Genomic DNA, 57127 nt, shown 5'->3' on the forward strand with positions numbered 1-57127 from the left:
CTGATGCCGCAACCGCCGGATACGGGAGGCAGGCGCCATGAACTTCGACCTGAACGCCGTGGTCCACTACCTGCCCTACTTCCTGCCCGCCGCATGGATGACCATCGAAATCACCGTGCTGGGCATCCTGCTGGGCACGGCGCTGGGGCTGGCCGCCGCGCTGCTGCGCCTGTCCGGCCGGTGGTGGCTGCAACTGCCCATGCGCGCCTACATCTACCTTATCCGGGGCACGCCGCTGCTGCTGCAACTGCTGTTCATCTACTTCGGCCTGCGGGGGCTGGCGGGCTTCAGCGCGCTGACCTCTGCCGTGCTGGCGCTGGGCATCCACAACGGGGCCTACGTGGCGGAAATCTTCCGGGGGTCCATCATCTCCATTTCCGCCGGGCAGATGGAAGCCGCCCGCAGCCTGGGCATGACCCGGCACCGGGCCATGGTGCGCATCGTGCTGCCGCAGGCGTTGCGGCGGGCCATTCCCGCGCTGGGCAACCAGTTCATCATCGCCCTCAAGGATTCGTCGCTGGCCAGCACCATCACCATCAACGAACTCTTGCTGAAGGCGCAGCAACTGGCCTCGTCCAACTTCCTGATGATGGAAATGCTGGCCGTGGCCGCCATGTTCTACCTGTTCTACACCGCCCTGTTCAGCTGGCTGCTGGGCAGGCTGGAGGCGCGCCTTGGCGTGTCCGGGGCCTGAGGCGGCGTCCGCTGATGCTGCTTCCGCCCCCCTCGCACACGACACGGCGCAGGCCCCGAAAGGAGGCGCCATGAACGATACCGTCACAGCATCCACAGCAGCGACAACGGGCATATCTGGCACATCGGGCACAACGCCCGTCATCGACATACAGGGACTGCACAAGTGGTTCGGCGACACTCACGTGCTGCGCGGCGTGGACCTGCAGGTCATGCCGTCCGACGTGGTGGTGCTGATCGGCGCCAGCGGCTCCGGCAAAAGCACCCTGCTGCGCTGCGTGAACCGGCTGGAAACCCACGACGAGGGCGAAATCCGCATCTCGGGCGAGCCTGTGCGCGGCGACGAACGCTACATCAACGCCCTGCGTGCCCGCGTGGGCATGGTGTTCCAGCACTTTCACCTGTTCCCGCACATGACCGCCCTTGGCAACGTCATGGAGGGGCCAACCCAGGTGCGCGGCATGCCCGCGGCACAGGCCGCCGACATGGCGCTGGGCCTGCTGGATCGCGTGGGGCTTGCCGACAAGGCCGACGCCTACCCCGCCACCCTTTCCGGCGGGCAGAAGCAGCGCGTGGCCATTGCCCGCGCCCTGGCCATGCAGCCCGACGTGATGCTGTTCGACGAACCCACGTCGGCCCTGGACCCGGAACTGGTGGGCGAGGTGCTGGCCGTCATGCGCGGGCTGGCCGACGAAGGCACCACCATGATGGTGGTGACCCACGAAATGGGCTTTGCGCGGGAAGTGGCTGATGTGGTGGCCTACATGGACGAGGGGGCCATCGTGGAGATGGGGCCGCCCGCCCAGATATTCGACGAGCCCGCCATGGAACGCACCCGCCGCTTTCTGGGGCAGATCCTTTAGCTGGTCCTAGCACCCGGCTTAGCACCTGGCCTTGCATCCGGCCCGCACCCGGCCCGCGCCCGGCCCGCGCCCGGCCCGCGCCCGGCCTGCCCGTCAGGCCTGTCACGGCCCCATACATCCGGCGCTGGCGCAGCAGGCCATGGACGTCAAGGTCCGGGCGGAGCGCATCGGGCGCATCCGCGTCCGGCCCATTCACCCCCGACAAAGGAGGCTTCCTTGAACATACCCACGTTGCACCATCACCCCGGCACCTCGCGAACCGCCCCGGCGGCCCAGCTTGGCGACATGACCGACGACCCGCGCTGGCACGACTGGCGCTGGCACATCCGCAACGCCGTGCGCAGCGTGGCCGATTTCGAACGGGCGCTGGGCATTCGCTTCACCCCCGAACAGCGGCAACTGCACGAACGCACGCTGGAGCGCTTTCCCATGTCGGTGACGCCCTATTACCTGTCGCTCATCGACACGGAAAACCACGCCACCGACCCGGTGTTCCTGCAATCCTTCCCCTCGCCCGGCGAAATGGTCATAGGGCCGCACGACATGGCCGACCCCCTGCACGAGGACAGCGACAGCCCGGCCCCCGGCATCACCCACCGCTACCCCGACCGGGTGCTGTTCCACGTCAGCAACACCTGTTCCATGTACTGCCGCCACTGCACCCGCAAGCGCAAGGTGGGCGACGTGGACTCCATCCCCTCGCGCGGCGACCTGGAACGAGGGCTGGAGTACATCCGCAATACCCCGCAGGTGCGCGACGTGCTGCTGTCCGGCGGCGACCCGCTGATGCTGTCCGACGACATGCTCGACTGGCTGCTGACCGAGGTGGAATCCATCGACCACGTGGAGGTGGTGCGCATCGGCACCCGCATGCCGGTGGTGCTGCCCTTCCGCATCACCAGCGACCTCGTGGACATGCTGCGCACCCATCACCCGCTGTGGCTGAACACCCACTTCAATCACCCGCGCGAAATCACCCCCGACGCCAGCCGCGCCCTGCGCCGCCTGGCCGACGCGGGCATCCCCCTCGGCAACCAGACCGTGCTGCTGGCCGGAGTGAACGACTGCCCCCGGATTATCCGCTCCCTGAACCTGAAGCTGGTGCGCAACCGGGTGCGCCCCTACTACCTGTACCAGTGCGACCTTTCCGAAGGGCTGGCGCATTTCCGCACCCCGGTGGGCAAGGGCATAGAGATCATGGAAAGCCTGCGCGGCCATTGCAGCGGCTTTTCCGTGCCCACCTACGTGGTGGACGCCCCCGGCGGGGGCGGCAAGATACCGGTCATGCCCAACTACGTGGTGGCGTGGGGCGCGGGCAAGGTGGTGCTGCGCAACTACGAGGGGGTCATCACCACCTATCACGAGCCGGACGACTACACCCCGGCCCGCTGCGACCTGCGGTGCGGCGACTGCGCCCTGCAACTGCACGCGGGCGACGTGCCCGGCCATGCCGTGGGCGTGGAAAAGCTGCTCTCCGACTGGGACGACACCCGCAGCCTGACCCCGTCTGACAATGAACGCATGGAGCGCAGGCGCGATGCGTCCTGATGCGGCGGATTCCGTCCGGGTGCAGCCGGACCAGACACGACCGGACAGGACACGACCGGGCCAGACACATCCGGACCGTACACATCCGGACAGGGCGCGGCCTGACGAGGTAATCCGCCACGGACGCTCGCTGCTCCAGCACGGACCGCTCAATGACCGGGTCTACCTGATGAAGCTGGACGAGTCCGACCTGCCCGGCCTGCCCGGCCTATCAGGCCTACCCGGTACGACCAGCATCATCGACCGGATGGAGGAACTGGCGGCGTACCACGGCTACACCCGGCTGTTCGCGCGGGTGCCGGAGCACGCGGCCCATCGTTTTCTGGCGCGGGGCTTTGCCGTGGAGGCCCGTGTGCCGGGAATGTGCCGGGGGCGCACAGCCGGATGCTTCATGGGGCGGCACCTGTGGGACGCGCGTGCCGTGCCGCGCCGCCCCGGACTGCTGTGCGAGGTGCTGGCCCTGGCCAATGCCAGGAGAGCCGGGCTGGAACAAGGTACGGCATGCGCACGGCACGGCAGCCAGCCGTCCGACGCCACCAGCGGAACGCAGGAAATTGAACCGAAACCGAAGACGGGAAGGGTGATCGAACTGAATCCGGACCACGCCCCCGCGCTGGCCCGCCTGTACGCGGCCACCTTCGCCACCTATCCCTTTCCCGTGCACGACCCGGCGTACCTTGCCCGGTCCATGGCCGAAGGGGTGCTGTTCCACGGCATTGCGGACGGCGACGACCTGCACGGACATGATTCCGGGCCGACCCGGGGGAACGACCTGCTGGCCGCCGCCTCTGCGGAAGTGGACATGGCATGGCGGTGCGCCGAGATGACCGACTTCGCCACCCGGCCCGAGGCACGCGGACGGGGGGCCGCCCTGCGCCTGCTGCGACACATGGAAGAACGGGTGCGCCGCATGGGCATCCTTACCGCCTACACCATCGCCCGGGCCGAAAGCCACGCCATGAACGTGGTGTTCGCGCGGGCCGGGTACACCCTGGCGGGCACCCTGCACAACAACACCAACATCGGCGGCGGGCTGGAAAGCATGAACGTGTGGTACCGGCATCTGCCCGAATGATGGCAGATGCGGACAGCAAGGTGAGACACCGGGAAAGCTTGGTGGTGCGGCTGGCTGGGGAGAGGATACGGGGGCTGCGGGAACGGACGGCCTGAAATCACGGGAATCGCCCGAGGCAGGAATGCCGTCTGGCGGACGGCGCATCGGGAGGTGTCGATCTGGCGCGCCCCGCGTTCGCGGGCGCCCTGCGGAATGCTACCCCGCCGCCTCCCACGCGGCGGCCTGCTCGCGCTCTTCCGGCGTCAGCAGGTCCAGCCAGCGGCGGCGGAATTCCATGTAGTGGTTGATGCGCAGGTCCTTCCACAGCGCGGGTTTGGTGTCCCACGGCTTGGGACCGTGAAAGTGCACGATGCGCGCCCGCGTCAGCGCGTCGGCCCGGTAGGGCGGGCAGTTCCACGAAGGGTCCAGCTTGGTCACCCGCTTGCCGAAGAAGTAATTCAGCAGCGACTGGTCCAGGTTGCCGATGCGGTGCAGGTTCTGCACGCAGAAGGCCAGAAAGTTGTGGATGTGGCCGTGCCGCCGCAGCCGGGCAAGGTTGAACAGCACCACCCCGCTGCTGAAGGTCCAGATGGGAAAGGGCAGCGGCACCACGTAGCGGCGGCCCCGCCATTCGTAGTCCAGCTGTTCGTGGGTGTGGTGGAAGGGGGCCGTGGCCTCGCGGGCCATGGCCATGTACTGCGGGCGGATATGCTCCGCCCCGCCGGATGCAGCGTCACCCAGAATCGGTTGATGAAAGTACACGTCGGCGTCGCAGTACAGCACGTACTCGTCGTCGGCCAGTTCCGGCAGCAGGGCCAGTTCCAGCTTCAGGAACGCGCCGATGCAGCGGTGGAACTGCGGCGGGGCGTTGTGCACGCCGATGACCGGGGTGTGCCGGGCAAGCTGCACCCCTTCCGCGCGCACCGCGTCCATCACCGCCGGGTTGCTGCCGCCGTACACGCACACGCAGGGGGCCGCATCGCCGTGCAGACGTCGCAGCGAGCGCACGGCGGCACGCATCATCAGCAGGTAGCGGGGGTTGTCGTCGATGCAGAAGACGATCTTCATGCGGCAGGGGTCCGGCGTGCGGGTGCGTGGGAATGGGGGTCTGCCCCCGCTCGTAGCCCATTTCCGGCGGCAAGGCCAGCGTGCGCGGGCGCGCGGCGGGAACGGGCGGTGAAATGGAGGCGGCGCAGTCGGAAGACGAAATCCGAGGTGGGCTGCCCGGTGCACGCTGCCCGGTGCACGCTGCCCGGTGCACGCTGCCCGGTGCACGCTGTCCGGCCCAACGTGTCCGGCGTGAACTAGCCGACGCTGGCTATCCGGCCTGTCCGCCCGGCTCGTCCGAACCTTCCTCTTTGCCCGATTCGCCAAGCGGGAAGGGGCCGGGCCACGGCTCCGGCTGGGCGTCGTACGACCACGCCGGGGGTTCGGCATGGCGTCCCCGCGCGGGCCTTCCCGCGCCACGCCCCTGTTCGGCCAGGCTGCGCCGCAGCAGCTTCACCCACACCTCGCCGGTGCCCGCGTGAAACAGCAGCTTGCGGCCCCGTTCGCCCAGCACGTGTTCGCCGGACACCACCAGGCCCCTGGCGTGCAGCAGGTCGCGGGCCACCTGCACGTTGCGGCCCCCCACATCCACCAGCGAGCGCACCAGCGATTTTTCTTCGGTGTTCATGCTGAAGGCGCCGCCGAACAGCTTGGTTTCGATCTCGATGACCGGCACGCCCTTGCGCAGGAAATGGGCCAGCACCGCCTCCACGGCGGTGTCCACGTACTTGCAGGGGTTGCAGTCGTGGTCGCGGCTGCCTTCCGCCGTGGGCAGCATGGCGTGAAAGATGCCCGCAAGCCCCGTGGTCCGATGGAAGAACGTGGCGGACACGCACGAGCCGAGCACCGTGGCGATGATGGCCGGGCGACGCGCCACGATGCCCTCGCCGATGCGCAGGTGCAGATGGCGCAGCCGTTCTTCCGCCAGCTCGCGCGGCATGGCTGCCGGGACAGGACATGCCCTGTGCCCGTAGGTGTCTTGCGTACCGTTGCCCATCATATCCCCCTGCGCCGCCCGCCGGGCGGCACGCATCCCCGATATGCATCCTTGCCCAAACCAAACGCGAGCGCTCACGCAGCCAGCCCCCCGACCGGCAGCGCAACCGCCCGCATGGCGACGCCTTGCGCGCCGCCCCACCTATGACGAAAGCAAAGGTTCCCGCGCCCCCGAATCCTACGGATTCAGGATGTCCTTCAATTCCTTTCCGGCGCGGAACACGGGCAACCGCTTGGGCGGCACCGCCACGGAATCGCCGGTCTTGGGGTTGCGGCCCTTGTAGCCGCGATAGCCCTTGATCTTGAACGAACCGAAGCCGCGAATCTCCACGCGGTCACCTTCCAGCAGCGCGTCGCGCACGCAGTCGAAGAAGGTGTTCACCACCACGGTGGCGTCCTCTACAGGCAGTTCGTGCTCTTCGGCAAGCGCTCGTACCAGTTCGCTCTTGTTCACGTGGACCTCCAGTCGGACCTGTCCGTGCGGGGCATGGCGTGTCGGTGCGGGGCCGCCGCGCGCGCCCCGGAACCCCGATGCGGCAACCCCATGTGCGAAACATGTTTTCTGGCGGCATGTTATATGCGTGCTCGGCACTGCGCCGACACATTCCACGCCCTGCCATAGGGACGTTGCGGGTGCATTCTTTGCTGTTGCCGCATGGCGTCACCACGCCCTTCTCCCCAATATTCCATTAATATCGCGTCGCCCTCCCTGTGACAAGGGGGGTGGACACATTTCATCGGTCCGTATGCGCGACCATGCCGCCTTCAGCGCGTCACGGGCACCCAGTCGCCGCCAGTCCCATCAGTCCCGCCAGTTCCACCAGCCCCGCCGCCGTCGTTGCCCCCTGCAGCGCGCCCCTGCACGAAGCGGAACCCTTCCAGCCGTCCGTCGGCGGAAAGGCGGGCCCACAACTGAAAGGGAACGCCCTCGCCGCGCAGCATACGCATGAACGGCACCGTACTGGCAAAGCGCAGATCGCGGTAGGCGATCACGGGGGCGCCGTTCTCCTGCCGGGTTTCCTGGGTCATGAACATGGCAAAACGGCCATACACGCGGAACAGTTCCTCCGCCTCGGACAGACGGCGGTACAGCACCGGGTCCGCCTTTTCGAACAGTTCGAAGGCCAGCGGCGCGTCCGGGTTCAGCAACTGGTAGCGGGCCATGCCGTAGCGGCGGCCATCGTCCACCACCACCTTCCAGTTGAACGGGGCCAGCGCCTCGGGGATTACCGCCACCGACACGGGCGGCACGGGCTGGGCCGCCAGCTTCGCCACCAGGCCGGACTGCACGCGCTGCTGCACCGCCAGCGAGGCGCCGGGCCACAGCAGGGTCCAGGCCAGGCCCAGCGCGGCAAAGGTGCGCCGATGCGCGCGGCCCATGGCCGCCACGATGCACGCCAGCATCACCAGTGTCATGATCGGGTCGATGATGAACACGGCGGGCAGGGCCACCCGGTAGTCGGAAAAAGGCAGGAACACCTGCGTGCCATAGGTGGTGATGCAGTCCAGAAAGATGTGCAGCAGTATCAGCGCGTACGCCGTCAGGGCGTAGCGGACATAGCCCCAGGTATGCACGCCGCCGCTGCCGACGGTATCGCGCGGAGCACGCCGCAGCAGCGGCAGGAACAGCAGGGCCATCAGCAGGGCCATGACCGCGCCCCCGGCGAAGGAATGGGTGATGCCCCGGTGCACGGTCAGATAGGCCAGCGGCGTCGCGCCGAAGAACACGTCCACGTCGGGCAGCACCGCGCAGATGAGGGCAAAGGGCATGAACCAGCGGCTGCGCCGGGTATCGGGCAGGGCCATGGCCACAAGCGCGCCGCTGGCAAGATGGGTTACCGGGTCCATGAGGCGACCTCCGTGGGAAGCATATTGGGAATGCGTGCGTGACGCGCGGGGCGAGTGGTGCGGCAGGGGAAACAGAAGGGGCAGGGAGAAGCCGGGGAAGGGGAATACGAAAGCTTGCGGAATACGCCGCCCTTCCGCCCGCGCGGCGGGACGGAGCCTGGCGGCGGTTACCGGACTATCGGACAGGGACGTGCCCCGGATATATCGTCATCGGAACGGCGGATGGCAAGATGGGGGCGTGGGTCCGGACGGGGGGAAGGATGGGACCGGGCGGGGCAGAACCGGGACAGAGGGAACGAAAGGGGGACGCAGGCCGACATGCGGCCCCGCCCCCATCACCCTTCACGCGTGGTTGCGCAGCTTCAGTTCCACCGGGTGCGGGTTCAGGTAGAACTGACCGGCCAGATACGGCTCGCCATACTTGCGCACGTAGTGGTTCAGCAGGGTTACCGGCACCACCAGCGGCACCTGCAACTTGCGGTAGCGCTGGATGACCTCCAGCATTTCCAGCTTTTCGTCCGGGGTCAGCACCCGCTTGAAATACCCCATGCAATGTTGCAGCACGTTGGCGTGCTTGGCCGTGGTGGCGGGCAGGCGCAGCCCGTCCATGAGGCCGGTCAGGTAGTCGCGGGCCAGGTCTGCCGGGTCGTGGCTGGCCGCATGGGCCACCAGCCTGCCCAGCGCGCGGTAGTGCTCCACCGAATGCGACATCAGCAACAGCTTGTGCCGGGTATGAAAATCCACAAGACCGCCGCGCGTCAGGCCCGCTTCCGCAAGGGCGCGCCAGCGGCGCATGACGAACAGCCGCTCGATGAAGTTTTCGCGCAGGCGCGGATCGTTCAGGCGGCCTTCCTCTTCCGTGGGCAACAGCGGAAAGCGGTCCATGAACACGCGGGCAAAAATGCCCACGCCCTTTTCCTGCGGTGGCCCCAGATTGATGCGTGCAGTATCGACGCGGCCCGCACCTTCCGGAACCTCGCGGGGGTCGTGGTCGGCGTACACCTTGACCCGCTCCATGCCGCTGGAGGGCGAGGCCCGCTTGAAGATGAATCCATCCAGTCGTTCGGCGGCCAGTTGTTCCACCCGGCGCAGGGCAAAGGCGCGCATGCGCTCCGTCCAGTCCTCGTAGCCCTTCACCGTGACCAGGCGCGGGCTGGCCGGGTCGCCCACCAGCCGCAGCGCCTCGCGCGGGACGGGCATGCCGCATTCCACCTCCGGACAGACCGGCACGAAGTCCATGTACTGGCCAAGGGTGCCGGTAATGTACGGATCGTGCTTGTGCCCGCCGTCGAAGCGCACCTTGTTGCCCATAAGGCACGAACTGATGCCCACCCGCAGCCGGTCATCACCGCCAGCGGGATGCGCCGGACCGGAATCCCCGATGAACGAGGCTGAGGTAACAGATACAGTGGATGCAGACCTCGTGGATTCTTCCATTGCGCTTTGCCTCCGCGTGGTTATCCTGAACGGGTTGCCGCCCGCGCCCGCAACGCCTTTCCGGCGCACGGGGGCGACGGCATCCGGAAACCGGGGCGCCGCGCCGCAAGCACGGCGTGGTCCCGCAGACCTCAAGGATATCCCATGACACACTCGCGCGGCAATGCCGCACCCCACATCGACGTCATCTTCTTCGACTTCAGCGGCGTGCTGGCCGAGGAAGGCTTTATCGAAGGCCTGCGCGCCATTGGTCGTGCCCAGGGCCTGGACCCGGAAGCCACCATGCGCACGGCCACCGACCTGTGCTACGCCACCGGCTACGTCAACGGGCAGACCGACGAGGCCGCATGGTGGAACGCCGTGCGCGCGGCCACCGGCATGACCGGCACAGACGCCGCCCTGCGCGCCGAAATCATGAGCCGCTTCACCGTGCGGCCAGAGATGCTGCGCGCCGCCGATGCGGTGCGCGCCGCGGGGTTGCGCGCGGCCATCCTGAGCGACCATACCAACTGGCTGGAAGAAATCGACGCGGCGCACGGCGTGTACCGCCACTTCGACCGGGTGTTCAATTCGTTCCGCGAAGGGCTGAACAAGCGCGACCCCGGCTTCTTCACCCACGCTACCACCATCATGGGCGTGGACCCGGCGCACGCGGCCTTTTTCGACGACAACGCCGGGCACATCGGCCGGGCCACCGCGCTGGGCATCCATGCCCGGCTGTTCACCGGGCGCGATGCCTTCCGCACGGATCTCGCCGCGCTGGTCCCGCAGGTGGCGCTGCCGGAGGGCTGGCCGGGATAACCCCCTGGTCATTTTTGACTGAATCCAGGGGCCGGGGGGCCAGACCGGGTCCATCCGTGCCCGACCGCGTTACGTCACCGGGCCATCATCATTCCGCCACGCGCCACCCCCATGCTGCGCGTGGCGGTTTTTCTTCCTGGCAAAGGCCGCCCACACCCCGGCAGGCAGGCCCGCCCGTGCGCATTCCCCGTCGCCCCCCCCCACCCCCAGCCCGCGGCCCCCTCGACCCCCGTGCCCCCCTCGACCCCCGAGACAGGGCACACGACGGGCCTGCCGCCGCATGTGTCCCGCTCCCCGCCCCAAAAAAGGGAGCGCGCGACACAGGGACACGGTGCCCCATCCTGAAAGCACTGGCCGCCCTGCTGCTGCTCAGCCTTGCCCTGCTGTTCCTTACCGGCAAGCTTCCGACTCCGGGCCCGGACCAGACCCTGGCCCTGCGCGACCGGCTGCTGGACCTGCACGCCCGCCACCCCGTAACCAGCGTGGCCGCGTACATTGCGGGCTACGTGACCATGACCGCCTGCTCCATCCCCGGCGCGGTGTTCCTGACCCTGACCGGCGGGGCGGTGTTCGGTTTTGGCGTGGCCCTTGCCGCCGTCAGCGTGGCCAGCACCGTCGGGGCCTGTCTGGCCTTCCTGAGCGCCCGCCACCTGCTGCGCGGCACGGTGCGCCGCCTGTGGCCCGGCCAACTGACCCGCATCGACGCGGCCATGGCGAATGAAGGCAGCGGCGGCACGGCGACGGGCACCGCGAATGCTGCCGGGGCACATCCCCTCTGCCCCAGACTCCTCTCTCCCGGCGCGCTGTGCCTGCTGGGGCTGCGCTGCGTGGCCGTAATGCCTTACTGGCTGGTGAACCTGCTGTTCGGGGTTACCGCCATGCGCCTTTCCACCTTCGCCACGGTCTCGCTGGTCGGCATGGCGCCGCTGAACGCCCTTTACGTGCACGCCGGGGCGGAACTGGGGCGCGTCCGCCACCTTGGGGACATCATCTCCTTGCGCACCGGACTTACCCTGTGCCTGCTGGCTGTGGCGCCGTTGCTGCTGCGCCGGGTGGCGCGCATGCTGGAGGCGCGGCGGTGTACGGGCGACCAGCGCAGGCCAGCCCAAGGGTAAACCTACCGATCGTTCGACGATTGCTACCCTTCCGCCAACGATTCCCGTCCCCGTCCCATTACCTCATCGGTTGCCCGCAGGTTGCCAGCACGGCGGCTTTTGCCTACACTCCCGCCATATTGCCCGCACGCGGGCCGCGCGCGGCGACCCCGGCGCACTGCAAACCACCGCAACCAACGGTACCCTACATGCGTAAAGCCTCCATCGGCATCACCCCCGAAGGCGTCCCGGCCATCGGCCTGTGCGCCCTCGTCACGCTTTCCCTCGCCATGCTCGGCTGCGCCACCGGCAGCTTCGTGTTCATGCTGCTGACGTGGTTCTGCTGCCACTTCTTCCGCGATCCGGAACGGGTCGTCCCCACCGCGCCCGGCCTTGCCGTCAGCCCTGCCGACGGAAAGGTGGTACGCGTGCAGACCATGCCCGACCCGTTCACCGGCCAGCCGCGCACCGCGGTGTGCATCTTCATGAACGTGTTCAGCGTGCACGTGAACCGCGCCCCGGTGGCGGGCGCCGTGACCGGCATTGCCTATCATCCCGGCAAGTTCCTGAACGCTGCCTGGGACAAGGCATCCACTGACAACGAACGCTGCGCCTACCAGATGACCGATGACGGCGGCTCCGCCTGGACCTTCGTGCAGATTGCGGGGCTGATCGCCCGGCGCATCGTGTGCCGCACCGATGAAGGCGACACGCTGGACCGGGGCGAGCGCTTCGGCATGATCCGCTTCGGCTCGCGGGTTGACCTTTACCTGCCGGACGACTATTCTCCGTCGGTGAACGTGGGTGAACAGGTGTTCGCCGGGCAGACCATCGTGGCGCGCCGCAACGCCTAACCCCCATCAATTCCTTCGGTTCACGGACCGCAGAAAGGCACAGGACAGCCGCAAGGCCATGGAACAGCCCGCCCGCCCGATCCACAAGGGAGTGTACATCCTCCCGAACCTCTTCACCACGGCAAGTCTCTTTGCAGGCTTCCTGGGGATGTTGTGGGCCGTTTCCGGGCGGTACGAAGACTGCGCCATGGCCATTCTGTTCAGCGCCCTCATGGACGGTCTGGACGGCAAGGTGGCCCGTCTCACCAACACCGCCAGCGAATTCGGCGTCCAGTACGATTCGCTGTGCGACCTGGTGGCCTTCGGCGTGGCACCCGGCTTCATGATGTACCAGTGGCAGCTGCACCAGTACGGTCGCCTCGGCATTGCCGCCGCCTTCCTGTTCGCGGTGTGCGGGGCGTTGCGCCTTGCCCGGTTCAACATCTCCACCGCCACCACCTCAAAGAAGTTCTTCATCGGCCTGCCCATTCCGGCGGCCGGTTGCGCCGTGGCCACGCTGGTGCTGTTCAGCCCCTACGTGCCCGACCAGCTCGCGGTCATGTTCCCGCGCTTCTGCCTTGCGCTCGCCTTTGTGCTCGCCTTCCTCATGGTAAGCCGCGTGCGCTACGCATCCTTCAAGGAATACGGGCTCATCAAGGCCCATCCGTTCAGCTCGATGGTTACCGCCATCCTGCTGTTCGTACTCGTCTCCTCCGAACCCAAGCTCTTGGGTTTCCTGGTGTTCGCGGGCTACCTCATCTCTGGTCCCGTGTACACCTTCGTCATCATTCCCCGCCGCAATCACAAGCTACTACGCAGCCTATCCTAGGGTTGTCGTAGCAGCGCCCCGTACCTCCGTGTCAGGAACGCCCGCCGTTCCCGGGCGGACGTGTACCCTCCTCTCAGCCAGAGTCCCGTCTCCCGGGCCGGCGCGCAGCTAACGAACAGATGCAGCAATCCGTCAGGCGCACACGCCGCACGTGACGACCGCGCATCAGCGCCATGGTCCCGCCCCCAACCACAACGGGCGCGGACCGCAGCCAGAGGAGCACGAACCATGACCATCGAATCCGGTCGCATCCGCATTTTCGACACCACCCTGCGCGATGGCGAACAGTCGCCCGGCGCCACCATGAACCTGCAGGAAAAGATCCGCCTGGCCCGCCAGTTGGAAACCCTGGGTGTGGACATCATGGAAGCCGGGTTCCCGGCATCCAGCCAGGGCGACTTCGAGGCCGTGCAGGCCATTGCCCGCGCCGTGAAGGGCGTGGAAGTGGCGGGCCTGTGCCGCGCCATGCCCGCCGACATCGACCGCGCATGGGACGCCGTGAAAGTGGCCGAAAATCCGCGCATCCACACCTTTCTCGCCACCTCGCCGGTGCACATGCAGTACAAGCTGCGCAAGGAACCGGACCAGGTGGTGGAAATGGCCGTGGCTGCCGTGCGCCATGCCGCCAAATACACCAGCAACGTGGAGTTTTCCGCCGAAGACGCCTCGCGCTCCAACCCCGACTTTCTGGTGCGGGTGTTCGAGGCGGTGATCAACGCCGGGGCCACCACCATCAACGTGCCGGACACCGTGGGCTACGCCCAGCCCGAGGAATTCGGGCGGCTCATCAGGTACGTCATCGAGCACACGCCGAACAGCCACAAGGCCGTGTTCAGCGTGCATTGCCACAACGACCTCGGCATGGGCGTGGCCAACACCCTTGCCGCGCTGAAGGCGGGCGCCCGGCAGGCGGAAGTGACCATCAGCGGCATTGGCGAGCGGGCGGGCAACGCATCGCTCGAGGAAATCGTCATGGCCCTGCACACCCGGCGCGACTTCTACCAGTTGGACTGCGGCGTGGCGACCGAGCAGCTGTTCCCCACCTGCCGCCTGCTGTCCATGATCATCGGCCAGCCCATTCCGCCCAACAAGGCCATTGTGGGCGCCAACGCCTTCGCGCACGAGTCGGGCATCCACCAGGACGGCATGCTCAAGAACCGCGAGACGTACGAGATCATGACGCCGGAATCCATCGGCAAGACCAAGACCGACCTGGTCATCGGCAAGCATTCGGGCCGCAACGCCGTGAAGAACAAGCTGGAAGAACTGGGCTACCGGCTGGAGGAAGACCAGCTTGCCACCGTGTTCGAGGCGGTGAAGAAGCTGGCGGACAAGAAGAAGCAGATTTATGACGAGGACATCGAGGCGCTGGTGCTTGAAGAGGTCTACCGCCTGCCCGACCAGTACCGGCTGGTGAACCTTTCCGTGCAGTGCAGCGACACCGGCATGCCGCCCACCGCCGCCGTGGTCATGGACGTCATGGGCGAGACAAAGCGCGCCGCCGGCTTCGGCGTGGGGCCGGTGGACGCCATCTTCAACGTCATCGGCGAAATAGTGGGGCGCACGCCCAGCCTTGAACGCTATTCGGTCACCGCCATCACCGGCGGCACCGACGCCCAGGGCGAAGTCACCGTGCGCCTGCGACAGAACGGCAGCAGCGCGGTCGGACGCGGGTCCGACCCCGACATCATACTGGCCAGCGCCCGCGCGTACGTGAACGCGCTGAACCGCTTGGCAAAGAAAGAAGAAGAGCAAGAGAAGGAGGGCATCTAGATGGCACACACGCTTGCGCAGAAGATCCTGCAGGCGCACACCGACGAGGCGATCACGGCCGCGGGGCAGATCGTCCGCTGTCGCGTCTCGCTGGCTCTGGCAAACGACATCACCGCTCCGCTCGCCATCAAGTCCTTCCGGGCCATGGGGGCGAAAAAGGTGTTCGATCGCGACAAGGTGGCGCTGGTCATGGACCACTTCACCCCGCAGAAAGACATCGATTCGGCGCAGCAGGTGAAGCTGACCCGCGAATTCGCCAAGGAAATGGGCGTCACCCACTACTACGAAGGCGGCGACTGCGGCGTGGAACACGCCCTGCTGCCCGAACTGGGGCTGGTCGGCCCCGGTGACGTGGTGGTGGGGGCCGACAGCCACACCTGTACTTACGGAGGGTTAGGAGCGTTTGCCACCGGCCTTGGGTCCACCGACGTGGCCGGGGCCATGGCCCTTGGCGAAACGTGGTTCAAGGTGCCGCCCACCATCCGGGCCACCTTCACCGGCACCCTGCCCAAGTGGGTGGGCGCGAAGGACCTGATCCTGCGCCTGATCGGCGAGATCGGCGTGGACGGCGCGCTGTACCGTGCGCTGGAATTCGACGGCGCGGCCATCGAGGCCCTGTCCGTTGAAGGCCGCATGACCATCGCCAACATGGCCATCGAGGCGGGCGGCAAGGTGGGCCTGTTCGCCGCCGATGCCAAGACCCTTGCCTACACCGCCGCGCGCGGCCGCAAGGACGCCCCCCTGTCCGCCGACCCCGGCGCGACCTATGAACGCGAACTGACCTTCGACGTGTCCGGCATGGACCCGGTGGTGGCCTGCCCGCACCTGCCCGAAAACGTGAAGCCCGTGGGTGAAGTACAGGGCGTGACCCTGGACCAGGTGGTCATCGGCTCGTGCACCAATGGCCGCATCAGCGACATGCGCGAGGCGGCGGAAGTGCTGAAGGGCCGCAAGGTGGCCAAGGGCGTGCGCTGCATCGTGCTGCCCGCCACCCCCGGCGTGTGGAAGGAAGCCCTGAAGGAAGGGCTGATCGAGACCTTCATGGAATCGGGATGCATCGTGGGCCCTGCCACCTGCGGGCCGTGCCTTGGCGGGCACATGGGCATTCTGGCCGACGGCGAACGCGCCATCGCCACCACCAACCGCAACTTCCGCGGGCGCATGGGCAGCCTGGAGTCCGAAGTCTATCTGGCAAGCCCGGCTGTTGCCGCCGCATCCGCCGTGGCGGGCATCATCGCCCACCCCGGCAGCCTGTAGGCCCCACAGCAGGCCAGGGCCAGTTCCACACGCCACGTATGGAGGTTTACGCATCATGAGCTACACCGGCACCGCCCACAAGGTGGGCGAGCATATCGATACCGACGCCATCATCCCCGCGCGCTTTCTGGTGACCACCGACACCAGGAAGCTGGGCGAGAACTGCATGGCAGGCCTTGAGGAAGGCTGGGTGAAACGGGTGAAGCCCGGCGACGTGATGGTGGCGGGGCGCAACTTCGGTTGCGGTTCGTCGCGCGAGCATGCGCCCATTGCCATCCTGGGCGCGGGCATGCCCGTGGTCATTGCGCACAGCTTTGCGCGCATCTTCTACCGCAACTCCTTCAACATGGGGCTGTTGCTGCTGGAAGTGGGCGACGAGGTGGACAAGATCGCCGACGGCGACACCGTGGAAGTGGATGCGGCCAAGGGGCTGATCACCAACCGCACCACCGGGGCCACCATCACCTGCCCGCCGCTGCCTGCGTCGATGCGGGAGTTGCTGGATAAGGGCGGGCTTGTCCCCTACGTCAAGGAGCGGCTGGCCTAGCCGAAAGCGTGCTTTTGCCCTCTGGCTGCGTCAGGCTCGCTCCGTACGGCGGTCACATATGACAAAAATATGCTCCCACCGTCTGGAACTCACCTTCCTTGCCAGAGAACAAAATCCCGGCTTTCGGGGACGTGCATGCGCCCAACGGGCCAGATAGCCAGAAGAATGAGCGGCGGCGGGCCGTTACACCACGCCGCCGCACCACCCATAGCGCGCATCGGTCATCGAGAAAGGATATCCAGATGGACATGAAGATCTGCCTGATGCCGGGCGACGGCATCGGCCCGGAAATCGTGGAACAGGCCGTGAAGGTACTGGACAAGGTGGCCAAGAAGTTCGGCCACACCGTCAGCTACAGCAATGCGCTCATCGGCGGCGCTGCCATCGACGCCACGGGCGGCCCCCTGCCGGACGACACCGTGGCCGCGTGCAAGGCGGCGGACGCCGTGCTGCTGGGCGCCGTGGGCGGTCCCAAGTGGGATACGCTGCCCACCGCCATCCGCCCGGAAAAGGGCCTGCTGGGCATCCGCAAGGCGCTGGGGCTGTTCGCCAACCTGCGCCCGGCCACCCTGCTGCCCGAACTGGCCGGGGCCTGCCTGCTGCGCGCCGACATCGCCGCGCAGGGCCTGGACGTGATGGTGGTGCGCGAGCTGACCGGCGGCGTCTACTTCGGCGAGCCGGTGTGCGAGGAAGAGCTGCGTGACGGCCTGCGCACCAGCTACAACACCATGATCTACAATGAAGAAGAAGTGCGCCGCATCGCCCGTGTTGCCTTCGAGGCGGCCCGCAAGCGCAACAAGAAAGTCTGCTCGGTGGACAAGGCCAACGTGCTGGCCGTGTCGCGCCTGTGGCGCGCCGTGGTCATCGAGGTGGCCAGGGAATACCCCGACGTGGAACTGACCCACATGTACGTGGACAACGCGGCCATGCAGTTGGTGCGCTGGCCCGCCCAGTTCGACGTCATCGTCACCGAGAACCTGTTCGGCGACATCCTGTCCGACGAGGCGGCGGTAATCACCGGGTCCATCGGCATGCTGCCCTCGGCCTCTCTGGGTGCGGACGGCCCCGGCATCTTCGAGCCCATCCACGGTTCCGCCCCGGACATCGCCGGGCAGAACAAGGCGAACCCCGTGGCCACCATCCTTTCCGTGGCCATGATGCTGCGCTACACCTTCGGCCTGGAGAAGGAAGCCGTGGCCATCGAGCAGGCCGTCAGCGGCGTGCTGCGCGAAGGGTACCGCACCGGCGACATCATGGAAGAAGGCAAGACGCTTGTCGGCACCGTGAGCATGGGCAATCTGGTGACCGAACGGGTGTAATGCCCGCGCGGGCATGGCCCGACATGCGGGCGTAACCCGATTCGAGAAAAAGAATGGCGCGTTGCCGTTGCAGAGGTTGCAACGGCAACGCGTTTGTTTTTTTGGGGGGGAGGAAGGCAGGGAGAGGGGAAAAAGAAGTGTCGGGCCTTGTTGACTACGGCTTCTGCGAAGGCAGTCCCCAACAAGGCGCGCCGCCTTTCCGCCTGTCAACAGAACTCCCGCTACCCCTCAAGCCCCATACCTTTCTCCATCACCCTGCCGGACAGTGTCGTCTCGTACCCGCCCATGGCCTCGACCCGCTTCAGGAACCGCTCGTCCCGCAGCAGGGCCAGCATGCCCTGCACCCGTGCGTCGTCCATGTGCACGGCAGGAATCACGATGTCGTAGCGTTCGCGCGCCAGCGGCACGAAGTCCAACCCCAGCGCCCGCGCCGCGGCGTGGATGCCCAGGCCGCAGTCCGCCGCGCCGGTCAGCACGTTCACGGCCACGGCCATGTGGGTGAATTCTTCCTTGTCGTACCCCTGCACCAGAGAAGGCGCTATGCCCGCCTGCCCCAGGTGCCAGTCGAGCAGGATGCGCGTGCCCGCGCCGCGCTGGCGGTTGATGAACCGCACGTCGGAGCGCGCAAGGTCCTCCACCCTCCGGATATTCTTCGGGTTGCCCGCCGCCACGATAAGCCCCTGATGCCGGATGGCCAGGTTCACCACCCGCACGTCCATGTCCGGCAGGTACTTGTCCAGAAAGGGAAAATTGAAGTCGCCCGTTTCCGGGTCGAACAGGTGCGCCCCGGCAAAGTGGCACGAGCCGCCGCGTAGCGCGGTGATGCCGCCCATGCTGCCCACATGGGTTGAGATGAGCCGGAAGGGCCGCTCGCCGCCCATCAGTTCGTCGGCCAGCACGTCCAGCGTGTTGTCGTGGCTGCCCACGCAGACCAGAATGGAATCCAGCACCGCCTCGGGTACGGTCAGCCGGGCGCGCAGCACTTCGTGCTCGGTGGCGCCCTCGGACAGGGCGGGCACGCGGGCCACGGCCTGCGCCCGCGACAGCGTGGTGATGTTGCCCGCGCCGCGCCCCAGCGGGGTGCCCACCAGCCGGTTGCCCACGCGGCCCACGGCCAGCCGCACGAATTCCTCCACCCCCAGCTTGGACGGCACCTTGCGCGTCAGGTGCACATCGGCGGCGGGCCTGTCAGCGGGCACGGTGCGGCCCATCCACGCCACCAGCGGGGCCACAAGTTCGTCAAAGCAGACCACCGCGCTGACGGGGTAGCCGGGCGCACCCACCACCAGCCGCCCCCGGCATTCGCCCAGCAGCGAAGGCTTGCCGGGCATGGCCTGAATGCCGTGCACCAGCACCCGGCCTTCCGCCGCGATGATCTGGCGGGTGAAGTCCTTGCTGCCCGCCGACGACCCCGCACACAGCACGGTGACGTGCATGCCGTCGTCCAGACTGCGGGCAAGGGCGGCGCGCAGGGTGTCCGGGTTGTCCGGCACCGGGGGAATGCGTTCCACGATGCAGCCCATGTCGCGGGCCATGGCCGCCAGCACCTGCGAATTGGATTCCACCACCTGCCCCGCGCCCGGTTCCGGCCTGGTGGTGAAGTCCAGCACCTCGTCGCCGGTGGGGATGATGCGCATGCGCACCCGCTCCCACACCTGCACGTCCCAGATGCCGCCGGACAGCAGCGCGCCCACGTCGCAGGCGGCCAGTCGGTGGTTGCGCGGGAACAGCAGTTCCGTTGCCACGATGTCCTCGCCAATGCGCCGCACGTGCTGCCACGGAAAGGCCGGGGCCTCTATCTCCACCGTATCCGCATCCACCTGGGCCACATGCTCGATCATCACCACGGCGTCACACCCTTCAGGCATGGGGTGACCGGTGTTGACCGGGTGATAGCTATCGCCCCGGCGCAGGGCCACGGGATGGCCTTCGCGCGCGGCAAAGGTGTCCGCCGCGCGCACGGCAATGCCGTCCATGGCCGCGCTGTGCATGGTGGGCGAGGAGTAGCGCGCGTACACCGCCTCGGACAGCACCCGCCCGGCGGCCTCGTGCGAGCCCACGGTTTCTGCGCGGACCAGCGTGGTGCGGTCCAGCGCCGCGCGGGCACGGGCCACGGCTTCCGCGATGGGCAAAGTTTCAAGGTAGATGTTGCGGGTGGCGACGGTGGCGAAGGTATCGGGATGGGACATGGCGTGCCTCTTGGTGCTGACGGTATGCGCGCGATGCGGTGAGGTGCGGTGTGGTGACGGCTGGTTACGACCGGTTACGGTCGGTTACGTTTCCATATCCTGCCGGTGACGACGGTACAACCCACGGAATTGATCATACGAGATGCCCAACAGCTCGGCAGCCACCCTACGGTTGTGCCGGGCGCGGTCCAGGGCGGCGCGCAGGGCGGCAAGTTCCAGCTGACGGACGGCCTCCGGCAGGGGGACGCCGGGCAGGGGCCGGGCGATGAGGGGCGAAGTGTTGAGGAGTGCCGCGCCGGGGAGTGACGAGGAGGACGCATCGGATGGGGCAGCATCGGGCGGTACGGTGCCGGGACCGCGCCGTGGCCCGGCACCGTCCGCCATGGCCCCCGTGGAGGATGGGGGCTGCGTGGCCGGGGCGGGGCGGGGGACTGCCGGTCCCTGCCGCCACGGCCGCGCGAAAGGATCAAGGTCGAAATGTTCGATGCGCGGTGCGCGGCCCGCCGGTCTCGCACCGTCTCGCCGCGCGTCGTCCAACCGCATGTCGTCCAACCGCATGTCGTCCAACCGCATGTCGCCGGGCCGCATGTCGCCGGGCCGCATGTCGCCGGGCCCCATGTCGCCGGGCCCCATGTCGCCGGGCCCCATGCCGCCATCATCCAGCCGGGCCACGGCCCGCTCCACCGCGTTGCGCAGTTCGCGCACGTTGCCCGGCCAGGGGTGGGCCAGCAGTTGGGCCATGGCGGCGGGGGCCAGGGCGGGCGTGTAGGGCAGGTCCAGTTCCGCCGCCATGCTGGCCGCGAAATGGCGGGCCAGCAGGATCACGTCGTCGCCCCGCTCGCGCAGGGGGGGCACGGCCAGCACCTCGAAGCTCAGGCGGTCCAGCAGGTCGGCGCGAAAAGTTCCCTGCGCCACCATGGCGGGCAGGTCGGCGTTGGTGGCGGCCACCACGCGCACGTCCACCCGCACGGGCTGGGTGCCGCCCACCCGTTCCAGCATGCCGTATTCCACCACCCGCAGCAGCTTGTCCTGCACCCCGGCGGGAATGTTGCCCACCTCGTCCAGAAACAGCGTGCCGCCGTCTGCCCTTTCAAAACGCCCGGCCCGGCGCGCCCCGGCCCCGGTAAAGGCCCCGGTCTCGTGCCCGAACAGTTCTGCCTCGGCCAAGGTGGGGGCCAGCGCCGCGCAGTCCAGCACCACCAGCGGCCCCTGCCAGCGCGGAGAAAGGTAGTGCAGCCGCGCGGCGGCAAGCTCCTTGCCGGTGCCCCGCTCACCCACCAGCAGCACGGGCCTGTCCACGCGCGCCACGCGAGAAAGCGCCTCCTGAAAGGCGAGAAACGCGTCCGACTGACCGATGGCCTCGGCCAGTGCAGGCGACGCGACATCGCGAGTGCGATCGTGCATGGTTGATTCAACCATATTTTGGTGATTTTCACCAGAGATTGGTATAAATCAATTTTGCAGGCGATGAGCATCGCCCGGCATGTTGAGGTCATTCCCAGTGATTGCTCATGGTTGCCTCCTGCGAGCCGACTGGCACGGTTGCTGCTTTCCCGCTGGCACGAATGCACAACGCACCGCAGGAGGCGATCATGGGTATCTTTTCTCGATTCAAGGACATCGTCAGTTCCAACATCAGCGCCATGCTGGACAAGGCCGAAGACCCGGAAAAGCTGGTCCGGCTGATGATCCGCGAAATGGAGGAAACGCTGGTGGAACTGAAGGCCGGGTGTGCCTCCAGCATGGCAGAGGCGCGCCGGGTGCGCCGCGAACTGGACGGCGTGCTGGATCAGGTGGACCGCTGGGACCGCCGGGCCGAACTGGCCGTGACCTCCGGGCGCGAGGACCTTGCGCGCGAGGCGCTGCTGGAACGCCGACGCGAGAACGAACGCGCCGACGCGCTGCGCCGCGAACTGGACGAGATCGACGCGCTGGTGGCCCGCACCCAGGGCGACATGGACGTGCTGGACGAAAAGCTGGCCGCCGCGCGCGACAAGCAGCGCATGCTGGTGCAGCGCCACGTGCACGCCCGGGTGCGCCGTCAGGCCCGCGAGGACGTGCGCCGCGCCGCCTCGCTGGAAGTGATGCACCGGTTCGAGGAACTGGAGCGCCGCGTGGAGCACATGGAGGCTGAAGCCGACGCCGTGCGCGTGCCGTCAGATGCCCGCAACGGGCTGGACGCCGCCTTCGCGGATATGGAAACGCGCGATGAACTGGAGCGCGAACTGGCCGCCCTGCGTGCCCGCGTGGGTGAGCGTGCGACCGGTTCCGCCAAGGGCGACGTCACCCCGCGCCCCGATGAAGTTTCCGGCGCAGCGGAGTAGCCGCCTTGCGCCCGCCGGTTGCAGAAGCTAGGTTGGAGGTTGCAGAGGCCGGGCTGGCGGTCGCAGAAGCTAGTCTGGCGATCGCAGAGGCCAGGCTGGGTGCCCGCGCGGCATCGCCCTGGCGGGTACGGGGCGTGCGCCGTCCCGCAGAGGACCGCGCTGCCCGCACCACCTGCGCCGCACGTGTTGACGTCCGCGATTCCATCCGGGCTTGCCACCCCGCTGCCCGCGCCATGGGCCACGCCCCGGCGCACGGCGGCACGACAGTTCGAGGCCACGCATGCATGAGCCATACATGTTCGAGGAAATGTTCGCCGTCATGGCGCAGTTGGGACCGGTCATGATGTTCTGGTTCATGGTATTGCCCGCGTTGGTGGCCGTGCTGCTGCTGGCCATCCTGTACCGCCTGCTGCGCACCCGCGAGGGGGCCACCCCGGCGCACGACGACGAGGCCCGGATGATCCAGGAGATGTACCGGGCCATGGGCCGCATGGAGGAACGGGTGGAGGCGCTGGAAACGCTGCTGCTCGATCCGGACGGCACGGCGGGACGGGCCCGGCATGACGCCGGACGCGATGCCCCCCGCGGGCAGGGGAGGGAATGACCATGGACGGCCACAACGACAGATTCGGCAAGCGCCCCGGCTGGGGCCGGGGCGGGCGGCATTGCCCCAACGGGGCGGGCTGCGAGGGCGCGTATCGGTCAGACAAGCATGCGTCAGGCTCGCATCAGGAAGACGCCTGGGATGGATTGCACGGCGGGCGGGATGCCTGGCATGACCGTGGCCCCCGCACCCTGTACCGCGCCCGCGACGGCAAGTTGATGGGGGTGTGCAAAGGGCTTGCGCAACATTTCGGAATGTCGGTATTCATGGTGCGCGCGCTGTTCGTGGCTGCGGCCCTGTTCACCGGGTTCTGGCCCGTGGTGGGGCTGTACGTGCTGGCCGGGCTGGTGATGAAGCCGCGCCCGGTGCTGCAACCGGCGGACGCGGGCGAGCGTGACTTCTACGGCAGCTACGTGTCTTCGCGCGGCGAGGCCCTGCGCAGGCTGAAGGAAAAGTTCGACCGACTGGAAGGCCGCATCCGCCGCATGGAGGATGTGGTCACGAGAAGAGATTTCGACTGGGACCGCAGGTTCGGCGCACAGCGATAGCGCCGGGGCGCGGTGGGCGCTGGCGCGAAAAAGGCGGAGACGCGGGAAGCGTGCCGCACTGGACGGCGCACAGGCCGGGCGGTTCCGGACAGCATAGTCCTTAGGGATGGAGAGGCGTCTCCGGACGGGGGCGAGGGCGAAAGTTCTCGTCCCCGTCGTCGTTGGAAAAGGGTGTTCACTACAACGGCATGGACGACACCACCGACCCTGCCTGCATACGTGCGGCGGGCCTAATTGCCGGACGCCAGCCCGTCCCCGTGCTCAAGGACCATGCCCAATACTCCAACATGGAACGGATGTGTTCCCGCCTTGTAAACACAAGAAAACCGGTCCGTGAGCAGCGCTATACGAAACAGCGAAGGGCTTACCCACAGGATCAATTGCAGAATCCTCATGTGCTGGTCTGGCAAATCCCTGAAATACCAAATCGGCTCATGATGAAATATCCTGTTCCTGAGCATTCGCGCCTTGTTCAAGGCCTCGCTTAAAAACTCGCGGGTGCGGCACCCTTTTTCCACACAGCGAAAAGCATCCTTCATCAGCACGGGCACGAGACTCGGAGCGTATTTCTTGTGCAGCAACGCCGTCCAGAAGCCAAATTCAAGTTCGGCAATAATTTTCCCCGCCCCATACCCTACCGGAAGGCCTATCTTGCGCCGCGCCTTGTCTACCTGCTCCACTTGAAACGCATGTAAAAGCTCGGGGGTGTCAAACCAGAACTCCGTGCCATATTTAACCGTCAGCGCCTCATGCATCGCGTTGCGTAGCGCCACTTCAAGATGCTGAAGGGGTGCGTAAAACGATGCGCTCAATTCGGTATTCCAAAGATACCTGAGCACTGCGTCAACATCCGTATCCCCAGGATATCGTCGATATGCCCGCAACCGTTCTTCGGAAAGCACGCCCTCAATGAATAGTGGAAATACCCCTTGCAAAGACATGCCCCCGTGGTTAAATTTACTGCGCAACGCTTGGGAGCAACCCCTCTTGGCCCTGTGCCGATGATGTCCCCAAGCTCTTGAAAACAAACCCCGCTTCGGCGGGGTTTTTCCGTTTACTTCCGGCGCTGCAACAGGTTGCCCGCCACGATAAGCACCAACCCCGCCAGCGTGGTGGGCAGTATCCGCTCGCCCAGCAGCAGCGCAATGAACACCAGCGACAGAAACGGCGAAAAGAAGATCAGGTTGCCGATGCGCGCCGCAGACGCCGTCAGCCGCATGGCCTTCAGCCAGAACACGAAGGCAATGCCCATCTCGAACGCCCCCACGTACGCGGCAGCGGCAAGCCCCGGCAGCAGTTCCGCCTGCAGCGGCAGCGTGGAGAAAATGCACGTGGCCGCCAGCACCAGCGGCAACCCCGCCGCAAAGTTGCAGAACAGCCCCAGCACCGGCTCCAGCGGGCTGCGCGCATTGCCAATCCAGTACAGCGCCCAGATCACCGTGCTCACCAGCGCCAGCGCCACCCCGGTCACGTTGCCCCCGGCCAGCGCGGTCACGTCGCCGCGCGTGGCGATGACCACCACCCCGGCATAGCTCACGGCCACGGCCAGCAACTCGCGCCGGGTCACCCGGTGCCCCAGCAGCGGTACGGAAAGCAGCGTCAGGGTAATGGCCCAGGTATAATTCACCGGCTGGGCCACCTGCGCGGGCAGCAATGCATACGCCTTGAACAGCACGATGTAGTAGGCGAAGGGGTTCAGCACCCCCAGCAGCGCGGCGCGCAGCACTTCACGCCGGGGCGTGGCCGCCAGTTCGCGGACCAGCCCGCGCGCACCATGACGGACCAGCAGGATGGCCGTCAGCACCAGCAGCGAAACCGACGTGGACACCAGCAGCAGCTGCAACGGATCCAGTTGACGCAGGGCCAGCTTGAAGGCCGTGGCCACCGTGGACCAGATGGCCACCGTGGCAATGCCGTACAGATAGGCCTTGCGCTGGTCGGGGCTCTGCCCGCCAGTGCCAGACGAAACAGGCGGCACAGTCGCGGAGCCAGCCGACGAGCCACTCGAACCCGTCGTGCCGCCAGACGAACTGCCGTGGATAGTGGTCATGTGCATCTCCTGCCGCGAGTACTAGCATCGCCGGACAGACAATGCCAATGGTGGCGCTACCCTGCACCCGATGCCGGACCGAATGCAATGGACAGCGCCTTTGCGCAATCCGGATTCCTGCTGTATGCTTGGTGGCACTACGCATCGCCAGAACCGGAGACCGTCATGCCCATCTACCATACCCCGGCCGCACCGCACACGGACACTCAGACCGCAGCAACAGTACGGCCGGCGCCATGCCCCTCGCTCGTTCGCCAGCCGCGCTCAACGGTCGCTCTCCTGCCGCTGCTGCGCGCCCTGCTGCTGGCCGCCCTGCTGGCGCTGTTGCCCGCCTGCGCCGCGCCCACCCTGGCGGAGCCGGTTCCTGCCAGTACCCCCTTTCCGGATATCCCCCTGGAAAACGCCGCCCTGCCCGCCCAACTGACCGCGCTGGGCCTTTCCGGCGAGGGACCGTGGAAGCTCTCGGACATCCACCCGGCCTCGGGAAGTACGGCGCCGCTGGTGCTCATCGAAATCTTCAGCATGTACTGCCCGCACTGCCAGCGCGAGACGCCGCACATGAACCGCCTTGCCGAACTGCTGGCCGCATCGCCCCTGAAGAATCGCATCACGATCATCGGCGTGGGCGCGGGCAACACCCCCATGGAAGTGGACCTGTTCCGCGAACGCTACGGCGTGACCATCCCCCTGTTCGCCGACCCGGACCTGATCGTGCATGAACAGGTAGGCGAACCCGGCACGCCGCATTTCTTTCTGGTTTCGCTGAAAAACCGCGCGGCCCCTGCCACGTTGTTCTCGCGCACGGGCCGCATGGCCTCGCCGCAGGCCTTTCTGGACGAACTTTCCGCCATCGCCCGGCGCAACGACTGATTCCGGCGGGCAGGCGTCCCCCTTGCCACCACCCCGCGAAAGGTAACCGCCATGCTGCACAAGACCGGATATTCCGCGCCCAGGCGGCCCATCCACACCGGGCTGCCCCGCCCGTGCCCCGCCTGTGTCCACCGTCTGCCTGCCCGCGTGCTGGCTGCGGTCGCCCTGGTCCTGGTCCTGCTGGGGGGCTTGTCCGCCGCCACGCCAGCGCGGGCCGTGGGACTGCAGGACCTGATCTACCCCGAGGCACCCCGCAAGCCGGTGGACAGCGTGCTGAAGGTGGCCGTGGGCGACCCCGCGCCCGACTTCGCCCTGCCCGCCCTGCCCGGCCCGTACACACCGGCCAGCGGCCCCGACACCGGCACAATCCGGCTGTCCGACTTCCGGGGCAAGCGTGCCGTGGTGCTCTCGTTCGTGCCTGCCGCGTTCACCCCGGTCTGTTCCGGGCAATGGCCGGGCTACAACATCGCCCGCGAGGAATTCGAACGACGCGGCGCGGTACTGCTGGGCATCACCACCGACAACCTGCCCTCGCTGTACGCCTGGACCCGGGAAATGGGCGAACGCATGCCCGGCAATGGCAACGCCGGGGGACACGATGCTGGCGGTGACGGCGCGGGCCAGTCCTCTGCGCCCCCCCGCGCTACCGGCAACACCGCTGGCAGTCCGGCCAGTGGCGTATGGTTTCCGGTGCTGTCCGACTTCTGGCCGCACGGCGCGGTTGCCGCATCCTACGGCCTGCTGCGCAGCGACGGCACGACGGAGCGTGCCCTTGTCATCATCGACAGGCAGGGCATCATCCGGCACATTCACGTATCCGACGTGAACAAGCGCCCCCCTCTGGACATCATCCTGCGGGCGCTGGACGCACTGCCCGCGCCCTAGCCTGCCCCGGCATCACCAACGCCACTCCCAGGAGCACCAATGCCCCGCTATACCGGCTTCAACCATCTGGCCATGGTCACCGGCGACATGGAGTCCACCGTACGCTTCTGGCGCGACCTGCTGGGCATGCGCATCGTGGCCGGACTGGGCCACCCCGGCTACCGCCAGTACTTCTTCGAGGTGTCGCCCGTGGACATGATCGCCTTCTTCGAATGGGACGGCGTGACCCCGGTGGAGGAAAAGGACCACGGCTCGCCCGTGCGCGGGGCCGTGGTGTTCGATCACATTTCCGTGGGCGTGGCGGCTGACGAGGATCTGTGGGAGCTCAAGGACAAGCTGGAGGCCGCCGGGTTCTGGTGTTCGGAACTGGTGGACCATGGTTTCATCCATTCACTGTACAGCTTCGACCCCAACGGGCTGGCCATCGAGTTTTCCGCGCCGGTGCCCGGCGTGGATGTGCGGGCGGCCCCGCGCATGACCGATACCCAGCCCGTGCCCGCCGCACAGGAGGGGCCGGACCCCATGCCCGGACAGTGGCCCGCAGTCACCACACCCACGCCGCTGGCCGACCGCCGGGTATACCCCGGAGAGGGTGACGACTTCCTGCGGACCAAGCGCAACGCCTGGAATACCCTGAAACGCGACCCGGCATGACGCCCGGCCGGGGCGCGCGACCATTCTCCGGCATGGCCTCGCGTATCCCCAACCTTCTCCTCGCGCGATTACCGCATGCGCGCACTCCATATCCCGCGAGTGCCAAAACCCATTCGCCGCTCCCTGGCCGCCTCCGGGAGCGGCGTTGCGTTTTCATCAACTGCCACGAAGCACCCTGTGTATTACGTTGCATGCAAAAAAATAATGGTATTGCGTATCGCATGGTGATAATGCAGTGCGCGTGCGCGTTGCTAAGCTTTGCGGCGCATGATGTTTACCGGAAAAACGGTGGGTCATGCAGCAGGCGAAACCGCTTCCCGCATGCGGAGTGCGATGGTGTCGGCCAGCGGGGCCCCATCGATGACGTTGCACATCCGCCACCGCAAAGGAGAACCAAAATGGAAGAATATCTCAAGCAGGCCCTCGACATCGTGAAGGCACAGGCCGGCGTCCGCACCATGACCGAGGAAGAGATCAGCTCCATGGTGCAGAAGATCGCGCTGGCCGTTCGCCAGATCAGCGAAGGCGTTACCGCCGAGGAACAGGCCGCACCTGAAGCGCCGCTGCCCGACGCCGCGAAGGCGTTGAAGGAAAAGTCCATCACCTGTCTGGAATGTGGCAAAACCTTCAAGATTCTGACCCGCAAGCACCTGGCCTCTCACGACCTCACGCCCGACAGCTACCGGGACAAGTACGGCTACCGCAAGGACATGCCCCTGGTCTGCAAGTCGCTGCAGCGCGAGCGCCGCAAGAAGATGAAGGACATGAAGCTGTGGGAGAAGCGCCGCAAGCAGGCGTAGCGACCGGCGGACAAGCCGCCTCGCCCCCCCTTCCTCGCCCCCCTTGACCCTGTTCAGTACCCTTCATGCCTCGCATGACGGATCCCGGACGCCCCGGCGGCACCTGCCGCCGGGGCGTCGCCATTGGCATGTCCGTCATGACCATCGCGCTGGGCGTGACTGGCGTGTCTGACCTAACTGGCGCGCCTGGCGTGACGATCACGCCGGACGGACGCACACCCCTGCATCACCCCTGCCCCCGCGGAGATGCGCCGCACCGCGCTGCCTGGCAGGAGCGGCGCCGCAGCGAAAGCGCCGCCCCTGCCCATGCCAGTGGACACCCGGACACCGCACGGATAGGGTGCGCCCACCGATCATTTCTCCGGCGATGTCCGGAGCATTGACCGGCATTTTCTGAGGCAACGCTTACGGATATAGCCCTTGCAGCCCGAATGGCAGCCGCCCCCCGGCATCCCGGCGCGGCGCGCGCCCCGCACCCCTTTGCGCCAACAACCGCCATGCCCGCACCACGCACCGCCCCCGTTTCATCCGCCACGCTGGCGCTCCTGCTGGCCATGCTGCTGTGGAGCAGTTCGTTCATCGCCATGAAGGTGGCGCTGGAAGGATTCGACCCCATGGTGGTGGTATTCGGCCGCATGGGCATTTCGTCGGCGGTATTCCTGGCCCTGTGGCGCAACTTTCGCCACGTGCGCTACCGCAAGGGCGACTGGAAGCGCCTGGGCGCCATGGCCCTGTGCGAGCCGTGCCTGTACTTCGTGTTCGAGGCCTACGCCCTGCGTCACACATCGGCCTCGCAGGCGGGCATGATCGTTTCCGTGATGCCGCTGTGCGTGGCCGTGGCCGCATGGATCGTGCTGGGCGAGCGACTGGCCCGCCGGGTGTGGTTCGGCTTCGTGCTGGCCATAGTCGGGGTGGTCTGGCTGAGCCTTGGCGGGTCCAGTTCCGACAACGCGCCCAATCCGCTGCTGGGCAACCTGCTGGAAATGTGCGCCATGGTCAGCGCCACCGGCTATGTCATCAACGCCAAGAAGCTGTCCGCCACGTATCCGCCGCTGTTCATCACCGCCGTGCAGTCGCTGGCGGGCAGCGCGTTCTTTCTGCCGCTGCTGTTTTTGCCCACCACGCACCTGCCCGAGGCCTTTCCGCCGCTGCCCACGCTGTCCGTGGTCTATCTGGGCACGTGCATCTCGCTGGGCGCCTACGGACTGTACAACTTCGGCGTCAGCCGCCTGCCCGCCGGGCAGGCATCGGCGTTCATCAACCTGATTCCGGTGATCACCCTGCTCATGGGCCGGGCGCTGCTGGGCGACCAGTTGACGCCGCAGCAGTACGCGGCATCCGCCCTGGTGCTGGTGGGCGTGCTGCTCTCGCAGGGCCGGGCCGCCACAGAGCCCGAAAGGGCCGCGCCGGACGACACCGCGCCGCAGTCGGGCGGGGAAAAATAGCACACAGCCGGAGCCCCGACGCCCTTGACGCAAAAAGCCGCCCCCCAATCCGGGAGGCGGCTTTTTGCATGCCTGCATTTTCTGGCGGTTACGACCGCTTCAGCTCCAACGCCTTCTGGATCATGGAATCCGCCGTCATGATCGACTTGGAATTGGTCTGGAAGCCGCGCTGGTAGATGATCATGTTCACGAACTCCCGCTCCATGGACACGTTGGACTGTTCCAGGCTCTTGGCGGCCACGGTGCCGTAGTTCTCGGTGTCGGGCAGGCCCTCTTCCGCCGCGCCGGACTCCTTCGTGGCAGAGAAGTGGTTCATGCCTTCGCGGCGCAGGCCGTCCTCGCTGGTAAAGCGGTACAGGGTGATACGGTACAGGTCGTCGGTCTGGCCGTTGCTGTACCGCCCCGTGACGATCCCCTCGGAGTTGATGTCGATGCCCGCAAGGAATCCCTCTGCGTAGCCGTCCTGCTTCGCGCGCAGTTCCGACGAACTGCCCCCGTAGGCTGTGGTGCTGACCGCCGCCAGGGTGGCCCCCGCCATGCCCATCAGGCTGGTGGCATTGGAACCCACCGCCGCCGGGCTGCCCGCCCCCGCCGTCCAGGTTCCTGTGGACGAGGACAGGCCAAGGTCCAGCCCCACCACCTGCGCTCCACCGCCGTTCGCGAAGGTGGCGGTGAATTGCGGCAATCCGTCCGCGCCGAACGAGGCCGGGGCCCAGTTGCTGAGGTTGGTGGCGTCGGTGCTTGTCGGCGTGTAGGCCGACATGTTCACCAATTGCCCGGACGAGTTGAAGGTAAGCGTGCCGGACATCAACAGCCCCGCGGCCGATGTCCCGGCCATGCCCGAACCGTCGTGCGCCGGGTCCATGCCCACCACGAACTCGAAATACTTGTTGCCGCCGCTCTGCCCGGCGCCGTCGAAATAGATGGTCACGTCGTGGGCGTTACCCGTGGCGTCGTAAACCTTGATGGACTGCTTGTACGTGTAGGACGAATCGCCCAGCGGGCTGTCCGCCGTGCCGTTCCACCTGGACAACAGCGAAAAGTACGGGTTGGCCGCGTCGGACGATCTGTCGCCCGAGCCCAGATTGTTCAGCGCCGTGATGGACGTGGTGGCCTTGGGGGGCATGACGTTGCGCCCGTTGTCGCCCGGCGGCAGGCTGATGGGACCGGTGGCGCCCTCCACTCCGTCGGTGATGGCCTTTCCGTTCAGCACGAAACCGTTGGGGTCCACCAGGTTTCCGTCCTTGTCGAACCGGAAGTTGCCCGCGCGGGTGTAATGCGTCTTGCCGTCCAGCGTAACCTGAAAGAACCCCTTGCCGTTGATGGACAGGTCGGTGATATCGGTGCCCGATTCGTACGATCCCTGCCCGTACAAGGTCCGGATGTCCGTCAGGCGCGTGCCCAGACCCACCTGGCTGATGGAGGTGGATGCCGAGTTGCCCGTGCCCGCGTACTGGCTCATGAGATCCTCGAACAGCGCCTGCTGTTGCTTGAACCCCACGGTGTTCACGTTGGCCAGGTTGTTGCTGACCGCCTGCATGCCCTGCGCCAGGGTTTTCATGCCGGTGGCGCCGGAATAGAGGGCGCGTAACATGCGTGTCTCCTCGGGCGCGAAGTGCCCCGGCCCGTGACGCGCTTCCCCTGCCTTCCCGGTGGAAGGCGGGCACGCGGAACCGGGGAAGATTCTTCCCTGAGAGTTCGCAAAGCACGAGCCGTGCCAGTGTTGGGCAATATTTCGCAACGCTTTGGAATGTAAAGACAGGCAACCTTGGCAAAGGGCGCAAAGCGGCAGGAACTGCCCGCAAGGGCTCCACCGTTTTTTCTACCGTGCAGTCCGGACACCCGCCGCAACGGCAGCGGGGTCATGCCTCCATGACCCCGCCCGAAAAGCACACCCTGCATCGGACTGCCTCTGGCTGCGTCCGACCGGAGCGGCTCGCCGCTATTGTTTCGGAGCCCCGGCGGCCTCCATGTCCATCATCTTCTTGCCATCCATCATCATGGTATGGCCTTCCATCATCATCTTCTTGCCCTGCATCATCTTGTCATGTCCTTCCATCATCTTCTTCCTGCCGGGGGTCATGGGGGCGTTCTTGTCCATCATCCCCTTGCCCTGCTGCATCATCATCTCACCTTTGGACATGTCCTTCATATGCATCATGGTGTCGGCACCATCCATCATCATTTTCGGTCCCTCGCCAGCAGGCTTGGCGTCGTGGGCGCCATGGTCGGCCTCGGCGGGCGCCGCCGCTGCCGCGTAACCAACAGACGGCAGGGCCAGAGCTAACGTGATCATTGCCGCAAACACCATCTTTTTGAATACGTTGCACATAGCAATGCCTCCTTGCAGTGTTTCAAAGCCGTCGGCACGCACATGCGTGACACTGTGCTTACATGCTACACCGCAAGCATGAACGTGCATAGCGCAACCCGCAAATAATCAACGCGCCGCACGGGCATTACCCGCGCGGCGCGCATACCGAAAATCGAACCGGAATCCGGGTCACGCCACAGCGGTGCGGCCCTTCCACGAGATCACGGTGTTGATGAGCAACTGGGCGATGGTCATGGGCCCCACGCCGCCGGGCACCGGGGTCATGGCTGCGGCGATGCAGCTGATGTCGTCGTACTTGCAGTCGCCCACCAGCCCTTCATCGGTGCGGTGAATGCCCACGTCCACCACCACCGCGCCGGGCTTGACCATCTCCGAGGTGACCAGGCAGGGCCGCCCGGCCGCCACGAACAGGAAGTCCGCCTGACGGCATTCCTCGGCCAGGTTCGGCGTGCCGGAATGACACACCGTCACCGTGGCGTTGGCGTACTTGCCGGGCGCGCCCAGCATCAGCGCCAGCGGCTTGCCCACGATGTTGCTGCGCCCCACCACCACGGCCTTCTTGCCCGAGGGCGAAAGGTCATAGCGCTCCAGCAGGGTCATCACCCCCGCCGGAGTGCACGGACGAAAGCCCGGCAGCCCCAGCGCCAGACGCCCCATGTTCTCGGGGTGAAAGCCGTCCACGTCCTTTTTCGGGCTGATGCGCTCCAGGCAGCGCTGGCTGTTCAGCCCCCTGGGCAGCGGCAGTTGCAGCAGGATGCCGTCGATGTCCGGACGCCCGTTCAGTTCGTCGATGAGCACTTCCAGCGTTTCCTGCGTGGTGTCCGCAGGCAGGCGAAACGCCTCGGACCGGATGCCCGCCTCTTCGCAGCCGCGCTCCTTGTTGCGCACGTACACCTGAGAAGCTGGGTCCTCGCCCACCAGGATCACCGCCAGCCCCGGCGCGCGGCCCGCAGCCGCAAGCCCCGCCGCCACTTCTTCCTTCAGTTCCGCGCGAATGGCCGCAGCCGTCGCCTTGCCGTCGAGCAGCAACATGTCTCCAACCTCCCGAAATCCGGCGCGCGTGCGCGCCGCCTGTCTGATTCCGCTGCCCGGCACGTCTCGCGTTCCGGTCGCATCCGCCATGTGTCGCTGCCTGCTTCCTCATGAGAGAACAGGCGGCCTTTGAAATATCGGGGCGCTGCCCCGTGCCCCGCCGGGGGAGCATGCTCCCCCGGACCCCCTGCTTGGGGCGGGTTCAAACCGAAATTTTCTGCCGGACTGCGTGCAACGCTCTTCCGCGCTTGCACCACCCGAAAGCAAAAGGGAGGGAGCCACGCAGGCCCCCTCCCCAAAAACACGCCACAGTGCGCTACTCCTCGCCTTCTTCCTCGAAGCCGAAGTGCGAGCTCATCATGGGCCCGAAGTAGATGCCCGTATCGTCCAGGTCTTCCTCGATGCGCAGCAGCTGGTTGTACTTGGCCAGGCGGTCGCTGCGGCACAGGGAACCGGTCTTGATCTGCCCGGCGTTCAGGCCCACGGCCAGATCCGAGATGAAGTGGTCTTCGGTCTCGCCCGAACGGTGCGAGATCACCGTGGTGTACGCGGCCTGCTTGGCCATCTCGATGGTGTCCAGTGTCTCGGTCAGCGTACCGATCTGGTTCAGCTTGATGAGGATGGAGTTGGCCACGCCCTCGTCGATGCCCTCGGCAAGGATGTCCGGGTTGGTCACGAAGATGTCGTCACCCACCAGCTGAATGGTGTCGCCCAGCTTGTAGGTCAGCTCGCGCCAGCCGTCCCAGTCGGCCTCGGCCAAGCCGTCCTCGATGGAGATCAGCGGATAGCGGGTGGTGAACTCGCCCAGCCACTCCACCATTTCTGAATTGGACAGCTTCTTGTTTTCGCCCGCCAGCACGTACTTGCCGTCCTTGTGGAACTCGGAGGCGGCGGCGTCGATGGCCAGCGCGATTTCCGCGCCGGGAATGTAGCCCGCTTCCTCGATGGCCTTCATGATGTAGCGGAAGGCTTCATCGTGGTCCTTCAGGTTGGGGGCAAAGCCGCCCTCGTCACCCACGCTGGTCACGTGGCCGTCGGCGGCCAGCAGCGCCTTCAGGGTGTGGAAGGTCTCGGCGCCCATGCGCAGCGCGTCGCGGAAGGTGGCCGCGCCGATGGGCATGATCATGAATTCCTGGATATCCAGATTGTTGGGCGCATGGGCGCCGCCGTTGATGATGTTCATCAGCGGCACGGGCAGCACCTTGGCGTTCACGCCGCCCAGGTACTGGTACAGCGGCAGGCCCAGAAAGCTGGAGGCGGCGCGCGCGGTGGCCAGGGACACGCCCAGCATGGCGTTGGCGCCCAGACGCGACTTGTTGTCGGTGCCGTCGAGATCCAGCAGGGTGTTGTCCACCTGCACCTGACGCAGGGAATCCAGCCCCACGATGGCTTCGGCGATTTCACCCATCACGTTGTCCACGGCCTTTTCCACGCCCTTGCCCTTGTAGCGGCCCTTGTCGCCGTCGCGCATTTCCAGCGCTTCGCGGGTGCCGGTGGAGGCGCCGGAAGGCACGGCGGCGCGGCCGGTGTGGCCCGATTCCAGGGAGACTTCCACCTCGACGGTGGGGTTCCCGCGGGAGTCAAGGATTTCCCTCGCCCAGACGGATACGATGGTGCTCATCTGCATCTCCTTGGTCCTTTTATGTTCGTCGGGTTTCTGTCGGAATGTCGATGCCAGACGCGGAGCGTCGGAATGTATGGTCGGACGCGAAGCGTCAGAACATGTGATCAGACGCGGAGCGTCGGAACGTAAATCAGACGCGAAGCGTCAATCTACCTGACGCCAGCGTCGAAATATCTGCAACTACGAGCCTGTCCCATGGGGCCAGCCTCCTATCGGGCGTCACGCTCCAGATACAACAACCGCAGGCCCTCCAGCAGAAGGTCGGGCCTGACGTGGTCGAAACAGCGGCTCACCCGCGCGATGTCCCGGGCGAATCCGCCCGTGGCCACCACCTCGATGGGGCCGGGCAGCACGCCGCCAAGGCGGGCCAGCACCCCTTCGGTCATGGCGGCAAAGCCGAAAATGAAGCCGTGGTTCAGGCTGGTGGTGGTGGACCGGCCAATGACCGGCGAATCCTCTTCCACTTCCAGGCTGATGCGCGGCAGCTTGGCCGTGCGCGACGACAACGCCCCGGCGGACGACAGCACGCCGGGACAAATCAAACCACCAAGATACGCACCGCCTTCCACGCAGTCAAACGTCGTAGCGGTGCCGAAATCCACGGACACCAGCGACCGGGGGCCGGGGTACAGCCGCCGGGCGGCATAGGCCGCCACCAGCCTGTCGGCGCCCACTTCGGCGGGCCGCTCGTAGCGGTTCTCCAGCGGGATGGGGATGTCGCCGGGCGCGAACAGCAGCTTGCGGTACAGATAGCGTTCGCAGGCGCGGCGGATCAGCGGATTGACGCCGGGCACCACCGAACTGGCCACGCAGGCCTCCACGTCCGCCGGGCCCAACCCCGCATGGCGCAGCACCTCCAGCAGGCGCAGGCCTATGGAGTCTGCCGTCTGGCCGGGGTCGGTGGGCAGCACGTACGAGGTCAGCACGGCGGTTTCCACCGCGATGCCGATCTTGACGTTGGTGTTGCCGATGTCGAACAGCAGAAAATGCTGGGTCATGCCGCTTCCGGTATGTCCTGTATGTATGGATGGGGCCGCTGCCGTCCCGTGCGCGATGCGCCTTTGCGCAAGTGTAGCCTGTTCGGACGGAAACGCAACCGTGGCGCGCCGCTTCGCCTACCTCAAAGCGGCCCGCTTCGCAACGGTTTGCGACAAACCGGGGCGTGCCGCGCCGTGACGGAAAATTTCGTGGCCGCGCCTGCCATCCGCCCCCGCAATAACCAACACCACCCCGAAGCCCCAAGCCCCCCCCCGACACCAAGCCATCCCCGACACCGGGCCTCTCCGGCACCGGATCGGACAACGCGGGCACGGTCTGCGGGACACGCGCCTCTTTGCACGTCCCTTGCAACACCATCCCGGCATACGGAAAAAACTTCCAGGAGGCCGCCATGACCACGGGCATCACCACCATTTCGCAGGATACCTTCTCGCGCATCGACACGCTGCTGGCGCAGGCCCGCGAAACGACCGAAGCCAAGCGTTCCTCGCTCGACGCCACCGGTTCCCAGCCCACCCAGGCTGGCCAGACAAGGCTGGCATCCAACGCCGACGTGCCCACCGCAGAGGCAGACCAGGCCTACAGCGCGGTCATGGACATGCTGGCCGCCCCCTCCGGCGACGCACACCGTTCGCTGGACCCGGAACGGGTGGCCCGCCTGCTGGACCTGTAGGCACCCCGCCCCGTCCGCCTGCGGGCAGTCCGCCACGGTCCGCACCATCCACGGGATGTGGCCGCTGCCGCCCCCCCCTGCGGGCACAGGCGTGCGGCCACGGCATTTCTTCCCCGCGCCGCAACGGCACGACGCCCTCATGCATGCGAACGTTGCGCGTGCATGAGGGCGTCGTGCCTGCCGGATTTCCGTCACACATCCACTGCCAGCCACTGCCAATCCGGCGCGCCCGGATTCAGACAACGCCGGGGGAGCCGGGCAGTGCCGGTCGCTGCCGGGGCATCACGCCGGATCGGGCTCACCCTTGCTGCGGGCCAGGGCCGTATCGTGCACCCGAGTGGCCTGCGCCTTGTCCGGGTCCACCTCCATGGCCTTGCGCAAATGGCGCAGGGCGCGCTTGGGTTCGCCCGCCTCCAGCATGGCCCGGCCCATGAGCAGGAACAGCCGGTGCTCGTTGCGGTAGAACCCCGTGGCCTCGGTGAAGGCCTCGTCCGCCTCGGCCACCTTCTTGTGTTCCAGCAGCCGCCTGCCGTGCAGCAGCAGCTTGTCCAACTGCTGCTTGCGGGCAATGGCCTGCTCGTAGGTTTCCTGCTCCTGCTCGTCACGCATGGACCGCAGAATGCGCGCCAACATGACCAGCAACTGCTTCTCGGCCCCTTTCTCGAAGGCCAGCCCGCGCGGCGAAATGGCCGTGGCCCGCGCCTTCACGTCCTCGTCACGCGAGAGCATCTGCACCATCTCGCGCAGCGCGCCGTGCAGTTCGGCCAGGTCGCGCCCGACGATGCCGCCGTCCACGATGGGCTGCACCCCGGCGGCGGTGGCCGCCAGGGCACGGGGCACGTCGTGCCTGTGAAAATATGCCTTGGCTCGCGCCAGGTATCCGCGCGCCTGGCGCGCATCGCCTTTGGGTGACACCGGGTTGCCTCCGCTACGCTGGACGCCGTGCGCCCCGCCCGTTGTGCTCGACGCTTCGACCATGCTATACTATGGAGCAAACAGCCCAAGGAGGCCACCATGGCGAAGTATCTGTACCTCGATCAGGACGAATGCATGGCGTGCGAATCGTGCGTCGAACTTTGCCCCGAGGCGTTCAGAATGTCCAGCGCGGGCGAATATGCGGAGGTCATCGACCCCAACACCACTGCGGAATGCGTGGAAGACGCCATCTCCACCTGCCCGGTGGAATGTATCGAGTGGCGCGAGGAATAGCCCCGCGTCCCCAAGTCCACCAGCGCCGCAGCGCGCGGTCACTCCGCCCGGCGGCAAGCCCCTTCCGCCCGTTTCGACAACCTCACACGCGGGCCGCACGCCTTTGCCGGGACGTGCGGCCCGCGTGCAGTACAGCACCCTTCCGGCGCTTCACACCGCGCGAATCCGCCCAGTTCCCCGCATCCCAGGCGTTTCCGGACCGTGTCGCACCTCTGCGCGGCAACAACGGTCAGTGGACGCGTTTCGCCACATTTCCATTCAACTCCCCAGCCGCTGAAATTTCCTGCAAACACGCTGCCCCCCGCGAAGCGGAACAAAAATCACACGCCTCGTGTTGACAATGAAAATCGTTTTCATTAAACAGGACAAAACGACGCGAGACTCGTCGGAAGGAGCCTCCCATGTGCGCAGCACTCATCGGCGGAATGGACAGACTGAAGCGCGACTACATCAATGCGGCCCTCGCCAGCGGCGTGGACCTGAAGGTGTTCACGGGCAAGGAAAATCGCATCGCCGACAAGCTCGGCCAGGCGGACCTGGTCATCGTGTTCACCAACAAGATCTCGCACGCTGCCAAGCGCGAGGTGGTGCAGCACGCCAAGGCCAACAGCATTCCCGTGCAGATGCTGCACAGCTGCGGCGTTTCCACGCTGCGTCAGGCCCTGGACACCACCAACTAGAATTTTCGAGCACGACGACGCCACCGTCGCGGAACCCCGGCGCGCACCCGCAAAGCACGCGGAGGCGACCCGCCCGGCGCATCCGCACCCCGCTTCATGCCGGGGGTTCCGCGACGGCGTCCCCATCGCGCCGCACACACGGGGCGCACGGACCACGCGCGACCAACGCATCACATTTTCAGGATCAAGGACAAAGACCATGTGCGCAGCAAGCCAGATCGGCGCTTTGAACAGGCAGGGCATGCAGGCCCTTTCGGAAGGCAACCTCGCCAACGCGGACTTCCTGCTCTCGCAGGCCCTGCGCCAGGCCACGGCCCTTGGGCTTGCCGGATTCGAGGCCAAGATTCGCAACAATCTCGGGCTGGTCTGCCGCCTGCGTGGCCGCACGGACGAGGCCGTCTCCCATTTTTCCGCCGCCCTGGCCCATCTGGAGGCCAAGGTGGGCACGCAGCACCGCGTCTACGCCACCATCGCGGGCAATCTGGACGCCACCAGGGCGGAAGCCGCCGCCCGCGTCCTGCACTAGGGGCAACGCGCGGTCATACGGCTCGACCCGGTTCCTGCTTGCCCGCCGCACACGGGGTGTGTCCCGGCAGCTTCGCACGCGCACGGGGTGACCTGCACCATGTTGCGCGTGGTCCGCGCCAGTTCCGCATGGCGCTGGAACACCCGCGCGCACGATTCGCCTTCACCGCCCGCATGGTGCATGCCCCGGGCATGTGTTGCGCCTGCCGCGTGCAGCGCCACACCCCAGCGCCGCAGTTTCCGCCATTGCCCGGGGCCGGGAGCAGCGTTTCCCGGCCATTTGCGTGAAACGAGCGCCTTGACACTGGACGGCCCCCGCCCGTTTCCAGTAGGCTGTTCAGTGCGCCTCCGCCACCCCGCCACATCGCGGAGGGGGGATCGCCTACCGTCAAGGAGCCAACCATGAGCAGCGGCATCGAAGTCGCAAAGCCCTTCGTCGCGGCCACCATCAACGTGCTGTCCACCATGGCGGGCATCACGCCCACGGCTGGCGCGCCCTATGTCAAAAAGAACAACGTGGCCAAGGGCGACGTGTCGGCCGTCATCGGCATTACCGGGTACAAGAACGGCACCATCTCGGTGACCTTCACCAAGAAGTGCGCCATTGCCCTGGTAAAGGCCATGCTGGGCGACGACATCCAGGACATCGTCCAGGACATCAAGGACGCCGTGGGCGAGGTGACCAACATGATCTCCGGTCAGGCCCGCGCGGGCCTTGCCGAGATGGGCATGACCTTCCAAGGGGCCACCCCCTCGGTGATCATGGGCGACGGGCACACCATCAGCCACATCACCAAGGCGCCCATCATCGCCATTCCCTTCGGCACGCCCCACGGCGACTTCACCGTGGAGTTCTGCTTCGAGTAACCCCGGGCAGTTCCCGGCACCCGGCAACGATGCCGCTGGCACACGTGCGGGAACGCACGAGAGTTTTCCACCGGCAACCTGTCCACATCCCGCTGCCCTGCTGTGTACGGCGCCGCCGGAATTCCGGCGGCGCATGTTTTTCCTCAATGCAAAATTCACACGGCATCCACTTGGAATCACGGAAAATCATACCGCAGCCCCTGATCATGCAGGGCAGCAGCAAGCCTGGGCCGCACCACATGTGGAGAATGCCGCGCGCAGGCTGTGAAAAGACAAAAACGAAGGTCCGGCAACACCCTGGCAAAGGCGAAAAACCGGGAAAAAATAGCCCGGTATTCCACCCCCTAACGGGTTAAGGACTGGCTTTTCCAAAACACCCCACTATACAAAAAAAATGGGGTGCAGTAGGCTTCGGCTCGAACTAACCCGCTGGGTTAAAAATTTACTAGACACTCTCTTGACGGCGCGGAGCACCGCAACGCATCTGCCGCAAGGCGCCGCCAAAGGGCTTTTCGTTTCCGGAATCTCGCCACCCGGACAAGGATACTTCCCGTCATGTCCTCCGCATGGAATCATGTGCATGGCTTCGAGCGCCTGAGCCTCTGTGACTGGCCCGGCTACAGCAGCTGCGTCATCTTTCTGGGCGGCTGCAACATGCGCTGCCCCACCTGCCACAACTGGCAGCTGGCCTGGCACGCCGACACCCTGCCCGTGCTCTCCCGCACCGCCATCGAGACATACATCAAAGCCCGCCGCCACTGGCTGGACGGGGTGGTCGTGACCGGGGGGGAAGCGACCACCGTGGAAGGCTTCGCCGACCTCCTGCGCGATCTGCGCCGCTTCGGCCTGCCCGTGAAGGTGGACAGCAACGGCCTGCGCCCCGACGTGGTGGAACTGCTGCTGCGCGACGGCCTGGCTGACGCCTTTTCCATCGACGTCAAAGGCCCCTTCGCCCTCTACCCGCGCCTGTCCGGCGGCACCACCAGCCCGGACGAGGCCCGCGCCGCGCTTACGCGCATCTTCGCGCTGGCCCAGGTGCAGCCCGACGCGTTCATGTTCCGCCTCACCCGCGTTCCCGTGCTTTCCGATGACGACGTGGAGGCGGCCCGCGGCCAGCTTCCCGCCGGATTCGAACTGAAGATACAGGATTACGTGCCCCCCCGGAGGAAGCATGCCGAAGCAGATTCTGAAACGCGACGGACGGCTGGAGACGTGGTCCACGGACCGCATCGCGGAAGCCATCCTGAAGGCCCTGAAAGCAAACGGCATTAAGGACCCGCTGCTCTCCAGGCGCATCGCCCACAGGGTGGAGCTGAAGCTCGCGGACTGCGACATTCCCGAGCAGGAACAGGTGCAGGACACCGTTGAACAGGTGCTGATGGAATCGCGCCTGTACGCGGTGGCCAAGCGGTACATCATCTACCGCGAAACGCGCCGCACCCTGCGCGAGCAGAAGGCCGCCTTCCTCGACATTTCCGAGACCATCGACAACTACCTCACCAAGGCCGACTGGCGCGTGAACGAGAACGCCAACATGACGCACTCGTTCCAGGGCCTGATGCTGCACCTTTCCGGCACCTTGCAGGCCAAGTACGCGCTGGAGAAGTACCCCGAGGAAGTGCGCCAGGCCCACGACCACGGCTACTTCCACATCCACGACCTGTCCTTCGGCCTTGCGGGCTACTGCGCAGGCTGGAGCCTGCGCGACCTGCTGCTGGAAGGGTTCAACCTGGAGAACCGGTCCAGCGCCGGGCCCGCCAGGCATCTGGACACCGCCATGGGCCAGATGATCAACTTTCTCGGCACGTTGCAGAATGAATGGGCAGGCGCCCAGGCCTTCAACAATGTGGACACCTACCTCGCCCCCTTCGTGCGCAACGACGGCCTGACCTACAAGCAGGTACGCCAGGCCATGCAGAAGTTCGTGTTCAACCTGAACACAACCTCGCGCTGGGGCGGCCAGAGCCCGTTCACCAACCTGACCTTCGACCTTGTGCCGCCCAAGCACATCGCCACCGAACCCATCATCATCGGCGGCGAATACAAGGATTCGGTCTACGGCGAATACGCGCCGGAAATGGAAATGCTGAACCGCGCCTTCCTGGAAGTGATGCTGGACGGCGACCACCACGGACGCATCTTCTCCTTCCCCATTCCCACGTACAACGTCACCAAGGACTTTCCGTGGGATTCGGAGATCGGCGACCTCCTGCTCAAGCTCACCGCCAAGTACGGCGCGCCCTACTTCCAGAACTTCATCAATTCCAACCTCAACCCCGAAGACGTGCGCTCCATGTGCTGCCGGTTGCAGATGGACCTGCGGCAGTTGCGCAACAAGGTGGGGGGGCTGTTCGGCGCGGGCGACCTGACCGGGTCCATCGGGGTGGTTACCCTGAACCTGCCGAAGCTCGCCTATCTCGCGCAGGGCGAAGAGGACTTTCTGGACATGGTGACCGAATACGCGGAACTGGCCCGCGATTCGCTGGAATTCAAGCGCAAGCTGGTCACCGCCAACCTGGAGCGCGGCATGTTCCCGTGGTCGCGCCGGTACCTCAAGAACGGCTTTGCCGGGCACTTTTCCACCATCGGCCTCGTGGGCGGGCACGAAGCCTGCCAGAACCTGCTGGGCAAAGGCATAGAAACCGAGGCGGGCGTGCGGCTGATGCAGCGCACCCTGAACCACCTGCGCAACCTGACCGCGCGCTTTCAGGAAGAAACCGGCACCCTGTATAACCTGGAAGCCACCCCCGCAGAAGGCACCAGCTACCGCCTGGCCAAGATCGACAAGTCGCTCTACTCGGAAATCAAGGCCTCGGGCAACGGCACCCCGTACTACACCAACTCCACCGCCCTGCCCGTGGGCATGACCGAAGACGTGTTCGCCGCGCTGGACCACCAGAACAAGCTGCAACCGCTGTACACCGGCGGTTCGGTGTTCCACACCTACCTCGGCGAGTCCGTGGCCGACACCGAGGCCCTGAAGAAGTTCATCATCAAGGCCTTCACCCAGACGCGCCTGCCGTACCTTTCCGTCACCCCCACCTTCTCGGTGTGCAAGGACCACGGCTATCTGCAGGGCGAACAGCATGCATGCCCGGACTGCGGCCAGACCACGGAAGTGTACACCCGCATCGTGGGCTACTACCGCCCCGTGTCCCAGTGGAACAAGGGCAAGCAGGTCGAATACGACGACCGCGTCTGCTACAACGGGTTTTAGGCGACTGCGCTTCGGCAGTTTCCGCGAATGCGGACTGCCCTCTCTCCGGACAGAAATCCAGAGCCGCCTACCGGGCGGCTCTTTCACGTACGCGGGCAGTTCCCGCCAAACCCGACGCCCACGTCACCCATCGCCATGCCCGACCACAACTTCGACTTCGACCACGCCCCCGACCGACGCAACACCGGCAGCCTGAAATGGGACGACATGGGGCGCATGTTCAACCTTTCGCCACAAGAAGCCGCCACCGCCATCCCCCTGTGGGTGGCCGACATGGACTTTGCCTCGCCCCCGGCGGTGTGCGATGCCGTGGCCCGCCTGGCCGACCACGGCGTGTTCGGCTACCCGGCGGAGGGGGGCGCCTGCCGCGAGGCTGTCACCCGCTGGCTGGCCGCCCGGCACGGCTGGACCGTGAACCCGCGCCACCTGCTGCCCCTGCCCACGGTGGTGGCCTCGCTGTGCCTGGCGGTGCGGCTGTTCACCCGGCCCGGAGACGGCGTGGTCATCCAGACGCCCATCTACCCGCCCTTCCGCGCTGCGGTGCAGGATGCGGGCTGCCGGGTGCTGTCCAACCCGCTGGCGCTCACCACCGATGCCGACGGCAACCCCTTCTACGAAATGGATTTCGACGCGCTGGATACGGCCCTTGCCGACGGAGGGCGCGGGGCCAAGGTGTTGCTGCTGTGCAGCCCGCACAACCCCGGCGGCCGGGTGTGGACCCGCGCGGAACTGACCCGTGTGGCCGAACTGTGCCTGAAACACGGCACGCTGATGGTCAGCGACGAAATCCACCACGACCTGCTGCTGCCCGGCCACGCGCACACCGTGCTGGCCAGCCTGTCGCCGGAAGTGGCCGAACGGACCATCACCACCGTTTCCGCCGCAAAAACCTTCAACCTGCCCGGCGCTGGGCTTGCGCACGTGATCATCACGGACGAAACCCTGCGCCGCACCTTCCGCGCGGAACTGATGGGCCTTGGCATCCGCCACCCCAACATGTTCGGGCTGGCCACCACCGAGGCCGCCTGCCGCCACAGCGGCCCATGGCTGGACGCACTGATGCGCTACATCGCTGGCAACGCCGCACTCGTGCGCGACGTGCTGGGGCAGCGCCTGCCCGCAGTCCGCGTCATGCAGCCGCAGGGCACCTATCTTTCGTGGGTGGACTTTCGCCCGCTGGGCCTTGCGGAGGCGGACCTGCTGCACCGGGTGCGCTTTGATGCGGGCGTGGTGCCCAGCCCCGGCTCCAGCTTCGGCCCGGAAGGCGAAGGCTGGCTGCGCCTGAACCTGGGCTGCCCGCGTGCGCTGCTGCGCACCGCGCTTGAACGCATGGCGGATGTGCTGGGCAAGTAGCCACGGAATCGGCTCCTGCTCCTCCCTACACATCAAAAAACAGCAAAATCCTCCGGAACTATCCGGAGGATTTTGCTGTTTCTCTCGCCGCCCCAACGGGCGCAGGGGCAGTTTACGCCGTCAGATGCAACTCCAGGTTCTGAATGGCGGCGCGCACCTTCGCATCGGGATACGTATCGCCTTTCCACGCCTTGAACTGCTTCAGAATCGCGTCCTCGGTGACATCTTCTTCCGCTGCGGCCTTGAGCGCGTTCCGGCAGTACAGCACGGTGCCGTAGATTTCCATCTCGTCGAAGCTGGGTGCTTTCTTGCCAAGTACGGCATCATACAGGGCTGTCACGCATGCACGAATACGCGCCTTTTCCTCCACCCGCAAATCCGGGCGTTCGGGAAGTTCGCGCACTTCGTATGCCTTATCACCCTTCTTCGCCAAGTTGTCCCAGAAGGCGAGGTCTTCGAGGCAACGCGACAACTCGCCCGAATATGGACCATACGTATAGGGACGGAACCGCAATCCCAGCGACACGCCCCACGCCGTCAGAAAATACGCGGTCTTCTGAATGTTGATCTTCGTCAACTCCACGCCGTGTTCCTGCATGACGTCCAGCAATCCGCAGACTATCTGCCGATTCAGGTCAGCCATATCCTGCTCCTTCTAGCGCGTTTTCCTGCAGGTCTTCCTGACCAATTCTTCTGCCAAGAGCCTGTGTGTTTCGGTAGTATAAATCCGGTAGATTGTCACCGGGCGAAGGGCGGAAAGAATAGGCGAATACGACATGATGTCAACAAGCCCGGCGTCTTTCGTCCGGACATAAATCGTTTCCTGGTTTGGCCGTGAGCCGCTCCCTTCATCATTGGCAGCTATCAGCTTGGACACCTGCTCTTCTCTCATCCAGTGAAAAAAATCCTCGCCCTCGCACAACCCCGCAGCTTTTAGCTTCTCGATAATTGTTTTGTACGCTCGCTTGGCCCCGCGCACCTTGCTGGTTGTATCATACACAGGGCAAAGATGTCCGCCGCGCAACAACATTTTCGCCCAGGGGTTTCCTGCGCGCGCCTGCTCCTTGATACGCCCGAAAATCGTATAATCGTCGAACCATTCAAACTTGTCGATGTCGGCACGAGTGAATCGCCCGTTGGCAACGTCCAACCCTAGCTGCGCCTCTTCCCACGTATGCAGAAATTCCCCGAGAAAACGTTTGAGAACAAGATCATATCCTGTTCGTGTCCGGTGATATGGAACCTGCATGTTGTAATGATACCGCGCATCAGGAACGCTTCGACAACAAACACGTCACGCTCGTTGACGAACAGCTTGAGCATGCCGCCCTGCCGCGTGGCCCCGAACGCTTGCATGTAACGCGCCACGTCGTATTCCCCGTACTTCACCCCGCACGCGTGGGAATCGCGCATCAGGTAATCGGCACGGTCCGCATCCAGATGTCCGGAAATGATCTGGTGCAGCAGCTGGTATTTCTCAAGGAACTGCTCCGAAAGAATGCCGATTACCGGCGTAGCGTGCTCATCCAGCACGTCCGCTATGGGGGCATAGTTCTCTATGATATGCCACCCCAAGTGCTCATGTTTGAGCGGCGAGAGAATCATCTTTTCTGCTGCGTGCGAAAACGCCACATGCCCGATGTCGTGCAGCAAGGCGGCGAATCTCAACCTTCGCAAGCTGGTAAGCATGTCTCCGTGATCAAGCCCCATTTCCTTGGCAGAGTTGTTTACGATTCCCGTAAAAATCTGCGTTGCGCAGTGCATGGCTCCCAAGGAATGGACGAAGCGCGAATGTTCGGCGGCAGGATACACATACTTCGTCAGCGCAAGCTGACCCACCCGCCGCAAACGCTGAAAAATCGGCGTATCGATGATTCTTCGTTCATCTTCGTTAAGATACACATACCCGTACAACGGATCGCGTATCTTCCGGTCGGCTTTAAGACCCTGCTGCCAATCCCACATGGTTCTTCCCTCGCAGTGGCAGGAAACGCACATCCTGCATCTTCATCAGGCTCTTTGGCCGCGTCGCTCCCGCTACACCCGCCCTTCCTCCACGCCATGGCAGGCCACCAGCGCGCCGCCGTCAAGCTGGCGGGCCTTGGGCACTTCCTGCATGCAGCGCGCATTGGCGTGCGGGCAGCGGCCATGAAACACGCAGCCGGTGGGCAGGTTGATGGGCGTGGGCACGTCGCCGGACAGCTTGATGTGCCCGGCGGCCTTGCCGCCAATGCGCGGGATGGCCGACAGCAGGGCCTGGGTGTACGGATGGCGCGGGTTGCCGAACAGATCGGCGGCGCTGGCCAGTTCGCACAGGCTGCCCAGGTACATCACGGCCACGCGGGTGGAGATGTGCTCCACCACCGAAAGGTCGTGGCTGATGAACAGGTAGGTCAGGTTGCGCTGCTCCTGCATGTCCATCATCAGGTTCAGCACCTGCGCCTGAATGGACACGTCCAGCGCAGAAATGGGCTCGTCCGCCACGATGAACTCGGGGTCCACCACCAGCGCGCGGGCAATGGAGATGCGCTGGCGCTGCCCGCCGGAGAATTCGTGCGGGTAGCGAACGCCCCACAGCGGGTTCACGCCCACCTGCTCCATGACGGCGGCCACGCGGGCGCGCACGTCGGCGTCGGAGATGCCGGGGTTGTGGAAACGCACCGGCTCTTCCAGTATCTCGCGCACCTTCATGCGCGGGTTCAGCGAGGCGTAGGGGTCCTGAAAGACCATCTGCATGCGGGTGCGATAGGGCAGCATGCCGTTGTCGCTCAGATTGTCGATGCGCTCGCCCCGGTACAGGATTTCGCCGGCAGTGGCCCGGTACAGGCCGATGACGGTGCGCGCCAGGGTGGACTTGCCGCAGCCCGATTCACCCACCACGCTCAGGGTCTCGCCGGGCAGGATGTCGAAGCTCACGTCGTTGACGGCATGCACCACGGTGCGCTTGCGGGTGATGCGGCCGCCGGACAGGCGCAGCTGGTCCAGCAGCCCGCCGGATATGTCGAAATGCTTGACGACGTTGCGCAGCGAAAGCAGTGCGGTATTCTGGTTGGTCATATCGGCATCCCCCATAGGGGTTGTTTCCAAATTAGGATTTTCGTTCGTTGGCAAGAAAAACAAGCCTGCCAGAAGGGAGCATACTCTTATCGTATTCGACCGATATGGCAGGCGAAGTTTGACGCAGCCAACGGGCGAAAAGACAATTTAGAAACAACTCCTTAGGCTACCATGTGGCAGGCGGCCAGCCGACCATCACTCTTCACTTCGAGCAGCGGCCGGGTGGTGGTGCACACGGTTTCGCACAATTCGCAGCGGTTGTTGAACGGACAGCCGCGCGGCACGTCGGAAAGGCTGGGCATGCTGCCGGGAATCTGGTTCAGCCGGCGGCGCACCCGGGGGGCAGCCACATCCGCAAGGCCACAGTCGGCCTTGTCCGCACACTGCGGCAGCGCGCCCAACAGGCCCCGCGTGTAGGGGTGCAGCGGCTCGCCCACCACCTTCGCGGTGTCGCCCATTTCCACGATGCCGCCCGCGTACATCACCGCGATCTTCTGGGTGACCTGCGAGACCACGCCAAGGTCGTGGGTGATCAGGATCAGGCCCATGTCCTCCGACTGGCACAGCTCCAGCAGCAGGTCCATGATCTCGGCCTGGATGGTCACGTCCAGCGCCGTGGTGGGTTCGTCGGCAATGATCAGCGACGGCGACGTCAAGAGCGCGATGGCGATGACGATGCGCTGGCGCATGCCGCCCGAGAATTCGTGCGGGTACTGGGCCAGGCGGCGTTCCGGCGAGGGAATGTAGACCTTGCGCAGCTTGTCCAGGGCAATGGCCTCGGCTTCCTTGCGGGTGACCTTCTTGTGGGCGCGGATGGTTTCGATCATCTGCGTGCCCACGGTCAGCACCGGGTTCAGGGTCATCATGGGATCCTGAAAGATCATGCTGATGCGGTTGCCGCGTATGTCACGCAGGGTATCCACGCTGGCCGTGGTCAGGTCCTTGCCCTCGAACAGCACGGACCCGCCCGCGATGAAGCCGGGCTTGGACACCAGATTGAGGATGGAGAAGCCGGTAACGGACTTGCCCGCGCCCGATTCGCCCACAAGGCCCAGGCGCTCCCCCTTGCCCAGGGTGAACGAGACATCGTTGACGGCGGTAAGCGCAGTGTCGCGCAGCGCGAACTTGACGGTAAGGTTGGATACGTCGAGCAGCGGTTGCATGGGCTAGTCCTTGTACAGCTTGGGATTCAGGAAGTCCCGCAGCCAGTCGCCAAGCAGGTTGATGGACAGCACCAGCAGGATCAGCACCACGCCCGGAAACAGCGTGATCCACCAACTGCCGCTGAAAAAGTACTGGAAGCCCGACTTGATCAGCGAACCCAGCGACGGCTTGGTCACCGGCATGCCCAGGCCCAGGAACGACAGCGCCGCCTCGCTCATGATGGCGTTGGCCACCTGCACGGTGGAAATGACCAGCACGGGGGTAAGCGTGTTGGGCAGGATGTGCCGCCACATGATGCGGAATGGCCGCAGCCCGATGACCCGCGCCGCCTCCACGTATTCCTTCTTCTTCTCCGCCAGCACCGATGCGCGCACGGTGCGCGCGTACTGGGGCCATTCGGCCAGGCCGATGACCAGCACCAGGAAGGGTACGGCCACCTGCTCGTAGCGGCCCACCCCAAAGGTCATCTGCACGATGGCCCCCAGAAAGATGGCCACCATGTAGGACGAGAACGACAGCTGCACGTCGGCGATGCGCATCAGGATGTTGTCCAGCCTGCGGCTGCCGTAGCCGGACAGCAGGCCCACCATGATGCCGATGCACGCCTGCATGGCCACGGCCCCCACCCCGATCAGCAAGGAAACGCGCATGCCGTACAGGATGGCCGAGAACAGGTCGCGCCCCTGGTTGTCGGTGCCCAGCAGAAAGGCGGGGTTGCCGCCGTCCTTCCACAGGGGGGGCGTTTCCGCGTCCATGATGTCGATGTTGGCGCCGTCGAACGGGTTGTGCGGGGCAATGACCGGGGCCAGCAGGGCCGACAGGGCCAGGATGACGAACAGGGCGAAGCTGGTCACCGCCACCGGGTCGCGCAGGAAGGAATACAGGAAGTACGACTGGCGGAAACGCTTGAAAAGACCGGCCATGCTACTTCCTCCCCGCGATGCGGACCATGGGATTCACGAAACCGTAGATCAGGTCCACCACCGTGTTCACGGTGACGAAGATGGCCCCCACAAAGATCAGGTAGGCCACCAGCAGCGCCGTGTCGGCGCGTTCCACGGCCTCCACGAACATGAAGCCCATGCCCTGCCACTGGAACACCGTCTCGGTCAGGATGGTGAAGGCGATCATGATGCCAAGCTGCACGCCCCCCACGGTAATGACCGGCAGAAGGGTGTTCTTGAAGGCGTGCACCATCACCACGCGCCATTCGGGCAGGCCCTTGGCCCGCGCGAATTTCACATACTCTGTTTCCAGCGCTTCCTTCATCTCGGCGCGGATCAGCCGGATGAACAGCGGCAGCATGATGGACGACAGGGCGATGGAAGGCAGGATGATGTGCTTGAAATTGGCCCAGGTGGTCAGCACCGATGTCCACCCCGGGAATATCTCCACCGGGTTGCCGCGCCCGAACGAGGGCAGCCAGCCAAGGTGCACCGAAAAGATGTAGATCATGAAGATGGCCGTCAGGAACACCGGCACCGAAACCCCCACGATGCTGATGCCCATGAACAGGCGCGACAGCACCGAGCGCGGGCGGCAGGCGGAATACACGCCCACCGGCACGGAGATCAGCACGATGATGCACTGGGCCACGAAGACCAGTTCCAGCGTGGCCGGGGCTTTCGCCAGAATCACGTCCAGCGCGGGCTTGCGGTAGAAGTACGAGGTGCCCAGGTCGCCCTGCACCGCGTTCTTGGTAAAGCGGGCCCACTGGACCAGGTACGGATCGTTCAGCCCCAGCTTTTCGCGCAGGGCCTCGCGCTCCTTGACGGATACGGACACGCCCACCATTTCGCGCGTGGGGTCGCCGACGGACTGCTTGATGGCGAACCCGATGAAGCTGATGATGAACATGACCAGCAGGGCTTGCGCCACCCTGCGGACGATGAATGCGAACATGTGCGTCTCGTTGCCGGTAACGGCGTTGCTGGTTGCCGCGGAGCCGCAGGCCGCGCGCCCACTCCCCACCATGCGCACCCGCACGATGCGGGAGCGGGACAGGGGGACGGGAGACGGCGGCAGCGCCCACGCGCGAAGGCCGGATGCGCGCTCGCCCGCCCGGAACCGCCCTGCAACGACAGGAACGGTGAAGGCGGAGCGCAGGCGAAGGCCACGAAAGCGCGAAGGCGCGAAACGGCGTGCGCGGCGTTGTCCGCAACCCGGCCTCGATCGGCGCACCGTGCTCCGGTGGGCCTGCTGGGAACGCCCGCCGCGTGTCCGGGCAGGCTGGCAGAATGCCCAGCCGAAAGCCGGAATGCGGGGGCGGCGGAATGCCGCGCGTCGGTAACGGGGTAATCCCCGCCCGGTGGGCTACAAAATTTCGGCGGGGCAGGCAAGGGGTGTTCCCCTGCCCGCCCGCCTGCACAAAACCGTCGAAAAGGCGCGGAAGGCTTGCAACCCACCGCGCCCGTTCATTGTTACTTCATCACCACGTCGCCGAAGTAGGGGAAGTCCTGCACGTTGATGATCGCTTTCGCGTTCGTCACCGTCTTGCGGGCAGCCCACGACAGCGGTTCCATGTGCAGCGGCACGAAGGCGGCCTCGTCGTAGGCCAGCTTTTCGGATTCCTGCAGCAGGGCGTCGCGCTTCTTGGGATCGGTGGTGCGGTTGGCTTCCTCGATCAGCGCATCGTACTTCTTGTTGCAGTAGTTGCCGCTGTTGTACTGGCCCATGCCGGTGTCCTTGTTGGGGCACATCAGCAGGTATTCGCCGTAGTTGGCGGTGTCTTCGGTATCCGGGTGCCAGCCGATCATCTGGATGTCGGCAACCTGGGCGTCGTACTCATCCCAGTACTGGGCCTTGGGCATGGTCTTCAGGTTCACCTTGATGCCGATCTTGGCCATCATGGAAACGAAGGCCTGGGCCACCTTTTCGTCGTTCACGTAGCGGTTGTTGGGCGCGATCATGGTCAGTTCCAGACCCTTCTCGTAGCCCGCTTCCTTCATCAGCTTCTGGGCCCTGGCGAGATCGAAGCGGGGCTTCAGGTCGGCGATGTAGCCGGGGTAGTCCTTGGGCGCCTGCTGCTGGGTGACCACGGTGTAGCCCTTCATGATCTTGGCCACGATGCCCGCATGGTCGGTGGCGGCAATGATGGCTTCACGCACCTTGGGGTTGGCCAGGGCGGGGTTGCGCTTGCCGTTCAGCTGGAAGGTGATGATGCGGGTGCTGGCCATGGTGATCAGCTCCACATCGGGGTTCTTGGCAAGCTGGTCATAGTCCTGCACGGGCACGGGGGTGATGAAGTCCACGTCGCCCTTCAGGATGGCGGCCACGCGGGTGGCTTCGTTCTTGATGGGGGTGAGTTCGATGGTGTCGACGTTGCCGCGCTTGCCCCAGTAGTTGGGGTTGGCCTTCAGCACCAGCTTCACGCCCTGTTCACGATGAGCCACCATGAACGGACCGGTGCCCGAGGCGTTCTCGTTGGCGAACGAGGGGCCGTTCTTCACCACGGCGCCCTTGGGCTGGCCCGCGGCGTCGGTGCCGGTGTAGAACTTGGAGTCCATGGGGAAGATGTAGGTGGCCAGGTTCATCACGAGGCCGTAGGGTTCGGTGGTGATGATATCGATGGTGCTGTCATCCACCACCTTGGGCTCGGCGAACTTGACGTACAGGCCCTTGAAATCGGGGGATTCCTTCAGGCGCTTCACGGTCCAGGCCACGTCGGCGGCGGTGAGCGGGTTGCCGCTATGGAACTTGACGCCCTTGCGCAGGTGGAAGCGCATGGTGGTGGGGTTGACCTGTTCCCACTTCTCGGCCAGGCGCGGCTCGAACTTCATGTCCTGGGTCCAGCGCACCAGGGGATCGAACACCCAGTGCGAGTAGGCCAGCATGGGCCCGGAAAGCTGCATGTGCGGATCGAGCGATTCAGGGTCGGACGAAATGCCGACGCGGAAGGTCTTGCCTTCGGCGGCTTCGGCCTTGGGGCCGAACGCCAGCACGGCCGCCAACATCATCAGAAGCAGTACGAGAGTCCGTTTCATCCAGTACCTCCAGCGGTTGTTGCTGCAATGACGCCGCGCGGGCCAAGCGGAACCGATCAGGACCGGTGCGGACGGCCCGTCCCGTGGCCGTCCGGCCAGCACCCGCGACGATCGTGATGCCCACGATGCGTTATCCAGAGTAATGAGACCGACAGTCCTGTAGACCATCCGGCGGCAGGTGCGTCAAGCTGCGCGCCGTGCGAATATTGTCAAATCGCGCTACGTAAATGTGCCGTGAAATCAGCCTGTAGGCGAAACATGCCAGGGCCGCCGCGCCCTGCACGGGTGCGGCGGCCCTGGCTGAAGAACCTCGGAAGACAGGAGCGGGGGCCGCACGCACGGGCGGCGGAACGGCCAGTGCGCTTCTACTGGGCACGCACCTTGCGCATGTACTCCATATATACGGCATTCACCCACTGGGCGACGCGGTACACCCCGTCGCGCACGGGCACCCAGGTCACCGTGCCGTCGGCGTCGATCTTGCCGTCGAACAGAAACTCCACGCCCACGTCCACCCCGCCGGCCACGCTGCCCGTGTGCATGCGGGTGGAAACCTCCGCCTTCAGCAGCACGTCCAGGGGCTGATGCGCGCCGCCAGGCCAGTGCAGGATGGCGCGCAGCACCACCTTGTCGCCGCGCGCCAGCGGCCCCTTTTCGCCGTCCTCGCCCGCGCGGGCCGCAATGCAGGCACGCAGCCCCCCGGCAGAAACGTCCACAAGGGCGGGCTGCGGGTCGCTGGCCGGGCTGGATGCGGCCACGGCGGCCCGGGGCGGGGCAGGGGCCGGAGCAGGGGCCGGAGCAGGGGCAGGTGCGGGCGCAGCAAGGGCCTCGCCCTCCAGCGGATTCTGGGCAACCACCCCGATGATGCGCTGGTAGCCGTCCAGCGCGGCCAGGGGCAGCGGGCCGTCGTCGGGCGACTGGTCGCGGCGCACGTCCAGCAGGCCCACCAGTTCCGGCACGGGGCGCACCCGCACGCTGCGGCGGCGCTGGCCCGATTCGATGGCGGCGGGCTTTTGCAGTTCCACGATGAGCCCGGTGGACAGGGCGCGAATGTCGAGAATGCGCGAGGCGAACATGAAGTGCTGTTCCGTGCGCTGGGGGGCCATGGCCACGATGCGGAAGTAGCATTCCACCGTCTGCCCCTTCCACGCCGAGGAAAGCCGCACCCCGCTGGACATGTCGATGAGCAGGGTGGGCCCTTCGTACGATTCGATGAGCCCGGGCAGCGAATGCTGCTTGCCGTCGCGGGTGCGCACCACCACGTAGAACCGCGCCCGGCGGTCCGCCGCAAGGCGCAGTTGCTGGAACACCAGGTTTGTCGCGTGCTCCTCGTCCTTCTTGCCGAACAATGCCATTGATGCTCCTGCAACATGCCCTGGCGCGTGGCATGCCCCGAAAGATCGTGCGTCCGTGGTGTCTCGCGCGCGGCGGCCTGAACTCCCCCGAGCGGGGCCTTGCCCCTGCGCCGCGCGTTCATGAGCACTGCCCCGGAAGCCGCCGTGCGTCAAGGATAACCGCTGCCCAACGGGGCCGGGGTTCGGTGAGGCGCCACTCCGCACCCGGCAAAACCCGCCGCCGCACCGCGCGCATGCAACGCCGGTGCCGTGGCCGGGCCGTGCCGCCGGTGCCGATCGCCCCGTCATTAGCCCACTGCTCCGCCGGGGCCTGGCGGCATCCGCATGGCTACAGGCGCATGGCTACAGGCGCACGGCAACATTCCGTGTGAATGTTCGTATTGCCACAGCTCCGGGGCGACATGATGACGGTGGCCTTCCCTTCGGCTGCCCTGCCGTTCGATACCCTTGCCCGCGCACCTGCCCCCTGGCGCAACCCTGCGCGGGCATGGCCCATGGCCCGCCAGACCGCGCCATCCGTGAATTTTCCGCACCATGCTTGACACAGCCTCCCTGGCCTGCCAAAATCGATCATAAACATACTGAACGATTTTTCGGGGGGCCTCATGTTCTTCCAGGGCAAGGACTACATCCGTCCGTCCAAGAAACTGCGCCTGTTGTCCGTGGTGCAGGCGCTGACCGAAAACGAACGGCTCAGCCAGACCCAGCTGGCCCGGTTCAGCCGCACCAGCAGCGCCATGGTCAACCAGTACCTGGCGGAACTGCACCGCGAAGGCATGGTCCAGTTCGCCCCGGTGAACCGCAAGAGCTTTGCCTACCGGCTGACCGACAAGGGGCAGGAGGCGCGGCGCAACATGATGGAACAGTACTGCGCCGAGATGGTGCGCGGGTTCGCCTCCATCAAGGAACTGGTGCGGCGGCGGCTGGAACCGCTGACGGAACGGCGCGACGCGCAGAACGCCGGGGCCCAGCCCTCCCCTCACACCACCCCGCTGCGCATCGCGCTCTTCGGCGCTGCCGAAACGGGCGAAGTGGTGCTGGCCGCGCTGGAGGGCACCCCCTTCGAGGTGACCATGGTGGTGGACAACGACATCGCCAAGCACGGCACCCCCTTCCACGGGCACGCCGTGCAGCCCCCGGCGGCGCTGCTGGCCGCCCCAGGCCAACTGGCCGTGGATGCGGTGGTGGTGGCCTCGTTCGCGCACCAGCGCGCCATCCAGCAGCAGTTGCTGGCCATGCCCGGCATGCCCGAATCGGCGCGGGAGGTCGTCGTGCTGTTATGAACGCACCCGCCAACATTCCGGACGGCACCGCCGCCCCCTGCATCACCCTGGCCTCCGGCAGGCGCATCGGTCCCGGTTGCCCGTGCTTCGTCGTGGCCGAGGTGGGCAACAACCACCAGGGCGACATGGAAACCGCACGGCGCATGGTGCGCGAGGCCGCCCGCGCCGGGGCGGACGCCGTGAAGTTCCAGAAACGCGACACCTCCGCCCTGCTCACCACCGAGGGCGCGCGTGCCGCCTACGGCGGCCCCAACAGCTTTGGCCCCACCTACGGCGAACACCGCGACGCGCTGGAACTTTCCGCCGCCCAGTTCGCGGAACTGAAGCAACTGGCGGAATCGCTGGGCATGGTCTTTTTCGCCTCTGCCTGGGACGCGCCCAGCCTTGCCGTGCTGGCCGACCTGAAGGTGGAACTGCTGAAGGTCTGCTCCGCCGACGTGGTCAACGTGCCCATGCTGCGCCGGATGGCCGCGCTGCACCTGCCGGTGGTGCTGTCCACGGGCATGAGCACCCTTGCCCAGGTGGACCGGGCCGTGGCCGAGCTTTCCGTCAGCCGGGGCGGCGTGGTGGTGCTGCACTGCAACTCCAGCTATCCCTGCGACGAGGCGGACATCGCCCTGCCGGTGATGGACCAGCTGGCCCTGCGCTACGGCCTGCCCGTGGGCTATTCCGGCCACGAGCGAGGCATCGGCCCCAGCGTGGCCGCCGTGGCGCGCGGGGCGTGCCTTGTGGAACGCCACTTCACGCTCGACCGCACCCAGCGCGGCACCGACCATCAGGCCTCTCTGGAGCCGGACGATCTGGCCTGCATGGTCCGCATGATCCGCGAGGTGGAGCGGGCCATGGGCGTGACCGAAAAGCGCGTCACCCCGCACGAGGCGGCCATGGCCGTAAAGCTGCGCAAAAGCCTGGTTGCCGCGCGCGACCTGACGGCGGGCACGGTGCTGAGGCCGGACGACCTTACCGTCAAAAGCCCCGGCGACGGCCTGTCGCCGGAACTGTGGGACGCGGTGATCGGCAATTCCCTGACCGTGGACCTGCCGCGCGACGGGCAGCTTTTGCCCGACATGCTGGCCATGCCCGTGCAGACCGGCGATGCGGGAGAAGCGGGGGACGGGGGGAATGAAGAGGTAGGACAGGACGGCGGCGACAGCGGGCCGGATTCCGGGGCCGGGACAGGGGCCGGAGCTGGGGCCGGAGCCGGGGCCGCGTGATGCGCGTCGTCCATTTCGCCATAACCCCGCTGGCGGGCGCTCCGCTGCGCCTTGTCCGGGCGCTGAACGCCCACCTGCCCGGCTGCACGGCCCGGCTGGTGGACCTGACGCGCTACGGCAGCGAGGACTTCGGGCAGGACGTGGTGTTCGACGAAACGCCCGGCCTTGCCCGTGAACTGGCGGAAACAGCCGACATCCTGCACTTTCACAACTATCTGGACCTGGATTCGCGCCACTTCGCCCCCATCG

At 66.0% G+C, this 57127-nt stretch carries 55 protein-coding genes (1 of these 55 only partly in view); 31 read left to right on the top strand and 24 right to left on the bottom strand.

Going from position 1 to position 57127, the window contains the following annotated elements:
* The first annotated feature begins 37 nt into the window (after positions 1–37).
* The 4 genes from DESTE_RS09335 to ablB all read left to right on the top strand — a co-directional run bounded on the left by DESTE_RS09335 (position 38) and on the right by ablB (position 4179).
* The gene (locus tag DESTE_RS09335) at positions 38–694 is read left to right on the top strand and encodes an amino acid ABC transporter permease (RefSeq protein ID WP_035067141.1); all 657 of its coding nucleotides are present in this window, start codon (positions 38–40) and stop codon (positions 692–694) included.
* A gap of 70 nt (positions 695–764) precedes the next feature.
* On the top strand, positions 765–1556 hold the full coding sequence (locus DESTE_RS09340) for an amino acid ABC transporter ATP-binding protein (protein WP_051384403.1): 792 nt from the start codon (positions 765–767) through the stop codon (positions 1554–1556).
* Positions 1557–1841: 285 nt separating this feature from the next.
* On the top strand, positions 1842–3104 hold the full coding sequence (kamA, locus tag DESTE_RS09345; protein WP_051384615.1) for a lysine 2,3-aminomutase: 1263 nt from the start codon (positions 1842–1844) through the stop codon (positions 3102–3104).
* Positions 3094–4179, top strand: a complete 1086-nt coding sequence (ablB, locus tag DESTE_RS09350) for a putative beta-lysine N-acetyltransferase (protein WP_084559418.1) — start codon at positions 3094–3096, stop codon at positions 4177–4179. Before kamA ends, ablB begins: the two co-directional genes overlap by 11 nt.
* A gap of 195 nt (positions 4180–4374) precedes the next feature.
* Here ablB and DESTE_RS09355 read toward each other — a convergent pair whose 3' ends face one another.
* The 5 genes from DESTE_RS09355 to DESTE_RS09375 all read right to left on the bottom strand — a co-directional run bounded on the left by DESTE_RS09355 (position 4375) and on the right by DESTE_RS09375 (position 9387).
* Positions 4375–5226 carry a glycosyltransferase gene (locus tag DESTE_RS09355; RefSeq protein ID WP_035067144.1) on the bottom strand — a complete coding sequence of 284 codons (852 nt, stop codon included), beginning with the start codon at positions 5224–5226 and terminating at the stop codon, positions 4375–4377.
* A 250-nt stretch (positions 5227–5476) separates the two neighbouring features.
* Positions 5477–6205: a chemotaxis protein CheD gene (locus DESTE_RS09360; RefSeq protein WP_245590790.1), complete on the bottom strand. Its 729-nt coding sequence runs from the start codon at positions 6203–6205 to the stop codon at positions 5477–5479.
* A 174-nt stretch (positions 6206–6379) separates the two neighbouring features.
* Positions 6380–6655 (bottom strand): HU family DNA-binding protein, encoded by a 276-nt coding sequence (locus DESTE_RS09365; RefSeq protein WP_012612903.1) that lies wholly within the window; start codon positions 6653–6655, stop codon positions 6380–6382.
* A 311-nt stretch (positions 6656–6966) separates the two neighbouring features.
* The gene (locus tag DESTE_RS09370) at positions 6967–8049 is read right to left on the bottom strand and encodes a metal-dependent hydrolase (protein ID WP_035067147.1); all 1083 of its coding nucleotides are present in this window, start codon (positions 8047–8049) and stop codon (positions 6967–6969) included.
* Positions 8050–8391: 342 nt separating this feature from the next.
* Complete coding sequence (locus tag DESTE_RS09375; RefSeq protein ID WP_035070072.1) at positions 8392–9387, bottom strand: DUF1722 domain-containing protein; 996 nt, start codon at positions 9385–9387, stop codon at positions 8392–8394.
* A gap of 243 nt (positions 9388–9630) precedes the next feature.
* Between DESTE_RS09375 and DESTE_RS09380 the strand changes: the two genes are divergently transcribed.
* The 8 genes from DESTE_RS09380 to leuB all read left to right on the top strand — a co-directional run bounded on the left by DESTE_RS09380 (position 9631) and on the right by leuB (position 17939).
* Positions 9631–10287 (top strand): HAD family hydrolase, encoded by a 657-nt coding sequence (locus DESTE_RS09380; RefSeq protein WP_035067150.1) that lies wholly within the window; start codon positions 9631–9633, stop codon positions 10285–10287.
* 176 nt (positions 10288–10463) lie between these two features.
* On the top strand, positions 10464–11402 hold the full coding sequence (locus DESTE_RS09385; RefSeq protein WP_281172050.1) for a TVP38/TMEM64 family protein: 939 nt from the start codon (positions 10464–10466) through the stop codon (positions 11400–11402).
* Between the two features lie 188 nt (positions 11403–11590).
* A complete protein-coding gene (locus tag DESTE_RS09390; RefSeq protein ID WP_035067153.1) occupies positions 11591–12235 on the top strand; it encodes a phosphatidylserine decarboxylase family protein in 645 nt (214 codons plus the stop codon).
* Between the two features lie 58 nt (positions 12236–12293).
* Positions 12294–13043 carry a CDP-diacylglycerol--serine O-phosphatidyltransferase gene (pssA, locus tag DESTE_RS09395; RefSeq protein ID WP_035067155.1) on the top strand — a complete coding sequence of 250 codons (750 nt, stop codon included), beginning with the start codon at positions 12294–12296 and terminating at the stop codon, positions 13041–13043.
* A 228-nt stretch (positions 13044–13271) separates the two neighbouring features.
* Positions 13272–14816 (top strand): 2-isopropylmalate synthase, encoded by a 1545-nt coding sequence (locus tag DESTE_RS09400; protein ID WP_035067158.1) that lies wholly within the window; start codon positions 13272–13274, stop codon positions 14814–14816.
* Positions 14817–16073 carry a 3-isopropylmalate dehydratase large subunit gene (gene leuC, locus DESTE_RS09405; RefSeq protein ID WP_035067161.1) on the top strand — a complete coding sequence of 419 codons (1257 nt, stop codon included), beginning with the start codon at positions 14817–14819 and terminating at the stop codon, positions 16071–16073.
* A gap of 55 nt (positions 16074–16128) precedes the next feature.
* Positions 16129–16620, top strand: coding sequence for a 3-isopropylmalate dehydratase small subunit (locus tag DESTE_RS09410; RefSeq protein ID WP_035067164.1), 492 nt, complete (start codon positions 16129–16131; stop codon positions 16618–16620).
* Between the two features lie 242 nt (positions 16621–16862).
* Entirely contained in the window at positions 16863–17939 is a 1077-nt protein-coding gene (gene leuB / locus DESTE_RS09415; RefSeq protein WP_035067167.1) for a 3-isopropylmalate dehydrogenase, read from the top strand.
* A gap of 221 nt (positions 17940–18160) precedes the next feature.
* Here leuB and DESTE_RS09420 read toward each other — a convergent pair whose 3' ends face one another.
* Together DESTE_RS09420 and DESTE_RS09425 are read right to left on the bottom strand one after the other, a co-directional pair.
* Positions 18161–20128: a molybdopterin biosynthesis protein gene (locus DESTE_RS09420; RefSeq protein ID WP_051384405.1), complete on the bottom strand. Its 1968-nt coding sequence runs from the start codon at positions 20126–20128 to the stop codon at positions 18161–18163.
* Between the two features lie 84 nt (positions 20129–20212).
* Positions 20213–21532, bottom strand: a complete 1320-nt coding sequence (locus DESTE_RS09425) for a sigma 54-interacting transcriptional regulator (RefSeq protein ID WP_035067170.1) — start codon at positions 21530–21532, stop codon at positions 20213–20215.
* Positions 21533–21720: 188 nt separating this feature from the next.
* Here DESTE_RS09425 and pspA point away from each other — a divergent pair, with 188 nt between their 5' ends.
* The 3 genes from pspA (at position 21721) to pspC (ending at position 23604) form a co-directional block, all read left to right on the top strand.
* Positions 21721–22452, top strand: coding sequence for a phage shock protein PspA (gene pspA / locus DESTE_RS09430; RefSeq protein WP_035067173.1), 732 nt, complete (start codon positions 21721–21723; stop codon positions 22450–22452).
* Positions 22453–22732: 280 nt separating this feature from the next.
* Positions 22733–23056, top strand: coding sequence for an envelope stress response membrane protein PspB (gene pspB / locus DESTE_RS09435; RefSeq protein WP_035067175.1), 324 nt, complete (start codon positions 22733–22735; stop codon positions 23054–23056).
* A complete protein-coding gene (gene pspC, locus DESTE_RS18400) occupies positions 23053–23604 on the top strand; it encodes an envelope stress response membrane protein PspC (RefSeq protein WP_342665703.1) in 552 nt (183 codons plus the stop codon). The genes pspB and pspC overlap by 4 nt, the downstream gene beginning before the upstream one ends.
* Positions 23605–23834: 230 nt before the next feature.
* Here pspC and DESTE_RS09445 read toward each other — a convergent pair whose 3' ends face one another.
* Positions 23835–24416, bottom strand: a complete 582-nt coding sequence (locus DESTE_RS09445; RefSeq protein WP_156925312.1) for a hypothetical protein — start codon at positions 24414–24416, stop codon at positions 23835–23837.
* Positions 24417–24658: 242 nt separating this feature from the next.
* Entirely contained in the window at positions 24659–25654 is a 996-nt protein-coding gene (locus DESTE_RS09450; protein ID WP_245590791.1) for a DMT family transporter, read from the bottom strand.
* A 165-nt stretch (positions 25655–25819) separates the two neighbouring features.
* Between DESTE_RS09450 and DESTE_RS09455 the strand changes: the two genes are divergently transcribed.
* From DESTE_RS09455 to DESTE_RS09475, 5 genes are all read left to right on the top strand, one after another.
* A complete protein-coding gene (locus DESTE_RS09455; protein WP_245590792.1) occupies positions 25820–26524 on the top strand; it encodes a peroxiredoxin family protein in 705 nt (234 codons plus the stop codon).
* Between the two features lie 51 nt (positions 26525–26575).
* Complete coding sequence (locus tag DESTE_RS09460; RefSeq protein WP_084559420.1) at positions 26576–27409, top strand: redoxin domain-containing protein; 834 nt, start codon at positions 26576–26578, stop codon at positions 27407–27409.
* 39 nt (positions 27410–27448) lie between these two features.
* Positions 27449–28063 (top strand): VOC family protein, encoded by a 615-nt coding sequence (locus DESTE_RS09465; protein WP_035067179.1) that lies wholly within the window; start codon positions 27449–27451, stop codon positions 28061–28063.
* Positions 28064–28461: 398 nt separating this feature from the next.
* Entirely contained in the window at positions 28462–28863 is a 402-nt protein-coding gene (locus tag DESTE_RS09470; RefSeq protein WP_035067182.1) for a Ros/MucR family transcriptional regulator, read from the top strand.
* Between the two features lie 497 nt (positions 28864–29360).
* Complete coding sequence (locus tag DESTE_RS09475) at positions 29361–30308, top strand: DMT family transporter (protein ID WP_035070085.1); 948 nt, start codon at positions 29361–29363, stop codon at positions 30306–30308.
* Between the two features lie 88 nt (positions 30309–30396).
* Here the strand turns inward: DESTE_RS09475 and DESTE_RS09480 are convergent, their stop codons facing one another.
* The 5 genes from DESTE_RS09480 to DESTE_RS09500 form a co-directional block, all read right to left on the bottom strand.
* Positions 30397–31902 carry a flagellar hook protein FlgE gene (locus tag DESTE_RS09480; protein WP_035067186.1) on the bottom strand — a complete coding sequence of 502 codons (1506 nt, stop codon included), beginning with the start codon at positions 31900–31902 and terminating at the stop codon, positions 30397–30399.
* Between the two features lie 348 nt (positions 31903–32250).
* On the bottom strand, positions 32251–32682 hold the full coding sequence (locus DESTE_RS09485; protein ID WP_245590793.1) for a hypothetical protein: 432 nt from the start codon (positions 32680–32682) through the stop codon (positions 32251–32253).
* A 129-nt stretch (positions 32683–32811) separates the two neighbouring features.
* On the bottom strand, positions 32812–33675 hold the full coding sequence (gene folD, locus DESTE_RS09490; RefSeq protein ID WP_035067192.1) for a bifunctional methylenetetrahydrofolate dehydrogenase/methenyltetrahydrofolate cyclohydrolase FolD: 864 nt from the start codon (positions 33673–33675) through the stop codon (positions 32812–32814).
* Between the two features lie 316 nt (positions 33676–33991).
* Positions 33992–35296 carry a phosphopyruvate hydratase gene (eno, locus tag DESTE_RS09495; protein WP_035067195.1) on the bottom strand — a complete coding sequence of 435 codons (1305 nt, stop codon included), beginning with the start codon at positions 35294–35296 and terminating at the stop codon, positions 33992–33994.
* A 212-nt stretch (positions 35297–35508) separates the two neighbouring features.
* Entirely contained in the window at positions 35509–36297 is a 789-nt protein-coding gene (locus DESTE_RS09500; protein ID WP_035067198.1) for a type III pantothenate kinase, read from the bottom strand.
* A 392-nt stretch (positions 36298–36689) separates the two neighbouring features.
* On the opposite strand from DESTE_RS09500, the gene DESTE_RS09505 reads away from it, so the two are divergent.
* Entirely contained in the window at positions 36690–36971 is a 282-nt protein-coding gene (locus DESTE_RS09505; RefSeq protein ID WP_035067201.1) for a hypothetical protein, read from the top strand.
* Between the two features lie 282 nt (positions 36972–37253).
* On the opposite strand, the gene DESTE_RS09510 is transcribed toward DESTE_RS09505, so the two are convergent.
* Positions 37254–37886 (bottom strand): tetratricopeptide repeat protein, encoded by a 633-nt coding sequence (locus DESTE_RS09510; RefSeq protein ID WP_035067203.1) that lies wholly within the window; start codon positions 37884–37886, stop codon positions 37254–37256.
* A 99-nt stretch (positions 37887–37985) separates the two neighbouring features.
* Here DESTE_RS09510 and DESTE_RS09515 point away from each other — a divergent pair, with 99 nt between their 5' ends.
* The 7 genes from DESTE_RS09515 to DESTE_RS09545 all read left to right on the top strand — a co-directional run bounded on the left by DESTE_RS09515 (position 37986) and on the right by DESTE_RS09545 (position 44822).
* Positions 37986–38180: a ferredoxin gene (locus DESTE_RS09515; RefSeq protein ID WP_012612933.1), complete on the top strand. Its 195-nt coding sequence runs from the start codon at positions 37986–37988 to the stop codon at positions 38178–38180.
* Positions 38181–38581: 401 nt separating this feature from the next.
* Positions 38582–38860, top strand: coding sequence for a DUF2325 domain-containing protein (locus DESTE_RS09520; RefSeq protein ID WP_012612934.1), 279 nt, complete (start codon positions 38582–38584; stop codon positions 38858–38860).
* A 199-nt stretch (positions 38861–39059) separates the two neighbouring features.
* On the top strand, positions 39060–39386 hold the full coding sequence (locus DESTE_RS09525) for a tetratricopeptide repeat protein (protein WP_035067209.1): 327 nt from the start codon (positions 39060–39062) through the stop codon (positions 39384–39386).
* Positions 39387–39787: 401 nt separating this feature from the next.
* The gene (locus tag DESTE_RS09530; RefSeq protein ID WP_035067211.1) at positions 39788–40252 is read left to right on the top strand and encodes a chemotaxis protein CheX; all 465 of its coding nucleotides are present in this window, start codon (positions 39788–39790) and stop codon (positions 40250–40252) included.
* Between the two features lie 555 nt (positions 40253–40807).
* On the top strand, positions 40808–41524 hold the full coding sequence (locus DESTE_RS09535) for a radical SAM protein (protein ID WP_035067213.1): 717 nt from the start codon (positions 40808–40810) through the stop codon (positions 41522–41524).
* Positions 41424–43469: a ribonucleoside triphosphate reductase gene (locus DESTE_RS09540; protein WP_035067214.1), complete on the top strand. Its 2046-nt coding sequence runs from the start codon at positions 41424–41426 to the stop codon at positions 43467–43469. Before DESTE_RS09535 ends, DESTE_RS09540 begins: the two co-directional genes overlap by 101 nt.
* Positions 43470–43604: 135 nt before the next feature.
* The gene (locus DESTE_RS09545) at positions 43605–44822 is read left to right on the top strand and encodes a MalY/PatB family protein (protein ID WP_035067217.1); all 1218 of its coding nucleotides are present in this window, start codon (positions 43605–43607) and stop codon (positions 44820–44822) included.
* A gap of 112 nt (positions 44823–44934) precedes the next feature.
* On the opposite strand, the gene DESTE_RS09550 is transcribed toward DESTE_RS09545, so the two are convergent.
* The 9 genes from DESTE_RS09550 to DESTE_RS09585 all read right to left on the bottom strand — a co-directional run bounded on the left by DESTE_RS09550 (position 44935) and on the right by DESTE_RS09585 (position 54381).
* Positions 44935–45465, bottom strand: a complete 531-nt coding sequence (locus DESTE_RS09550; RefSeq protein WP_035067219.1) for a hypothetical protein — start codon at positions 45463–45465, stop codon at positions 44935–44937.
* A 12-nt stretch (positions 45466–45477) separates the two neighbouring features.
* A complete protein-coding gene (locus DESTE_RS18405; RefSeq protein ID WP_245590794.1) occupies positions 45478–45972 on the bottom strand; it encodes a hypothetical protein in 495 nt (164 codons plus the stop codon).
* Positions 45973–45974: 2 nt separating this feature from the next.
* Positions 45975–46787: an HD domain-containing protein gene (locus DESTE_RS18410; RefSeq protein WP_245590795.1), complete on the bottom strand. Its 813-nt coding sequence runs from the start codon at positions 46785–46787 to the stop codon at positions 45975–45977.
* A gap of 72 nt (positions 46788–46859) precedes the next feature.
* Positions 46860–47879 (bottom strand): ABC transporter ATP-binding protein, encoded by a 1020-nt coding sequence (locus DESTE_RS09560; RefSeq protein WP_035067222.1) that lies wholly within the window; start codon positions 47877–47879, stop codon positions 46860–46862.
* 161 nt (positions 47880–48040) lie between these two features.
* Positions 48041–49042: an ABC transporter ATP-binding protein gene (locus DESTE_RS09565; protein WP_035067224.1), complete on the bottom strand. Its 1002-nt coding sequence runs from the start codon at positions 49040–49042 to the stop codon at positions 48041–48043.
* Positions 49043–49045: 3 nt separating this feature from the next.
* Positions 49046–49966 (bottom strand): ABC transporter permease, encoded by a 921-nt coding sequence (locus DESTE_RS09570; RefSeq protein ID WP_035067227.1) that lies wholly within the window; start codon positions 49964–49966, stop codon positions 49046–49048.
* A 1-nt stretch (position 49967) separates the two neighbouring features.
* Positions 49968–50945 (bottom strand): ABC transporter permease, encoded by a 978-nt coding sequence (locus DESTE_RS09575; RefSeq protein WP_035067230.1) that lies wholly within the window; start codon positions 50943–50945, stop codon positions 49968–49970.
* 518 nt (positions 50946–51463) lie between these two features.
* Positions 51464–53026 carry an ABC transporter substrate-binding protein gene (locus tag DESTE_RS09580; RefSeq protein WP_035067233.1) on the bottom strand — a complete coding sequence of 521 codons (1563 nt, stop codon included), beginning with the start codon at positions 53024–53026 and terminating at the stop codon, positions 51464–51466.
* 365 nt (positions 53027–53391) lie between these two features.
* Positions 53392–54381, bottom strand: coding sequence for a hypothetical protein (locus DESTE_RS09585; protein ID WP_035067235.1), 990 nt, complete (start codon positions 54379–54381; stop codon positions 53392–53394).
* A gap of 605 nt (positions 54382–54986) precedes the next feature.
* Between DESTE_RS09585 and DESTE_RS09590 the strand changes: the two genes are divergently transcribed.
* The 3 genes in view from DESTE_RS09590 to DESTE_RS09600 are tightly spaced (each overlapping or abutting the next) and all read left to right on the top strand, a layout consistent with a single transcriptional unit that may run on beyond the window.
* Positions 54987–55664: a winged helix-turn-helix transcriptional regulator gene (locus DESTE_RS09590; RefSeq protein WP_035067237.1), complete on the top strand. Its 678-nt coding sequence runs from the start codon at positions 54987–54989 to the stop codon at positions 55662–55664.
* Complete coding sequence (locus DESTE_RS09595) at positions 55661–56878, top strand: N-acetylneuraminate synthase family protein (RefSeq protein ID WP_035067239.1); 1218 nt, start codon at positions 55661–55663, stop codon at positions 56876–56878. Before DESTE_RS09590 ends, DESTE_RS09595 begins: the two co-directional genes overlap by 4 nt.
* On the top strand, positions 56878–57127 hold the 5' portion of the coding sequence (locus tag DESTE_RS09600; protein ID WP_035067241.1) for a glycosyltransferase. 929 nt of this gene lie beyond the right edge of the window; the window shows 250 of its 1179 coding nt (coding positions 1–250); its start codon is at positions 56878–56880; its stop codon lies beyond the right edge, outside the window. Before DESTE_RS09595 ends, DESTE_RS09600 begins: the two co-directional genes overlap by 1 nt.

Source organism: Nitratidesulfovibrio termitidis HI1 (assembly GCF_000504305.1).
Taxonomy (GTDB): domain Bacteria; phylum Desulfobacterota; class Desulfovibrionia; order Desulfovibrionales; family Desulfovibrionaceae; genus Cupidesulfovibrio; species Cupidesulfovibrio termitidis.

Excerpts from the sequence above, each read along its gene's own strand:
- DESTE_RS09335 (WP_035067141.1), top strand. The coding sequence starts at position 38 with ATGAACTTCGACCTGAACGCCGTGGTCCACTACCTGCCCTACTTCCTG.
- DESTE_RS09340 (WP_051384403.1), top strand. The coding sequence starts at position 765 with ATGAACGATACCGTCACAGCATCCACAGCAGCGACAACGGGCATATCT.
- kamA (WP_051384615.1), top strand. The coding sequence starts at position 1,842 with ATGACCGACGACCCGCGCTGGCACGACTGGCGCTGGCACATCCGCAAC.
- ablB (WP_084559418.1), top strand. The coding sequence starts at position 3,094 with ATGCGTCCTGATGCGGCGGATTCCGTCCGGGTGCAGCCGGACCAGACA.
- DESTE_RS09355 (WP_035067144.1), bottom strand. The coding sequence starts at position 5,226 with ATGAAGATCGTCTTCTGCATCGACGACAACCCCCGCTACCTGCTGATG.
- DESTE_RS09360 (WP_245590790.1), bottom strand. The coding sequence starts at position 6,205 with ATGATGGGCAACGGTACGCAAGACACCTACGGGCACAGGGCATGTCCT.
- DESTE_RS09370 (WP_035067147.1), bottom strand. The coding sequence starts at position 8,049 with ATGGACCCGGTAACCCATCTTGCCAGCGGCGCGCTTGTGGCCATGGCC.
- DESTE_RS09380 (WP_035067150.1), top strand. The coding sequence starts at position 9,631 with ATGACACACTCGCGCGGCAATGCCGCACCCCACATCGACGTCATCTTC.
- DESTE_RS09390 (WP_035067153.1), top strand. The coding sequence starts at position 11,591 with ATGCGTAAAGCCTCCATCGGCATCACCCCCGAAGGCGTCCCGGCCATC.
- pssA (WP_035067155.1), top strand. The coding sequence starts at position 12,294 with ATGGAACAGCCCGCCCGCCCGATCCACAAGGGAGTGTACATCCTCCCG.
- DESTE_RS09400 (WP_035067158.1), top strand. The coding sequence starts at position 13,272 with ATGACCATCGAATCCGGTCGCATCCGCATTTTCGACACCACCCTGCGC.
- leuC (WP_035067161.1), top strand. The coding sequence starts at position 14,817 with ATGGCACACACGCTTGCGCAGAAGATCCTGCAGGCGCACACCGACGAG.
- DESTE_RS09410 (WP_035067164.1), top strand. The coding sequence starts at position 16,129 with ATGAGCTACACCGGCACCGCCCACAAGGTGGGCGAGCATATCGATACC.
- leuB (WP_035067167.1), top strand. The coding sequence starts at position 16,863 with ATGGACATGAAGATCTGCCTGATGCCGGGCGACGGCATCGGCCCGGAA.
- DESTE_RS09420 (WP_051384405.1), bottom strand. The coding sequence starts at position 20,128 with ATGTCCCATCCCGATACCTTCGCCACCGTCGCCACCCGCAACATCTAC.
- DESTE_RS09425 (WP_035067170.1), bottom strand. The coding sequence starts at position 21,532 with ATGCACGATCGCACTCGCGATGTCGCGTCGCCTGCACTGGCCGAGGCC.
- pspA (WP_035067173.1), top strand. The coding sequence starts at position 21,721 with ATGGGTATCTTTTCTCGATTCAAGGACATCGTCAGTTCCAACATCAGC.
- pspB (WP_035067175.1), top strand. The coding sequence starts at position 22,733 with ATGCATGAGCCATACATGTTCGAGGAAATGTTCGCCGTCATGGCGCAG.
- pspC (WP_342665703.1), top strand. The coding sequence starts at position 23,053 with ATGACCATGGACGGCCACAACGACAGATTCGGCAAGCGCCCCGGCTGG.
- DESTE_RS09450 (WP_245590791.1), bottom strand. The coding sequence starts at position 25,654 with ATGACCACTATCCACGGCAGTTCGTCTGGCGGCACGACGGGTTCGAGT.
- DESTE_RS09455 (WP_245590792.1), top strand. The coding sequence starts at position 25,820 with ATGCCCATCTACCATACCCCGGCCGCACCGCACACGGACACTCAGACC.
- DESTE_RS09460 (WP_084559420.1), top strand. The coding sequence starts at position 26,576 with ATGCTGCACAAGACCGGATATTCCGCGCCCAGGCGGCCCATCCACACC.
- DESTE_RS09465 (WP_035067179.1), top strand. The coding sequence starts at position 27,449 with ATGCCCCGCTATACCGGCTTCAACCATCTGGCCATGGTCACCGGCGAC.
- DESTE_RS09470 (WP_035067182.1), top strand. The coding sequence starts at position 28,462 with ATGGAAGAATATCTCAAGCAGGCCCTCGACATCGTGAAGGCACAGGCC.
- DESTE_RS09475 (WP_035070085.1), top strand. The coding sequence starts at position 29,361 with ATGCCCGCACCACGCACCGCCCCCGTTTCATCCGCCACGCTGGCGCTC.
- DESTE_RS09480 (WP_035067186.1), bottom strand. The coding sequence starts at position 31,902 with ATGTTACGCGCCCTCTATTCCGGCGCCACCGGCATGAAAACCCTGGCG.
- folD (WP_035067192.1), bottom strand. The coding sequence starts at position 33,675 with ATGTTGCTGCTCGACGGCAAGGCGACGGCTGCGGCCATTCGCGCGGAA.
- eno (WP_035067195.1), bottom strand. The coding sequence starts at position 35,296 with ATGAGCACCATCGTATCCGTCTGGGCGAGGGAAATCCTTGACTCCCGC.
- DESTE_RS09500 (WP_035067198.1), bottom strand. The coding sequence starts at position 36,297 with ATGACCCAGCATTTTCTGCTGTTCGACATCGGCAACACCAACGTCAAG.
- DESTE_RS09505 (WP_035067201.1), top strand. The coding sequence starts at position 36,690 with ATGACCACGGGCATCACCACCATTTCGCAGGATACCTTCTCGCGCATC.
- DESTE_RS09515 (WP_012612933.1), top strand. The coding sequence starts at position 37,986 with ATGGCGAAGTATCTGTACCTCGATCAGGACGAATGCATGGCGTGCGAA.
- DESTE_RS09520 (WP_012612934.1), top strand. The coding sequence starts at position 38,582 with ATGTGCGCAGCACTCATCGGCGGAATGGACAGACTGAAGCGCGACTAC.
- DESTE_RS09525 (WP_035067209.1), top strand. The coding sequence starts at position 39,060 with ATGTGCGCAGCAAGCCAGATCGGCGCTTTGAACAGGCAGGGCATGCAG.
- DESTE_RS09530 (WP_035067211.1), top strand. The coding sequence starts at position 39,788 with ATGAGCAGCGGCATCGAAGTCGCAAAGCCCTTCGTCGCGGCCACCATC.
- DESTE_RS09535 (WP_035067213.1), top strand. The coding sequence starts at position 40,808 with ATGTCCTCCGCATGGAATCATGTGCATGGCTTCGAGCGCCTGAGCCTC.
- DESTE_RS09540 (WP_035067214.1), top strand. The coding sequence starts at position 41,424 with ATGCCGAAGCAGATTCTGAAACGCGACGGACGGCTGGAGACGTGGTCC.
- DESTE_RS09545 (WP_035067217.1), top strand. The coding sequence starts at position 43,605 with ATGCCCGACCACAACTTCGACTTCGACCACGCCCCCGACCGACGCAAC.
- DESTE_RS09550 (WP_035067219.1), bottom strand. The coding sequence starts at position 45,465 with ATGGCTGACCTGAATCGGCAGATAGTCTGCGGATTGCTGGACGTCATG.
- DESTE_RS18410 (WP_245590795.1), bottom strand. The coding sequence starts at position 46,787 with ATGTGGGATTGGCAGCAGGGTCTTAAAGCCGACCGGAAGATACGCGAT.
- DESTE_RS09560 (WP_035067222.1), bottom strand. The coding sequence starts at position 47,879 with ATGACCAACCAGAATACCGCACTGCTTTCGCTGCGCAACGTCGTCAAG.
- DESTE_RS09565 (WP_035067224.1), bottom strand. The coding sequence starts at position 49,042 with ATGCAACCGCTGCTCGACGTATCCAACCTTACCGTCAAGTTCGCGCTG.
- DESTE_RS09570 (WP_035067227.1), bottom strand. The coding sequence starts at position 49,966 with ATGGCCGGTCTTTTCAAGCGTTTCCGCCAGTCGTACTTCCTGTATTCC.
- DESTE_RS09575 (WP_035067230.1), bottom strand. The coding sequence starts at position 50,945 with ATGTTCGCATTCATCGTCCGCAGGGTGGCGCAAGCCCTGCTGGTCATG.
- DESTE_RS09580 (WP_035067233.1), bottom strand. The coding sequence starts at position 53,026 with ATGAAACGGACTCTCGTACTGCTTCTGATGATGTTGGCGGCCGTGCTG.
- DESTE_RS09585 (WP_035067235.1), bottom strand. The coding sequence starts at position 54,381 with ATGGCATTGTTCGGCAAGAAGGACGAGGAGCACGCGACAAACCTGGTG.
- DESTE_RS09590 (WP_035067237.1), top strand. The coding sequence starts at position 54,987 with ATGTTCTTCCAGGGCAAGGACTACATCCGTCCGTCCAAGAAACTGCGC.
- DESTE_RS09595 (WP_035067239.1), top strand. The coding sequence starts at position 55,661 with ATGAACGCACCCGCCAACATTCCGGACGGCACCGCCGCCCCCTGCATC.